Origin of the sequence: Polaromonas sp. CG_9.11 (genome assembly GCF_015752225.1) — a bacterium.
Lineage (GTDB): Bacteria > Pseudomonadota > Gammaproteobacteria > Burkholderiales > Burkholderiaceae_C > Polaromonas.
In genome coordinates, this window is sequence record NZ_JADOVE010000002.1 from 1 (window position 1) to 55,381 (window position 55,381).

At 64.9% G+C, this 55,381-nt stretch carries 52 protein-coding genes and 2 pseudogenes (1 of these 54 cut by a window edge); 23 read left to right on the forward strand and 31 right to left on the reverse strand.

The features are described from left to right. From IWX85_RS20265 to IWX85_RS01755, 4 genes and pseudogenes are all read right to left on the reverse strand, one after another. Positions 1-203: pseudogene (locus IWX85_RS20265) on the reverse strand (hypothetical protein); the annotation flags it as partial. A gap of 1 nt (position 204) precedes the next feature. Continuing rightward, a complete protein-coding gene (locus tag IWX85_RS01745; protein WP_196868542.1) occupies positions 205-990 on the reverse strand; it encodes an ABC transporter ATP-binding protein in 786 nt (261 codons plus the stop codon). A 10-nt stretch (positions 991-1,000) separates the two neighbouring features. Further along, positions 1,001-2,947 (reverse strand): long-chain fatty acid--CoA ligase, encoded by a 1,947-nt coding sequence (locus tag IWX85_RS01750; protein WP_196868543.1) that lies wholly within the window; start codon positions 2,945-2,947, stop codon positions 1,001-1,003. Positions 2,948-3,064: 117 nt separating this feature from the next. Then, positions 3,065-3,430 carry a hypothetical protein gene (locus IWX85_RS01755; protein ID WP_196868544.1) on the reverse strand — a complete coding sequence of 122 codons (366 nt, stop codon included), beginning with the start codon at positions 3,428-3,430 and terminating at the stop codon, positions 3,065-3,067. Between the two features lie 176 nt (positions 3,431-3,606). On the opposite strand from IWX85_RS01755, the gene IWX85_RS01760 reads away from it, so the two are divergent. Further along, positions 3,607-4,314, forward strand: a complete 708-nt coding sequence (locus tag IWX85_RS01760) for a Crp/Fnr family transcriptional regulator (protein ID WP_196868545.1) — start codon at positions 3,607-3,609, stop codon at positions 4,312-4,314. A 439-nt stretch (positions 4,315-4,753) separates the two neighbouring features. Here IWX85_RS01760 and IWX85_RS01765 read toward each other — a convergent pair whose 3' ends face one another. The 5 genes and pseudogenes from IWX85_RS01765 to IWX85_RS01785 all read right to left on the reverse strand — a co-directional run. Continuing rightward, positions 4,754-7,156, reverse strand: a complete 2,403-nt coding sequence (locus IWX85_RS01765; protein WP_370584192.1) for a heavy metal translocating P-type ATPase — start codon at positions 7,154-7,156, stop codon at positions 4,754-4,756. 238 nt (positions 7,157-7,394) lie between these two features. Continuing rightward, positions 7,395-7,715, reverse strand: a complete 321-nt coding sequence (locus IWX85_RS01770; RefSeq protein ID WP_370584167.1) for a hypothetical protein — start codon at positions 7,713-7,715, stop codon at positions 7,395-7,397. 177 nt (positions 7,716-7,892) lie between these two features. After that, positions 7,893-8,159, reverse strand: coding sequence for a heavy-metal-associated domain-containing protein (locus IWX85_RS01775; protein ID WP_036808726.1), 267 nt, complete (start codon positions 8,157-8,159; stop codon positions 7,893-7,895). Positions 8,160-8,344: 185 nt separating this feature from the next. Continuing rightward, entirely contained in the window at positions 8,345-8,581 is a 237-nt protein-coding gene (locus IWX85_RS01780) for a hypothetical protein (protein ID WP_196868547.1), read from the reverse strand. 10 nt (positions 8,582-8,591) lie between these two features. Then, positions 8,592-9,998, reverse strand: a pseudogene (locus IWX85_RS01785) (DUF4331 domain-containing protein); the annotation flags it as partial. Positions 9,999-10,390: 392 nt separating this feature from the next. Between IWX85_RS01785 and IWX85_RS01790 the strand changes: the two are divergent. Further along, positions 10,391-10,843, forward strand: coding sequence for a DUF305 domain-containing protein (locus IWX85_RS01790; RefSeq protein ID WP_196868548.1), 453 nt, complete (start codon positions 10,391-10,393; stop codon positions 10,841-10,843). Between the two features lie 148 nt (positions 10,844-10,991). On the opposite strand, the gene IWX85_RS01795 is transcribed toward IWX85_RS01790, so the two are convergent. After that, on the reverse strand, positions 10,992-11,555 hold the full coding sequence (locus tag IWX85_RS01795) for a DUF2244 domain-containing protein (RefSeq protein ID WP_196868549.1): 564 nt from the start codon (positions 11,553-11,555) through the stop codon (positions 10,992-10,994). A gap of 250 nt (positions 11,556-11,805) precedes the next feature. On the opposite strand from IWX85_RS01795, the gene IWX85_RS01800 reads away from it, so the two are divergent. Next, complete coding sequence (locus IWX85_RS01800) at positions 11,806-12,600, forward strand: pseudouridine synthase (RefSeq protein WP_370584168.1); 795 nt, start codon at positions 11,806-11,808, stop codon at positions 12,598-12,600. A gap of 33 nt (positions 12,601-12,633) precedes the next feature. Here the strand turns inward: IWX85_RS01800 and IWX85_RS01805 are convergent, their stop codons facing one another. Together IWX85_RS01805 and IWX85_RS01810 are read right to left on the reverse strand one after the other, a co-directional pair. Further along, the gene (locus IWX85_RS01805; RefSeq protein WP_196868551.1) at positions 12,634-12,954 is read right to left on the reverse strand and encodes a cytochrome c; all 321 of its coding nucleotides are present in this window, start codon (positions 12,952-12,954) and stop codon (positions 12,634-12,636) included. 101 nt (positions 12,955-13,055) lie between these two features. After that, on the reverse strand, positions 13,056-14,333 hold the full coding sequence (locus tag IWX85_RS01810) for a sorbosone dehydrogenase family protein (RefSeq protein WP_196868552.1): 1,278 nt from the start codon (positions 14,331-14,333) through the stop codon (positions 13,056-13,058). 369 nt (positions 14,334-14,702) lie between these two features. On the opposite strand from IWX85_RS01810, the gene IWX85_RS01815 reads away from it, so the two are divergent. The 4 genes from IWX85_RS01815 (at position 14,703) to IWX85_RS01830 (ending at position 19,576) form a co-directional block, all read left to right on the forward strand. Then, on the forward strand, positions 14,703-15,047 hold the full coding sequence (locus IWX85_RS01815; RefSeq protein ID WP_196868553.1) for a hypothetical protein: 345 nt from the start codon (positions 14,703-14,705) through the stop codon (positions 15,045-15,047). Positions 15,048-15,379: 332 nt separating this feature from the next. Continuing rightward, positions 15,380-17,269 (forward strand): molecular chaperone HtpG, encoded by a 1,890-nt coding sequence (gene htpG / locus IWX85_RS01820; RefSeq protein WP_036808744.1) that lies wholly within the window; start codon positions 15,380-15,382, stop codon positions 17,267-17,269. Positions 17,270-17,450: 181 nt separating this feature from the next. Further along, on the forward strand, positions 17,451-19,025 hold the full coding sequence (locus IWX85_RS01825) for a murein L,D-transpeptidase (RefSeq protein WP_370584169.1): 1,575 nt from the start codon (positions 17,451-17,453) through the stop codon (positions 19,023-19,025). Continuing rightward, positions 19,022-19,576, forward strand: coding sequence for a DUF882 domain-containing protein (locus tag IWX85_RS01830; RefSeq protein ID WP_196868555.1), 555 nt, complete (start codon positions 19,022-19,024; stop codon positions 19,574-19,576). The genes IWX85_RS01825 and IWX85_RS01830 overlap by 4 nt, the downstream gene beginning before the upstream one ends. A gap of 120 nt (positions 19,577-19,696) precedes the next feature. Here IWX85_RS01830 and IWX85_RS01835 read toward each other — a convergent pair whose 3' ends face one another. From IWX85_RS01835 to IWX85_RS01855, 5 genes are all read right to left on the reverse strand, one after another. Continuing rightward, positions 19,697-20,275, reverse strand: coding sequence for a M23 family metallopeptidase (locus IWX85_RS01835; protein WP_231379468.1), 579 nt, complete (start codon positions 20,273-20,275; stop codon positions 19,697-19,699). Further along, positions 20,268-21,293: a L,D-transpeptidase family protein gene (locus IWX85_RS01840; RefSeq protein ID WP_196868556.1), complete on the reverse strand. Its 1,026-nt coding sequence runs from the start codon at positions 21,291-21,293 to the stop codon at positions 20,268-20,270. Before IWX85_RS01840 ends, IWX85_RS01835 begins: the two co-directional genes overlap by 8 nt. Before the next feature lie 139 nt (positions 21,294-21,432). After that, positions 21,433-22,482, reverse strand: a complete 1,050-nt coding sequence (locus tag IWX85_RS01845; RefSeq protein WP_196868745.1) for a serine/threonine protein kinase — start codon at positions 22,480-22,482, stop codon at positions 21,433-21,435. 103 nt (positions 22,483-22,585) lie between these two features. Next, the gene (locus IWX85_RS01850; RefSeq protein ID WP_036808753.1) at positions 22,586-23,005 is read right to left on the reverse strand and encodes an organic hydroperoxide resistance protein; all 420 of its coding nucleotides are present in this window, start codon (positions 23,003-23,005) and stop codon (positions 22,586-22,588) included. A gap of 69 nt (positions 23,006-23,074) precedes the next feature. Continuing rightward, positions 23,075-23,539: a MarR family winged helix-turn-helix transcriptional regulator gene (locus tag IWX85_RS01855; protein WP_196868557.1), complete on the reverse strand. Its 465-nt coding sequence runs from the start codon at positions 23,537-23,539 to the stop codon at positions 23,075-23,077. Positions 23,540-23,653: 114 nt separating this feature from the next. On the opposite strand from IWX85_RS01855, the gene IWX85_RS01860 reads away from it, so the two are divergent. From IWX85_RS01860 to IWX85_RS01870, 3 genes are all read left to right on the forward strand, one after another. Next, positions 23,654-24,613, forward strand: a complete 960-nt coding sequence (locus IWX85_RS01860; RefSeq protein WP_196868558.1) for an SAM-dependent methyltransferase — start codon at positions 23,654-23,656, stop codon at positions 24,611-24,613. Positions 24,614-25,020: 407 nt separating this feature from the next. Beyond that, complete coding sequence (locus IWX85_RS01865) at positions 25,021-27,192, forward strand: 4Fe-4S binding protein (RefSeq protein ID WP_196868559.1); 2,172 nt, start codon at positions 25,021-25,023, stop codon at positions 27,190-27,192. Next, a complete protein-coding gene (locus tag IWX85_RS01870; RefSeq protein WP_231379469.1) occupies positions 27,189-28,208 on the forward strand; it encodes an FAD:protein FMN transferase in 1,020 nt (339 codons plus the stop codon). The genes IWX85_RS01865 and IWX85_RS01870 overlap by 4 nt, the downstream gene beginning before the upstream one ends. Positions 28,209-28,271: 63 nt before the next feature. Here IWX85_RS01870 and IWX85_RS01875 read toward each other — a convergent pair whose 3' ends face one another. Next, a complete protein-coding gene (locus IWX85_RS01875) occupies positions 28,272-29,315 on the reverse strand; it encodes a porin (protein ID WP_196868561.1) in 1,044 nt (347 codons plus the stop codon). A 410-nt stretch (positions 29,316-29,725) separates the two neighbouring features. Between IWX85_RS01875 and IWX85_RS01880 the strand changes: the two genes are divergently transcribed. Beyond that, positions 29,726-31,246, forward strand: coding sequence for an aldehyde dehydrogenase family protein (locus IWX85_RS01880; RefSeq protein WP_196868562.1), 1,521 nt, complete (start codon positions 29,726-29,728; stop codon positions 31,244-31,246). A gap of 104 nt (positions 31,247-31,350) precedes the next feature. Next, positions 31,351-31,740: a DUF779 domain-containing protein gene (locus IWX85_RS01885; protein WP_196868563.1), complete on the forward strand. Its 390-nt coding sequence runs from the start codon at positions 31,351-31,353 to the stop codon at positions 31,738-31,740. 59 nt (positions 31,741-31,799) lie between these two features. Here the strand turns inward: IWX85_RS01885 and IWX85_RS01890 are convergent, their stop codons facing one another. Continuing rightward, positions 31,800-32,717 (reverse strand): ABC transporter substrate-binding protein, encoded by a 918-nt coding sequence (locus tag IWX85_RS01890; protein ID WP_196868564.1) that lies wholly within the window; start codon positions 32,715-32,717, stop codon positions 31,800-31,802. A gap of 99 nt (positions 32,718-32,816) precedes the next feature. Beyond that, the gene (pedF, locus tag IWX85_RS01895) at positions 32,817-33,305 is read right to left on the reverse strand and encodes a cytochrome c-550 PedF (RefSeq protein WP_196868565.1); all 489 of its coding nucleotides are present in this window, start codon (positions 33,303-33,305) and stop codon (positions 32,817-32,819) included. 385 nt (positions 33,306-33,690) lie between these two features. Here pedF and IWX85_RS01900 point away from each other — a divergent pair, with 385 nt between their 5' ends. After that, entirely contained in the window at positions 33,691-35,736 is a 2,046-nt protein-coding gene (locus IWX85_RS01900) for a sigma-54-dependent Fis family transcriptional regulator (protein WP_370584170.1), read from the forward strand. 178 nt (positions 35,737-35,914) lie between these two features. On the opposite strand, the gene IWX85_RS01905 is transcribed toward IWX85_RS01900, so the two are convergent. Continuing rightward, positions 35,915-37,033 carry an alpha/beta fold hydrolase gene (locus IWX85_RS01905; RefSeq protein ID WP_196868567.1) on the reverse strand — a complete coding sequence of 373 codons (1,119 nt, stop codon included), beginning with the start codon at positions 37,031-37,033 and terminating at the stop codon, positions 35,915-35,917. 91 nt (positions 37,034-37,124) lie between these two features. On the opposite strand from IWX85_RS01905, the gene pqqA reads away from it, so the two are divergent. The 5 genes from pqqA to pqqE all read left to right on the forward strand — a co-directional run bounded on the left by pqqA (position 37,125) and on the right by pqqE (position 40,455). Continuing rightward, a complete protein-coding gene (gene pqqA, locus IWX85_RS01910; RefSeq protein ID WP_084181563.1) occupies positions 37,125-37,199 on the forward strand; it encodes a pyrroloquinoline quinone precursor peptide PqqA in 75 nt (24 codons plus the stop codon). An 88-nt stretch (positions 37,200-37,287) separates the two neighbouring features. Then, a complete protein-coding gene (gene pqqB / locus IWX85_RS01915) occupies positions 37,288-38,205 on the forward strand; it encodes a pyrroloquinoline quinone biosynthesis protein PqqB (protein WP_196868568.1) in 918 nt (305 codons plus the stop codon). Positions 38,206-38,220: 15 nt separating this feature from the next. After that, positions 38,221-39,000 (forward strand): pyrroloquinoline-quinone synthase PqqC, encoded by a 780-nt coding sequence (pqqC, locus tag IWX85_RS01920; protein ID WP_196868569.1) that lies wholly within the window; start codon positions 38,221-38,223, stop codon positions 38,998-39,000. Beyond that, positions 38,997-39,323 (forward strand): pyrroloquinoline quinone biosynthesis peptide chaperone PqqD, encoded by a 327-nt coding sequence (gene pqqD / locus IWX85_RS01925; RefSeq protein ID WP_196868570.1) that lies wholly within the window; start codon positions 38,997-38,999, stop codon positions 39,321-39,323. Before pqqC ends, pqqD begins: the two co-directional genes overlap by 4 nt. A 1-nt stretch (position 39,324) precedes the next feature. Then, a complete protein-coding gene (gene pqqE, locus IWX85_RS01930; RefSeq protein ID WP_196868571.1) occupies positions 39,325-40,455 on the forward strand; it encodes a pyrroloquinoline quinone biosynthesis protein PqqE in 1,131 nt (376 codons plus the stop codon). Between the two features lie 8 nt (positions 40,456-40,463). On the opposite strand, the gene IWX85_RS01935 is transcribed toward pqqE, so the two are convergent. The 6 genes from IWX85_RS01935 to IWX85_RS01960 all read right to left on the reverse strand — a co-directional run bounded on the left by IWX85_RS01935 (position 40,464) and on the right by IWX85_RS01960 (position 46,956). Beyond that, on the reverse strand, positions 40,464-41,318 hold the full coding sequence (locus tag IWX85_RS01935) for a tetratricopeptide repeat protein (RefSeq protein ID WP_196868572.1): 855 nt from the start codon (positions 41,316-41,318) through the stop codon (positions 40,464-40,466). A 1-nt stretch (position 41,319) separates the two neighbouring features. Beyond that, positions 41,320-41,655 (reverse strand): c-type cytochrome, encoded by a 336-nt coding sequence (locus tag IWX85_RS01940; protein WP_196868573.1) that lies wholly within the window; start codon positions 41,653-41,655, stop codon positions 41,320-41,322. Between the two features lie 109 nt (positions 41,656-41,764). Then, positions 41,765-43,456, reverse strand: coding sequence for a PQQ-dependent methanol/ethanol family dehydrogenase (locus tag IWX85_RS01945; protein WP_196868746.1), 1,692 nt, complete (start codon positions 43,454-43,456; stop codon positions 41,765-41,767). Between the two features lie 376 nt (positions 43,457-43,832). After that, positions 43,833-44,717 (reverse strand): ABC transporter permease, encoded by an 885-nt coding sequence (locus tag IWX85_RS01950; RefSeq protein ID WP_196868574.1) that lies wholly within the window; start codon positions 44,715-44,717, stop codon positions 43,833-43,835. Further along, entirely contained in the window at positions 44,699-45,880 is a 1,182-nt protein-coding gene (locus tag IWX85_RS01955) for a branched-chain amino acid ABC transporter substrate-binding protein (RefSeq protein WP_370584173.1), read from the reverse strand. The genes IWX85_RS01950 and IWX85_RS01955 overlap by 19 nt, the downstream gene beginning before the upstream one ends. Before the next feature lie 38 nt (positions 45,881-45,918). Then, entirely contained in the window at positions 45,919-46,956 is a 1,038-nt protein-coding gene (locus IWX85_RS01960; RefSeq protein WP_196868575.1) for a PQQ-dependent catabolism-associated beta-propeller protein, read from the reverse strand. A 234-nt stretch (positions 46,957-47,190) separates the two neighbouring features. On the opposite strand from IWX85_RS01960, the gene IWX85_RS01965 reads away from it, so the two are divergent. From IWX85_RS01965 to IWX85_RS01975, 3 genes are all read left to right on the forward strand, one after another. Beyond that, positions 47,191-48,210 carry a tripartite tricarboxylate transporter substrate binding protein gene (locus IWX85_RS01965; protein ID WP_196868576.1) on the forward strand — a complete coding sequence of 340 codons (1,020 nt, stop codon included), beginning with the start codon at positions 47,191-47,193 and terminating at the stop codon, positions 48,208-48,210. 5 nt (positions 48,211-48,215) lie between these two features. Continuing rightward, on the forward strand, positions 48,216-48,944 hold the full coding sequence (locus tag IWX85_RS01970; protein WP_196868577.1) for an ATP-binding cassette domain-containing protein: 729 nt from the start codon (positions 48,216-48,218) through the stop codon (positions 48,942-48,944). Positions 48,945-49,143: 199 nt separating this feature from the next. Beyond that, positions 49,144-49,785 (forward strand): hypothetical protein, encoded by a 642-nt coding sequence (locus tag IWX85_RS01975; protein WP_370584193.1) that lies wholly within the window; start codon positions 49,144-49,146, stop codon positions 49,783-49,785. Between the two features lie 45 nt (positions 49,786-49,830). Here IWX85_RS01975 and IWX85_RS01980 read toward each other — a convergent pair whose 3' ends face one another. The 4 genes from IWX85_RS01980 to IWX85_RS01995 form a co-directional block, all read right to left on the reverse strand. Next, complete coding sequence (locus IWX85_RS01980) at positions 49,831-50,856, reverse strand: chemotaxis protein CheB (protein WP_196868579.1); 1,026 nt, start codon at positions 50,854-50,856, stop codon at positions 49,831-49,833. A 199-nt stretch (positions 50,857-51,055) separates the two neighbouring features. Continuing rightward, complete coding sequence (locus tag IWX85_RS01985) at positions 51,056-51,901, reverse strand: ABC transporter permease (protein WP_196868580.1); 846 nt, start codon at positions 51,899-51,901, stop codon at positions 51,056-51,058. After that, a complete protein-coding gene (locus tag IWX85_RS01990) occupies positions 51,901-52,854 on the reverse strand; it encodes an ATP-binding cassette domain-containing protein (protein WP_196868581.1) in 954 nt (317 codons plus the stop codon). Before IWX85_RS01990 ends, IWX85_RS01985 begins: the two co-directional genes overlap by 1 nt. A gap of 38 nt (positions 52,855-52,892) precedes the next feature. Continuing rightward, positions 52,893-53,717, reverse strand: a complete 825-nt coding sequence (locus IWX85_RS01995; protein ID WP_196868582.1) for a siderophore-interacting protein — start codon at positions 53,715-53,717, stop codon at positions 52,893-52,895. A gap of 213 nt (positions 53,718-53,930) precedes the next feature. Between IWX85_RS01995 and purT the strand changes: the two genes are divergently transcribed. Both purT and IWX85_RS02005 read left to right on the forward strand, forming a co-directional pair. Then, positions 53,931-55,133, forward strand: coding sequence for a formate-dependent phosphoribosylglycinamide formyltransferase (gene purT, locus IWX85_RS02000; RefSeq protein WP_196868583.1), 1,203 nt, complete (start codon positions 53,931-53,933; stop codon positions 55,131-55,133). Between the two features lie 29 nt (positions 55,134-55,162). Then, positions 55,163-55,381: the 5' end (the start) of a mechanosensitive ion channel family protein gene (locus IWX85_RS02005; protein WP_196868584.1), read on the forward strand. The gene runs 894 nt beyond the window's last position; only the first 219 of its 1,113 coding nucleotides appear in the window; the start codon lies at positions 55,163-55,165; the stop codon falls past the right edge of the window.

Genomic DNA, 55,381 nt, shown 5'->3' on the forward strand with positions numbered 1-55,381 from the left:
CACCAGCAGGGGCCGCGGGGCTGGCTTTGCCAGACCGCAGGCGCAGCGGCCCCCTCGGGGGGCAGCGCAGCACACGAAGTGGCAAGCGTGGGGGTATCCGTTCCCCACCAGCAGGGGCCGCGGGGCTGGCTTTGCCAGACCGCAGGCGCAGCGGCCCCCTCGGGGGGCAGCGCAGCACACGAAGTGGCAAGCGTGGGGGTCATATCAGTGGCTGGTGCCGAGGTAGGCGCTGATCACGTCCGGGTTGGCGCGCACCGCTTCCGGCTCGCCGTCGCCGATTTTTTTGCCGTAGTCGAGCACCACCACGCGGTCGGAAATGTCCATCACCACACCCATGTCGTGCTCGATCAGCACGATGGTGGTGCCGAATTCCTCGTTCACATCCAGGATGAAGCGGCACATGTCCTGCTTTTCCTCGACGTTCATGCCGGCCATCGGCTCGTCCAGCAGCAGCACCTGCGGCTCCATGGCCAGCGCGCGGCCCAGGTCGACGCGCTTTTGCAGTCCGTAGGGCAGCTGGCCGACCGGCGTCTTGCGAAAGGCCTGGATTTCCAGGAAGTCGATGATGCCTTCGACAAATTCCCGGTGGCGTGTTTCTTCCCGCTCGGCCGGGCCGATGCGCAGCGCCTGCAGCAAGAGGTTGCTTTTGATCTTCAGGTTGCGCCCGGTCATGATGTTGTCGATCACGCTCATGCCCTTGAACAGCGCCAGGTTCTGGAAGGTGCGGGCCACGCCCATTTCGGCCACCTGGCGCGAGGACATGTGCGAGAACTTCTGGCCGCGAAAGGTGATCGAGCCTTCCTGCGGCGTGTAGACGCCGTTGATGCAGTTGAGCATCGAGCTCTTGCCGGCGCCGTTGGGGCCGATGATCGAGCGGATCTCGTGCTCCTTCACATTGAAGGAAATGTCGGTCAGCGCCTTGACGCCGCCAAAACGCAGGCTGATGTTGTTGACGTCGAGGATGACGTCGCCAGTCTTCTTTTTTGTCATGGTTTTTTGTTCAAGCCGCAGCTTTGACCGGGGAAAAGGTTTTGGCGTCCGACAGCTTGAGCGTGGCGCTGACGCTGCCGGTTCGGCCGTCCTCGAACTTGACGACGGTTTCGATGAACTGCTCAGTGCGGCCGGCATACAGCGCCTCGACCAGCCCGCCGTACTTGTCAGCGATGAAGCCGCGCCGCACCTTGTTGGTCCGCGTCAGCTCGCCGTCGTCGGCATCGAGTTCCTTGTGCAGTATCAGGAAGCGGCTGACCTGGCTGCCGGCCAGCAGCGCGTCGCTGGCCAGGTCGGCATTGACCTTTTCGACGCATTCCTGCATCAGCTGGTAGACCTCGGGCTTTTGCGCCAGGTCGGTGTAGCCGGCGTAGGGCAGGTTGCGCCGCTCGGCCCAGTTGCCCACGGCATCGAAGTCGATGTTGATCATGACGCAGACGCGCTCGCGGCCGTCGCCCAGCGCCACCACTTCCTTGATGAAGGGGAAGAACTTGAGCTTGTTTTCGACATACTTGGGCGCGAACATCGCGCCCTCGTTCGGCCCGCCCTTGATGCGGCCGACGTCCTTGACCCGGTCGATGATCTTGAGGTGGCCTTGCGCATCGAGGAAACCGGCGTCGCTGGTGTGGTACCAGCCGTCGGCGGTCAATACCTCGGCCGTGGCCGTCGGGTTTTTGTAGTATTCCTTCAGCAGGCCGGCCGACTTGACCATGATCTCGCCGTTGTCGGCAACCTTGATCTCGACGCCGCGAATCGGCACGCCCACGGTGTCGGCGCGTGCCTGGTTGTCGGGCTGCAGGCAGACGAACACGGCGGTTTCGGTCGAGCCGTAGAGCTGCTTCAAGTTGATGCCGATCGAGCGGTAAAAGGTGAACAGGTCGGGACCAATCGCCTCGCCGGCGGTATAAGCCACGCGTACCCGGCTGAAACCCAGGTTGGTGCGCAGCGGGCCATAGACGAGGACGTTGCCGATGGCGTATTTGAGCCGGTCCAGCGCACCGACGGCTTCGCCATTCATGCGCGCAGGGCCAACGCGCCGAGCGACATTCATGCACGCTTCAAACATCTTGCGCTTGAGGCCGCCGGCGTCTTCCATGCGAATCATCACACTGGTCAGCAGGCCTTCAAACACGCGCGGCGGCGCAAAATAATAGGTCGGACCGATTTCCTTCAGGTCGATGGTCACGGTACTGGCCGATTCGGGGCAGTTCACCACATAGCCGCAGGCCAGCCACTGGGCGTAGCTGAAGATGTTCTGGCCGATCCAGGCGGGCGGCAAATAGGCCAGCACTTCTTCGGCACTCGTCAGCTTGTCGAATTCGGCGCCGGCGCTGGCGCGGTCCAGCAGCGTGCCGTGGGTGTGCACCACGCCCTTGGGGTTGCCGGTGGTGCCCGAGGTGAAGAACATCGCGGCCACATCATTCGACTGGAGCTTGGCGACTTCGGCGACAAACCATTGCGGGTTTTGGGCGATGAAGGCTTTGCCTGACTCGATCAGCGTATCAAGCGAATCAAGCCCCGGCTCGTCATAGGTGCGCAAGCCGCGCGGGTCGTCGTAGTAGATGTTGGAGATTTGCGGGCAACTCTCGCGAATCTCGACCAGCTTGTCCACCTGCTCCTGGTCCTCGACCATGGCAAAGCGCACTTCGGCATTGTTCAGCGGAAAGACGCATTCGGCGCCGACCGCATCCTGGTACAGCGGTACCGGCACCGCACCCAGCGACTGCACTGCCAGCATGGTGGCATACAGGCGCGGGCGGTTGGCGCCAATCACCACCATGTGCTCGCCGCGCCGGAGCCCGGCCTGGCTCAGACCGGCGGCCAGTTGCTCCACCAGGCCTGCCAGGGCCGACCAGCTGTGCGCCTGCCAGATGCCGTATTCTTTCTCGCGCATGGCTGGCGCAGCCGGACGCTCGGCGGCGTGCTTGAGCAGCAATTGGGGAAATGTGGTCTGCATCCGGTCTTTGTCTCCGTGTGGGGCAGCTTCTTTTCAGAAAGGCTGGGGGTAAGAAACGAATGGTAGGGCTGCCTTTGACGCTGGCTTGTCGTTCCAATGACAATTTAAGGGAAAGTCCTAGTCGGGTGTCCCCGGGGGGGCAGGCGCTTTTATCGGATAGAGCGGCCATCGCGCACCACCATCCGCCGCTGCCACGTCTGATGAATGGTTCCGCGCCGTGGCCACTGCCGTCTCCGTCAGCGTCCTGGCCTCGACCATGCGCGTGCCGTGCCAGTTGAAGGGCGCAAAGCTGCTGCGGCCAGCGATAGAGCTTTTGACATTGACCCGTGCGCGCGGCACGTCGTAGCCCTCGACCACGGGGCTCATTTCAACCGGCCGGCCTTCAACGTCGCCATTCGCATTGAGGGCCGTAAAGTACACCTGTGCGCCCCGGTGCAAGGGCTCCCAGAACCCCTCGCCTCGACCATGTTTGCGGGACTGCACGGCAGGACACGGACAACAGCGAAGCGGTGCAGTCGGTGCTGTGTTTTCGTGCTGCAAGGGGCGCAACATAGCCGGTGCCGATGGCCGTCTTTGAATTGACAATAAATTGTTATGCAGACGACAATTCAGGCCTTTGGCTTGTCCACTGCCGCATCAAGGCCTTCTTTTTCTGATTCATGTCAACTGACCTGACCCTTCACCAGCGCCGCAGGCAACCCACGGCAGACGAGTTGCGCAGCATTCCGTGGCTGGTCCTGCTGCGCCCCGACGAGCGCGCCCGCGCGGTGGCCAGCCTGCTGGTCGGCGACGCGCAGGCAGGCGATTACGTGTGCCGCGTCGGCAAGCCGGTAACCTACTGGTTCGGCGTGGTCGAGGGGCTGCTCAAGATGAGCGCGGACAATGCCCAGGGCCTGACCATGACCTTTGCCGGCCTGCCGCCCGGCGGCTGGTTTGGCGAAGGCACGACGCTCAAGCGCGAGCCCTACCGCTACAACATCCAGGCGCTGCGCAAAAGCGTGGTGGCCGGCCTGCCGATTGAAAGCTTTCACTGGCTGCTGGACCATTCGCTGGGTTTCAACCGCTTCGTGATGAACCAGCTCAACGAGCGACTGGGCCAGTTCATCTCGGCCCTGGAGATCGACCGAATGAACAACCCCGACCAACGCGTGGCGCGCAGCCTGGCAGCGCTGTTCAACCCGGTGCTTTACCCCGGCGTGGGCGAGGTGCTGCGCATCACCCAGCAGGAACTGGCCTACCTGGTCGGGCTGTCGCGCCAGCGTGTCAATGCGTCACTGCGAACAATGGAAGCGCTGGGCATGATCAGCGTGGAATACGGCGGCTTGCGGGTGCTGAACATTGCGGCGCTTCGCTACGGTATGTTCTAGTCGCCACCCAGTTCACTTTTCAGGTAGACGCGCAACGACAGGCGCATGCGTTGTTCCCGGTCCTCCCTGTCATTGCAGGCTGGAGCCGGGAACCATGCATTCTTTCCCGCAGGGCCGCGTGCAGCGGATCAGGTCCGCCATGCCAAAAAAAATGCGAAGTGCTTCGCGGGCGCTGAATAATTACAAAATACAAGCTAAAAAAGTCATTTACGATTGTCCAGTAAGAGTTTAATGCTATGAATTCAGGAGTAAACAATGGGCTGGTTTTTGCGCCCGGCTGAACCTCTGGCACAACGCCTCCCGGACAGGCTTGAGTCGTTTGAGCTCAGGCGCACACAGGAGCAGCTGGTGCAAGGGGAGCCTTTCAAAAACCACCTCTCACAGCCCATACTCCCGCACAAACGCTAAAAACTTCGTCGGGCCGGAGCAAGCGTGCGGATCAATCGTCTTGTTTAAGCGCTGTGATCCGCAACCTCAGCGCATTGCTGATCACCGAGACCGAGCTCAGGCTCATGGCCACCGCGCCGACCATCGGCGACAGCAGCCAGCCGGTGAACGGGAACAGCACGCCGGCGGCCAGCGGCACGCCCAACAGGTTGTAGACGAAGGCAAAGCCGAGGTTCTGCTTCATGTTGGCCACCGTGGCGACCGACAGGGCCCGTGCCGTCGCAATGCCGCGCAGGTCGCCCTTGACCAGCGTGAGCTGCGCGCTGTTCATGGCCACGTCGGTGCCGGTGCCCATGGCAATGCCGACGTCGGCTCTGGCCAGAGCCGGGGCGTCGTTGATGCCGTCGCCGGCCATGGCCACGATGCGGCCTTCCTTTTGCAGGCGTTCGACCAGTTGCAGCTTGTCTTGCGGCTTGACCTCGCCGTGCACCTCGTCGATGCCCAGGCGCTTGCCCACGGCCTGCGCGGTGGTCAGGCCGTCGCCAGTGGCCATGATGATGCGCAGGCCCGACTTGCGCAGCGACGTCAGGGCTTCTTCCGTGCTGGCCTTGACCGGATCGGACACCGCCAGCAATCCCGCCAGCTGGCCATCCACCGCCAGGTGCATGACGCTGGCACCCGTGCTGCGCAGTTGTTCGGCCCGGTCGGCCAGTGGCGCCACGTCGATGCCGAGCTGCTCCATCAGCGTGGTGTTGCCAATGGCCAGGGATTTGCCGGCGACAACACCTTTCACACCAATGCCCGACGCGGAATCGAAGTCCTCGGCTTTTTCCAGGGACAGCTTGCGCTCCCGAGCCGCGTTGACGATGGCGGCGGCCAGGGGATGCTCGCTGCCCTGGTCCAGGCTGGCGGCCAGGCGGAGCACTTCGTCTTCGCTGAAGCCATTGACGCCCACCGCCACCTCGAACGCCGGCTTGCCTTCAGTCAGCGTGCCGGTCTTGTCGACGATGAGCGTGTCGACCTTGCACAGGTTCTCGATGGCGGCGGCGTCCCGGAACAGCACACCTTGCGTCGCGGCCCGGCCGGTGGCGACCATGATGGACATCGGCGTGGCCAGCCCCAGCGCACACGGGCAGGCAATGATCAGCACCGTCACCGCGGTGATCAGGCCGTAGACCCAGCTTGGCTGGGGTCCGAAAAAGCCCCAGGCAAAGAAGGTCAGCAGCGCGATGCCCACGACGCCATAGACAAAATATGCGGCCACGACATCGGCCATGCGCTGCATCGGCGCTTTGGAGCGCTGCGCCTGCGCCACCATCTGGACGATCTGCGACAGCACGGTCGCCGAGCCGACATGCTCGGAGCGCATCAGCAAGGCGCCGCTGGTGTTGAGCGTGGCGCCGATCAGTTTGTCGCCAACCCGCTTGGTCACCGGCAGCGGTTCGCCGGTCAGCATGGATTCATCCAGTGCACTGCTGCCCTCCAGCACCACGCCATCGACCGGCACCTTCTCGCCGGGGCGCACGCGCAGGCTGTCGCCTTCGTGTACCTCGGCCAGGGGAATGTCTTCCTCGCTGCCGTCCGGCTGCACACGACGCGCCGTCTTGGGCGACAGGCCCAGCAGCGACTTGATGGCCGCCGATGTCTTGGACCGCGCCTTCAATTCGAGCAACTGGCCAAACAGCGTCAGCGAGATGATGACCACCGCCGCCTCGAAGTACACCGCCACGCGGCCCATCGAGATGAAGGAGGGCGGAAACACGCCGGGTGCCAGTGTCGCGACCACGCTGTAGAGGAAGGCGGCGCCCGTGCCCAGGCTGATCAGCGTCCACATGTTGGGACTGCGGTGCACAACCGACTGCGCGCCGCGCACAAAGAACGGCCAGCCGGCCCACAGCACCACTGGCAGGGACAGGACCAGCTCGACCCAGCTTTGCGTGGCCATGTCAAACCAGCCCAGCCGGTGGCCGAACATGGCCAGCGTCGTGACGATCACCGTCAGCGGCAGCGTCCACCAGAATCGGCGGGTGAAAGAGGCGAGTTCAGGGTTTTCGTCATCGTCCAGGGTCGGCATGACGGGCTCCAGCGTCATGCCGCATATCGGGCAATTGCCCGGATGGTCCTGCCGGATCTCGGGGTGCATCGGACAGGTGTAGACCGCACCTAGCGGCGCTGCCGCTGACGGGGCACTCGGCGCACTCGGTGCGGCCGGGGTGGCCGGCGCATCGGGTGAAGCCGTCTTGGCGGTGTAGGCCGACGGATCAGCCGCGAACTTCGATTGGCAGCGGGCACTGCAGAAATAGTACGGCCTGCCTTCGTGCGCCAGCTGGTGCGACGACGCCGCTGTCACGTCCATCCCGCAGACCGGGTCCTTCAGCTTGCCGGGTTCCTGCGGCGCATCGTGACGGTCATCCGCCTTCGCAGGGGCCGCGTTGGGCAACGGGGTTACAGGCATGTCCATCGATGATTCCTTCTGCCCGTGAGGGCGCCATAAAAGCTGTGGGATGCGCCGGGCTGCGTGACAGCCCAGGGTTTTGAGGCGTCCATCACGTCCCCCTTCAAGGCTTGACCGGGGCTGACGGCATGCGGTCCATCATCATCTGCATCATGGACTGCATCATCTGCATGCGCTTTTCCATCATCTGATGGGTGATGCCCATGCTGCCATCCATTGCGCCTTTGCCATGCATGCCCTACATGCCGGGCATGGCGCCCATGCCACCCTTGCCCATCATGCCGATCGGGCCGGTGCCGCCCATCATGGCCATGCTGTCCTGCATGACCAACATGTGCTCAGCCATCAAGGCGCTGCGCTGTTCCGGCGTCATGGCCCGCATAGCCTTCATCTGCTCGTCCATGCGGGCCATGGGTTCACCGGAGCCGCCCATGGGCATGCCCGCAGCGGGCGCGCCATAAGGATGGTGTGCATCCCGATCGACGGGCGTCTGGGCACATCCGGCAAGGCCGAAGGTGAAGGCGGTGGCTGCGAAGGCCAGCGTGCGAAGTGACAGCATGTGAAAGCTCCTGTGGTGGGCGTGAAGAATGAAATCGCCGTGGCGCAATCAAGACTTGCGCGATCTGCCAGAAACCAAATCGACGTTTCAGGCAATGCTTCCTTGTAAACCTGAAGATTCCAGGCGTCTGTGCGCCAGCGAACACCCAGGCCGTTCAGGCGACGCCGACCCCAAGGCTCAGCCGCAGCAGCAGCCGCCCTTGCGAGCCGGCGCGGCAACTGGCGCCGCAGCCTGGGCTCCGTCCTGGATGGCCACGGGGGTGTAGCCCGCTTGCCGGATGACATCGCTCCACTGCCCGGCATGGAGGGTGTCCGATTCGATCTGGACGCGGTGGGCGTTGATGTCGATCTGCACCGTGGCGCCAGGGTCCAGCGCCTTCACTGCCTTCGTGATGGTGCTTGAGCAATGGCCGCAGGTCATGTCCTTGACTTCGAACGTGTTCATGGGTGGGTCCTTGCTGGGAACGGGTTGAAGAAGAAAGTACTTTCGACCCTTCCACCGTGGGAAGGTCAAGCGACGTTCTTCAGCGACCCCCCTGGCAGCACGGGTATGGGGCAATCCATCTTGACCTTGCCAGCATGAAAGCGCCCGGCCATGGAAGTCACTCCATGGCCGGAAAAGCAGGCTTGTCAACTGCTCAGCGCCGCAGGCTCGGTGTCTTCCGGGGAAGTCACGCTGATGGACTCGATCTCACGGGGCTCCAGCGTCTCTGAAGTGTTGGCAATCACCGCATTCACCGCAGCAATGAATGAATCGGGTGTCTGCCCGCCCCCGCCACCCACCACCGTGCCGCCGTCGCCGCAAGCACCCAGGGCCAAAGCCAGCGCAACGGCAGTGGACCCTTTGAAAAAAAGCTGATGGCGCATCATTTTTTCCTTAGTTGTTGAAACTGCCGGGAATTGGCGTGTTGAGGTAAGGGAACGCAGCCTTGAACGTGGTGGCATCCTTGCGCACGCCATCGGTCAGCGCCAGCGCGCCTGCCGGTGCATCGGCCGGCTTGCAGCCTACCTTGAGCGTGTCCCCGGCGCCTGTCAATGCGCACAGAGCTCCCATGGACACCCGCAGGGACAGGTCCACCACATCGTCCCCGGGACGGCGTCCGTTCGGAAAACCGGCCTTGTCGTTCGCCGCCACGCCCAGCGGGTTTTGCGCCGCCGGGGCAACCGGGGCAATGGTGGTGTTCAGGCGCAGCATTTCCGAAGGGACGACGTTTTTCGGCTGGTTCAGGCCTTCAAGGCCTTGCAGGAACACCGTGACCAGGTCGGTCCTCGGGAAGTTGGTGGGCGCCTTGGCCGCAGGAAACAAGGTTTGCACCACGGCAGGCAAGGTCGGGTTGGTGACGTAGTTGATGAACTGCGCGTCGCCAGACGGTTTGGACGCGTTGAAGTGGTCCTTGTCATCCATGCCGATCACCACCTCGTTGACCAGTGGCATGCCGACGCGGGACACCTGCGCCCAGGCGCCGCCTTCCTTGGTGGCATTGTTCAGGCCTTTGGGCGAGGGATTGATCAGGCGTCCCTGCCGCACGCTGGCCGTGGTGTAGGCGCCAATGACCGGCTCACCCGCCATGGTCAGGCAGGAAATCGGCACTTCCAGGGCAATCGAGCTGATGTTCTTGTTTTTCAGGTCGTTTTTATTGCCATTGACCTCGGCGCCGAGCGGATTGAGGTTGAACAGGTCAAAAATCTTGCCGACCGCAATGTTGAACGGCTCCTTGCGCTGACCGACGAAAACGGGGCCAGGCGCGGCGCAATCCGGAATGGCGACGCTGTAGATATGCTTGTTGGCATAGTCTTCGCAGCCCGTGGCGCTGCCAAATGTCTTGTCGCCGATATTGTCGACCGGCTTGTCAAATTCAGTCCCGCCGCCGGCTGCATTCGTCAGGCTGGTCTTGGTGCCGCTGCGGCGGTCGCCCCTGACCAGGTCAACGGTATAGGTTTCACGCACATTGAGTTTTGGGTCGTTGACGGCGCTCAGGGGACCCGAATTGATGAACGGAATCAGCACATCCTTGTCGCCCACCTTGAGCGCCAGTTTTTTCGACGTGTTCTTGAACCGGAACTGGAACGTCAGGTGCTCTTGGGCATCGCCCACGTTGTCCCCATGAATTTCGTACAAGCCGTTTTGGTCGAACTGGTAAAAATACGGCCCGCCCTGCGGGTCCTGAAAAGGAATGTAGTTGGCAATCAATGTCACATAGTCCTGGCGGCCCGCCTCATAGCTGCGAAACATATACAGGTCAGTGCCGTCCACCTTGGGCTGATTGGTGATGAACGGCGCTTCACGGTGGCTGGACGCCTGCGCCGGTTAAGCGCTGGCAAGCGCCAGGGCGCTGACAACCGCAGTGGCTAAAACTTTTTTCTTGGCGAAGCTGGACATTCGTGTCTCCTGGATGAATGGAAAAATTTCGCCTTCATGGCGTTGATGCCCGCACACGAATTTTTGTCGGCCGACCTTTCCACTTTGTACAGGACGGTGGGCTGCGCGCTGGTCACTTCGCAAGAGGGACAAGTCAAACCCTCATGCCGGGCCAGCGCCAAACCATCGACGCATTGGAACCCTCCAAGCCACGGGCGGCGGCCCCTTCAATGCAAACCTACAGGATGACCCGGCATCCGGCTACGCCAGGCCGGGCCGGCCGGCGGCAAGATTCAGGTTTTGACAGGAGGAAGCAAATGAACCCTTATCGGCGTTTTACGGCCATGGTCGTCGTCTCGACCCTCGTGATGTTCGGTCTGATGTACCTGAACACCTATCAGCTGGACCATGTATTCTTCAGCGAGACGCGGGCGTACATGGCATTGCTCATGGGCGCCATGATGGCCATCGTCATGCTGGCGTTCATGACCCACATGCTGGAAAACCGCAGCGCCAACCTGGGCATCGCGGTCGTCAGTGCGCTGGTCTTCGCCGGATCGCTGTGGCTGGTCCGAAGCCAGGCGACGGTCGACGACGTGTCCTACATGCGCGCGATGATTCCACACCATTCCATCGCCATCATGACCAGCACCCGTGCCCGGATCACCGACCCTAGAGTTCGCAAGCTGGCCGATGGCATCGCTGAAACCCAGGTTCGCGAGATTGCAGAGATGGAGCAACTGATCCGGGACATCGACGCAAGGCGCTGAAGGCTCCCATACCTGCCTTTCCTCAACAGGGGAAGGAGTCAAGGCGGGAAAGTCAGCGGATTCAGGCTTGTCAACGGCCTGTGCAGTTTCGAAAATTCAAGCAAAACAGGCTTCTCCGCACATCTGGCAAGGATTTTCAGCTATTGATTCAGGAGCGAATCACAACAGGCTGGGCCGACGGTGGCATGTCCGGCATACGTCCCATACCGGTCCGTCTTTCGGCCAGCGCCAGCTTCAGCTCGCGTTCCACCCGACGCTTTTCACTGGCGCCGACTTGCGTGGCGACCTCGATTCGCAGCGGGCTGCAGCACAGCCACAGGCGGTCCTGGCGGGCGCCGCCGCGTTCCAGCCGCGCCCAGACCGGGTTCATCTGGTAGTGCCGGGTGTCCAGGCCGCGCACCACCTCGATGGCCAGCTGGCCTTCCTGGCTGAAGCTGATCTGCTCGCCATCGGCCGCATGCACCATGTAGAAAAGGTAAAGCGCTCCGGCCACGCTGATTTCCACCAGGCACCACACCGGAATCATCCACACACCGAGCCAGCCGAAGAACAGGGCGATGGTTGCACTGAACACCGCCAGCGCGGCAAAGCTCAGCAGCAGCTGGCGCGGCGTCAGCGCGCAGCGCCGTGTCAGGCGCCAGCGGGGCGGGTCTTCTTGGCCCGCATCTGCCGCAGGCGGCCTGCCGTCATCGGTTGATAAAAAGGTGTTCATGGTGTCAGGCGATAAGGTAGCTGCGCAGGGCCGGCACTCGCGCAGGGGAACGCAAAATATACCCGTGCCGGGCAAAAAGCAGATGCGCGGCCGGCAACGACCCCAAGTCCCTGTGCAATGCGCGAGGCCTCAGCGCCGCGCCGTCCGCGCCTGGCCCCTAAGCGACGCCACCCGTGCGGCAACGGCCGTCCTAAAATACCGTCCAGCCATGTCCGATCAAAATTTCCCCAAACCTCCCGCTTCCGGCGCCGTGCGTGTACGCACAGTGCCGGCCAACGCCAATGCCCCCGCACCAACGGTCCGCCTGAACAAACGCATGGCCGATCTGGGCCTGTGCTCACGCCGCGAGGCCGACGACTGGATTGCCCGGGGCTGGGTGCGGGTCAACGGCGTGCCCGCCGTGATGGGCCAGCCAGTGGCGGTCAACGCGCGCATCGACGTTGCCCGCGAAGCCGAACAGCAGCAGCGCCAGCAGGTCACCATCCTGATCAACAAGCCGGTTGGTTATGTCAGCGGCCAGGCCGAGGACGGACACGAACCTGCCGTGGCACTGGTGCAGCCGGAAAACCGCTGGCGCGAATGCAACAGCCGCATGCGCTGGGGCTTCGAGCAGTTGCGCGGCCTGGCGCCGGCCGGCCGGCTCGACATTGACTCGATTGGCCTGCTGGTGCTGACGCAGGACGGCCGCGTGGCGCGCCAGCTCATCGGCGAAGACTCGGAGATGGAAAAGGAATACCTGGTGCGCGTGAGCTACGGACCCGAAAACGTCAACGTGCAGGCGGCGTTTCCTGCTGAAAGGCTGGCAATTCTGTGCCACGGGCTGAGTCTGGATGGTCAGCCGCTGCGCCCGGCGCAGGTCAGCTGGCAAAACCCCGAGCAGCTGCGCTTCGTGCTGAAAGAAGGCAAGAAGCGCCAGATCCGCCGCATGTGCGAGCAGGTCGGGTTGTTTGTCACCGGCCTGAAACGCGTGCGCATCGGCCGCGTCAACCTGGGTCACCTGCCGATTGGCCAGTGGCGCTACCTGGCGCCGCACGAGCAGTTCTGAGCCGAGGCTGGTGCCCTGACCGCGCCAGCGCCGCTAGGGAGTCTCGCGCAACACGATCTGCAGCGAAGCGTACCAGCCCGACAGGTTGTCGATCTCGGCATCGCTCAAGGGCTTGGCGACCACGCCCATGACCTCATGCGTGCGCTTGCCGCTGCGGTAATTCTTGAGCTGCTCGGCCAGGTAGATCTGCGGCTGTCCGGCCAGATGGGGCGCGTTGGGCAGGCTCGACATGCCCTGCGCGCCATGGCAGACGGCGCAGGTCGCGCTGGCTTTGGCTTTGCCGGCATTGATGTCAGCGGCCAGGGCGGCGTTGGCCGCCCCCAACACGCACAAGAAGATCAGCAGTTGCGACATGGTTGTCTTGCGCCTTTTTGAAAACAGGAACGAGGACGTTTCACGTCTCCGTGAAGGGCGGTTTTCCTGCCAGCCGGCGAACCGGCCAGCGCCCGGGGCCTTTAGTTGGCGTAGCTGACGCGGTAAATCGCGCCTGCGTAATCATCGGAAATCAGGATTGATCCGTCTTTCATGGGCGCCACGTCGACCGGCCGGCCGCGGTAGGTGCCGGTATCACTGTCCAGCCAGCCTTCGGCAAAAATCTCGGCCTTGCCGGCCGTGCCGTCGCTGTTGACAGGTATGAAGTTAACCAGCGCGCCGGTCGCCTTGGTGCTGTTCCACGAGCCGTGCGAGGCCACGAACATGCCACCCTGGTATTTGCCCGGGAACTGCTTGCCGCTGTAGAACGTCATACCCAGCTGTGCCTGGTGTGCCGGAAATTCAACCTGCGGCGACACCGCGCCGGCCGGCTCTTTCATGTCCTTCAGGTCGGCAGCTGCTGCGCTGCCCGCCACCTTGAACTTGCCATTCCAGTAGGGGTAGCCAAAATGCTGGCCGGCAGCCGTTACCCGGTTGAGTTCGCCAGGGGGAACCGTGTCGCCCAGGCCATCGGTCTGGTTGTCGGTGAACCACAGGGTTTTGTCCTTGGGGTTGAAGTCCATGCCGACCGAGTTGCGTATGCCGCGGGCAAACACTTCCCGCTTGGAGCCGTCAAACGGGTCCATGCGCAAAACGCCGCCAATCCCCAGTTTGTTGTACAGATCGATTTTGCCGGCCGGTTGCACATTGTGCGGCTGGCCCAGGCTGACGTAGAGCTTGCCATCGTCGCCCACCCGGCAGACGCGCGCGCCGTGGTTGTACGACTCTTCCTCGACCGGAATCAGGTTGCCCTGGGACACCACTTCAATCACCGCCACGTCCGGGCCTTCATAAAAGAACTCGGCGGCCGGAAAGTTGAGAATCCGGTTGTGCTCGGCCACGACCAAGAAGCCGTCCTTGGTCCAGCACACGCCGTTGGGCACCTTGAAGTTCAGCGAAGGGGCGAATGCCTTGACCTCGGTGGCTGCGCCCGCGCCATTGCGGTCGGTCACGGCCCACACCGTGGTCTTGCGGGTGCCGACAAACAGCATGTTGGTCGACGGCGCGACCGCCATGTGACGCGCGTCGGGAACGACGGCATACAGGTCGATCTTGAAGCCGGGCGGCAGCTTGATCCGTTTGAGGTTGGCGCGAATGGCATCGGCATTTTTGCCCTCTTGCGGAATCGAAGGCATGTTCAGGTCCGTGCCTGAGACTTTCATCTGCTTGAGATTGGCGATATTGTCTTTTGGCGCTTGCGCCGCAGCGCCCAGCACCAGTCCTCCCGCCGCCAGTGCAAGCAACAGTTTGGCAACTTTCATAAAGTCTCCCCTTTAAATAGTTCTGTCGATGAATAAGGCCACACACTGTGGCGCTTCATTAAGCCGTCATCGTTGCCAAAAAACAATAGCCAGACGTTCAGATGCCGTACGGTTCCGGGTAAACACCAGTCGGGTAAACACCAGCGCGAGCAAGTTGGCAAAAAACCGGACGTCACCCATCCCGGAAACTTCCAGGAGCGGCGCATCTCGTCACGCAGGCGACGCTGGGCATGAGGACTGGCCGAAAAGGTGCAGGGCAACGCGTACATGGGGGCCTGCTAGCACGCAGCGCCGTTCACCAGGCCGCGCAGGCCGGACAGGTGCGACCGGTGCAACTCAGGCGGCTGGTGTTCCTGGGCACGCCGCATCATGGCGCACGCGCTGGAGCGCGTTGGCCACTGGGTCGATACGCAGTGGCACCGGCAGGCGGGGACCCGGCCCTTTGCCAGCATCGGGAAAATTCGCAGCGCCGGCATCACCGACCTGCGCCACAGCAACCTGCTGGAGGCCGACGGGCGGCATGCCGGCCGCTTTGAAAGCACAGCCGATACCCGCGAGGCGCTGCCGCTGCCCGCCGGCGTGGCCTGCTATGCCGTGGCCGCCACCACCGTGTCGCACGGCGCCGGGCCGCTGCGGTCGGTGCGGCACGCGCTGGAGCCACCAATTGGTGGGCAACGGCCTGGTGCGCTGTGCAGCGCGCTCGGCATGCGCTAATCGCCCGAACGCTGCCTGACCTTCGCGCCGCTAAACCAGTGGATCGCGCAGGGCATGAACCATCTCGAACTGCTGAGCCGGCCCGAGATGACGCGGCAGCTGGTGCAATGGCTGTGCACGGCGGCTTGGCCCTTGAGCGCCAGCGCCAATTCAAGTGCTATTTAAAAAATAGCTATAGATGGCGGCTGACATTGCGCAAACAGCATTTTTTGCATAAAAAAGGCAGTGCCGGCACTGCGGCCATGGCAACCGGCTGGCGCAGGGTTGAAAATAGCGCGCTGCAGGCGCATCTGATGCGTTGCCTTTCCCCCATTTTTTTCCTTCCTTACCTTATGCAAAAACAAACCCGTCCCTTTCAAGCCGAAGTCGCCCAACTCCTCAAGCTGGTCACCCATTCGCTCTATTCCAATCCGGAAATCTTCCTGCGCGAGCTGATTTCCAACGCGTCGGACGCCTGTGACAAGCTTCGCTTTGAATCCTTGAATGACGCCGGCCTGTATGAAAACGACAGCGAATTGAAAGTGCGCGTGAGCTTTGATGCGGCTGCCAAGACCCTGACCATCACCGACAACGGCATCGGCATGTCGCAGCAGGAAGCCATCGACCACCTCGGCACGATTGCCAAGAGCGGCACCCGCGACTTCGTTTCCAAGCTGTCGGGCGACCAGCAAAGCGATTCGCAGCTGATCGGCCAGTTCGGCGTGGGCTTCTATTCGGGCTTCATCGTTGCCGACAAGATCACGGTGGAAAGCCGCCGCGCCGGTCTGCCCGCTGCGCAAGGCGTGCGCTGGGTCAGCGACGGCACGGGCGAGTTCGAAGTCAGCGAGATCGAGCGCGCCGAGCGCGGCACCAGCATCACGCTGCACCTGAAGGAGGACGCCAGCGAGTACCTGAATGCCTGGAAGCTGAAAAGCATCATCAACAAGTATTCAGACCACATTTCCCTGCCCATCCTGATGGAAAAGGAAGAGTGGAAAGAGGGCGAAAACGACCAGCCCGGCGAAATGGCCAAAACCGGCGAATGGGACACCGTGAACCAGGCTGCCGCCCTCTGGACGCGTCCCAAGAAAGACATCACGCCCGAGCATTACGCCGAGTTCTACAAACAGATCAGCTACGACAGCGAAGACCCGCTGGCCACCACGCACAACCGCGTCGAAGGCGCTACCGAATACACCCAGCTGCTGTTCATTCCGGCCAAGGCGCCGATGGACATGTTCAACCGTGACAAGGCCGCCGGCGTCAAGCTCTACGTCAAGCGTGTTTTCATCATGGACGACGCCCAGGCGCTGCTGCCAAGCTACCTGCGCTTTGTCAAAGGCGTGGTCGATTCGTCCGACCTGCCGCTCAACGTGTCGCGCGAGCTGCTGCAGGAAAGCCGCGCCGTGAAGGCCATCCGCGAAGGCAATACCCGCCGCGTGCTGTCGATGATCGAGGACCTGGCGAACAACGAGCCGGAAAAATTCAAGACCTTCTACGCCGAATTCGGCGCCGTGCTGAAAGAAGGCCTGGGCGAGGACTTCGCCAACAAGGAGCGCCTGGCCAAGCTGCTGCGCTTTGCCAGCTCTACGACCGACACCACCAGCGTGAGCTTTGCCGATTACAAGGCGCGCATGAAGGACGGCCAGGACGCGATCTACTACATCACCGCCGACACGCTGGCCGCCGCCAAGAACAGTCCGCAGCTGGAGATTTTCCGCAAGAAGGGCATTGAAGTGCTCCTGATGGCCGACCGGGTCGATGAATGGGCGCTGAACTACCTGAACGAGTTCGACGGCACGCCGCTGCAGTCGGTCGCCAAGGGCGCGGTGGACCTGGGCAAGCTGCAGGACGAGGATGAAAAGAAGGCCGCCGAAGAAGCACAGACGCAGTTCAAACCCATCTTGGACAAGCTGAAAGAAGCGTTGAAAGACAAGGCGTCCGATGTGCGCGCCACCTCGCGCCTGGTCGATTCACCGGCCTGTCTGGTGGTGCAGGACGGCGACATGTCCACGCAGCTGGCGCGCATGCTCAAGCAGGCCGGCCAGACGGTGCCCGAAGTCAAGCCCATCCTGGAAGTCAACGCCCAGCATCCGTTGGTCAAAAAACTTGAAGCCAGCGCCGAGTTGCCCGGTTTTGACGACCTGGCCAACATCCTGTTCGACCAGGCGCTGCTGGCCGAAGGCGGCATGCCGGCTGATCCGGCGGCCTATGTGCGCCGGGTGAATGCCTTGCTGGTGTGATGCTGTAATACCGTAATCTCAGCAATCTGACCTGAACGGGTCGGCTGACGAAAGTCCCGCAGGCAGTCCCTGCGGGACTTTTTTCGTTGGATGGATGAGGGCCGGTCATCTGCCGCCGGTTTCTTCGCATGGGAAGGCACGGCGCCGGCGCCTTTTCCGCGACCGATAATGGGCGATGAACATGACGGACCGCCTGTCATCGATGCTTTGCCGCACGGCCCTCATGCTGTGGCTGTGCTCCGGCGCCTCCATGGCAGCGCAGGGCGTCCACTGGTTCGACGGCGACAGGCCCGGCGTGCAGGCGCATGAAGCGGTTGCCGTGCTGGCCGACGCCGCCAGCCACGGCCTTGCGCCGCAGGACTACAGTGCCGGCGCGCTCGGACGGGCGATCGCCCGGGCGGAACCGGGTTCGCCGCCCGATGCCGCTTCGATGGCGCGCCTGAAGCTGGCGCTGACCACGGCCATGGAGCGCTACCTGGCCGACGTTCATTCGGGCCGCGTCGATCCGAAAAAGATTCACCACAACTTTAGCCCGCTTGCGCGCGAGCCTTTTGATGCCACCGCCTACCTGCAGGCAGCGCTGGCGGCCGGACGGCTTCTGGACGCGGCGTCCGAGGCCGCGCCGCGCCTGCCGATTTACGCCAGCCTGCGCGAGGCGCTGGCCGCCTACCGCACGCGTGCCGGTCATGCGGCCTGGCGCAAGCCGCTGCCGCCGCTGCCGGGTGGCAAGGCAGCCAAGCTGGCGCCGGGACAGGCCTATGCGGGGCTCACCGTACTGGCCGGGCGGCTGGCCGATCTGGGCGACCTGCCGCCTGGCCTGCCGCCGCCGGCGCGCTACGAGGCGCCGCTGGTCGAGGCGGTCAAGGCCTTTCAGCTGCGGCACGGCCTGGCTGCCGACGGCGTGCTCGGCAAGGCCACGCTGGCGCAGCTGCAGGTGACGCCCGCTGCCCGCGTGCGCCAGATCGAACTGGCCCTGGAGCGGCTGCGCTGGACGCCGCTGATGCAGGGGCCGCGCATGATCGTCGTGAACATCCCCGAGTTCGTGCTGCGCGCCTACGAAGTGCAGGACGGCCGCATCCAAATACAGGAAGAAATGAAGATCGTCGTCGGCAAGGCGCTGGACACGCGCACGCCGCTGTTCGACGAAGACATGCGCTTCATCGAGTTCAGCCCTTACTGGAATGTGCCGCCGTCGATCGCCCGCGCCGAAACCGTTCCCCGGCTGCGGCTTGACCCGGGCTATCTGGCGCGCGAGGAGATGGAGTTCGTGTCGGCCGGCGGCCGTGTGGACCGGACGGTGTCGGCCGGCTTGCTGGACGCCGTGCTGGCCGGCAAGGCGCGCATCCGCCAGCGGCCGGGGCCAAACAATGCGCTGGGCGACATCAAGTTCGTGCTCCCAAACAGCGACAACATCTTTTTGCACCACACGCCGGCTACCCAACTGTTCCAGCGCGACCGGCGCGACTTCAGCCACGGCTGTATCCGTGTCGAGCATCCGGTACAACTGGCCAAATTCGTCCTCAAGAACATGCCGGACTGGACCGGCGAGCGCATACGCACGGCGATGCGCCGAGGCCAGTCGGACACGCTCCGGTTGCCCGAGCCGGTGCCGGTGCTGATTGCCTACGGCACCACGCTGGTCAAGGACGGCCACACTTTTTTCTTTGACGACCTCTACGGGCTGGACCGGCTGCTGGATGCAGCCCTTCGCCAGCATTCGCAAACGCTGCCGACTGTCTTCGGAGATGCCCCATGACCCATCCCAAAATCCCGGCCCGCCGCCACTTCCTGCGCCAGACGGCCGGTTTTGCCGCCGCCCTGCCAGCCCTGGCCGCGCCTGGCGCCTGGGCCTCCGTGCCCGATGCGCGCGAGCTGGCACTGGTGCATACCCATACCCACGAGAAGATCGACCTGGTGTATGCCAGTGGCGAGCGTTATGTGCCTCAGGCGCTGGGCTGGCTCAACCGCTTCCTGCGCGACCACTACACCGGCGACATCGGGGTGATCGACCCGCAGGTGTTCGACCTGCTGTACCGGGTGCAGCAGGCGCTGGGCAGCAAGGGCGCGTTCGAGGTGATCTCGGGCTACCGTTGTCCGACCACCAACAGCCGCCTGCGCCAGACCCGCAGTGGCGGCGTGGCGAGCAAAAGCCTGCACATGGAAGGCCGCGCGATTGACGTTCGGCTGCCTGGCGTGCCGTTGGCCGATCTTCACCAGGCGGCCTTGTCGCTGAACGCGGGCGGCGTGGGTTTTTACCCGTGCGACCAGTTCGTGCATCTGGACACCGGCCGCGTGCGCAACTGGTGATTCCATTTCCATTTCAATCCGATATGTCGTTACTTTGCCTTGTCGTGCCCGAGCACTGTCTGCGGCTTCGCGGCTGATCTGGTATTGAAACGCAAACGCAATGACGCGCCAGTCTGGCGCTCAGGGCGGCTTGCCACCCAGGTAGGTGAAGGGATTGACCGGCTCGCCTTTCCACCACTGCTTTTCCGGGCCGAGCCGGAAAATGGCGAAATGCAGATGCGGCGCGTCCGGGCTGGCATTGCCGGTCGCGCCCACGTAGCCGATCACGCTGCCGCGCCGCACCGCCTGGCCCTCGGCCAGCCCGTCGGCATAGCGCTCCAGGTGCGCGTAGTAGTAGGCCAATCGCCCACTCGGGTCAAACTGGTAAACCGTGATGCCGCCGGGCTGGCTCAGAAACAGCTTGACAATGCGGCCGTCGTCCACCGCCAGCACCGGCGTGCCGGTAGCCGCCGGGATGTCGATGGCTTCGTGGCCGCGCTGGCCGCCGTCCCGGCCATCGCCAAAGGTGTCACGCAACCCGCTGGCGGTGATGCCCTGCACCGGCAGCAGCAGGGCCGGTGGCTCGGCCGGCGTGCCGGTGGCCGCCACAGCAGAAGCACCCGCCGGGGCAGCGGCCCAGGCGCTGCCAGCGCTGGCCAGACAAAGCAGGACGGCCACGCGCTGGCCGATGCTTCGGCGGGTCACCGGATGCTCAGGCATGGACATCCACTGCAAACCCGACCTTGACCGCCTGCGCCAGGCGCAGCACATCCCAGTTGGTCAGGTGAATGCAGCCGTTCGATTCGGACGCGCCGACGCGCGCCGGTTCGGGTGTGCCGTGAATGCCCCAGTGCGGCTTGCTCAAGCCCAGCCAGTACACGCCCACCGGATTGTTCGGCCCGGCGGGAATGTCGGCCTTGATGTCGGTTTTCTTGGTGCCCTTGAGTTGGGCGGGGTCGAAGGTGAACACCGGGTTTTTCGCGGCGTTCTTGATGCTCATGTGGCCCACCGGCAGCGGGTCCGAAGCGCCGCCCATGCTGATCGGAAAGGCGGCCAGCGGCAGCGCCGCCTTGTCGAGCAGGTAGAGCACATGTTCGGATTTGTCGATGCGCAGCGACGCCGCGCCAGCGGGCGCCTTGCCGCTGCCACTGGCCGGAACGACGATCCGGTCGCCAGCGGCGAAAGCGCTGCCCAAGTTGGCGCTGCGGAGCCATTTCGGGCTGCAATGGAATTTTTCGCCCAGCGCTTCCTGGAGCGACTCAAAACCCAGCGACTTGAGCTGCGCACGCGCCATCATGTCGGCGGGCAGCCGGGCAAAAGGGCCGGCGGCCTCGTCGGCGGTGAGCGTGTACTCGCTGAGCACCGGCGCAGGCGACTTGCCGGCCAGGGCTTTCCAGGTGGCAGCGTCGATGCGTCCGGTGGACGGCAGGCGCCTCGACGCCTGGAATGCCGCCACCATGCGGCGCATGTTGGGTCCAAAGGCACCGTCGATCTCGCCCGGAGAAAACCAGGCATGGTCAAGCAGGACCTGCGCGCGCAGCACGGCATTGCCGCGTACGCCCTGGGCCAGCGCCGGCATGCCGGTGTCTGCGTTGACGTGCGCCATCAGCGCCACGCCTGTGAGGGCGCTGACCGGCTGGCGGTGCTGCGCGGCCATCGAAGGAAAGGCCATCGTGGCAGCGCCTGCGGCCAGCCAGGCCAGCAGCGGCCGGCGCGAAATCGGGAACGGGGAGGGCATCAAGGCTCCAGTAGGCAAATGTTGCCATGCTAGGGCGGCCTGCAGCTCAACCTTGTCAGCAAACGCCGTGTTGCCGGGTCACTGCAAACCGCCTTGTGCCGTTCCTTGCCAGACACCAACGGGCCTGGGCAATGCGGCTTCAGGCGACCAGCGGCGGCGCCTGCATCGCCTCGGTCTGCTCGATGAGCATGTCGACCTGGCCTCTCCAGTAGTCGCTGGAGCCGAACCACGGAAAATTGATCGGGAAGATCGGGTCGTGCCAGCGCTGCGCCAGCCAGGCGCTGTAATGCACCAGGCGCAGCGTGCGCAGCGGCTCGATCAGCACCAGCTCGCGCCGGTCGAACGCGCCGAACTCGTCGTAGCCATCGACCAGCGCGCCCAGCTGGCGCAACTGCTGGGGCCGGTCGCCCGACAGCAGCATCCACAGGTCCTGCACCGCCGGGCCGCTCCTGGCATCGTCCAGGTCGACAAAATGCGGCCCCGCCAGGCTCAGGCCTTCGGGCGTCCACAGGATGTTGCCGGGGTGGCAGTCGCCATGCAGGCGCAGCTGGCGCGCATGGGGAACGCTGTCAAACACGCCTTTGGCAACAGCCATGGCTTCGTCAAAGGCGTGGCGCCAGCGCGATTCCATGTCCAGCGGCAGGTAGCCGCCCGCCAGAAGGACATCGCGCGAGGCATTGCCAAACGTCTGCAGGTTCAGGGCGGGGCGGTGCACGAAAGGCCGGGCCGCGCCCACGGTGTGGATACGCGCCAGGAACCGGCCTATCCATTCCAGCACGTCCAGGTTGTCCAGCTCCGGCCGCCGGCCGCCACGGCTGGGTGACACGCTGAAGCTGAAGCCCTTGAAATGGTTGAGCGTCGTGCCGTTCAGTACCAGGGCGCCGACCACCGGGATTTCAGCCGCCATCAGCTCGGCGGCAAACGCATGCTCTTCCAGGATTTGCGCGTCGCTCCAGCGGTCGGGCCGGTAGAACTTGACCACCACGATGTCGCCGGCCCGTTCCGCGTTGCCCATCGGGCTTTCCAGGTGCACCTGGTACACCCGGTTTTCATAGCTGGACAGCGCCATCAGGCGGCCGTCGCCCAGCAGTCCGACGCTGGCCAGCGCGTCCAGCACCACGTCAGGCGTCAGGTGTTCATAAACATGGATGTCATGGCGCGCCGCAGCCGCCTTGTTGTATTCGGTCATGCCCGATTGTCGCGCCACCGGGGATGCGCTTCAAGGTCTGCGGCAGGCGCAAAAAAGCCCGCCGGCTTTCAAACCGGCGGGCCTTGGGCACGGCCCGTTGCGCTTATTTCAGCGTCAGCGTCACGTCGATGTTGCCGCGCGTGGCGTTCGAATACGGGCACACCTGGTGGGCGGCATCGACCAGTTCCTGCGCTGCGGCAGCGTCCATGCCGGGCAGGGAGATTTCCATGCGAACGGCAATGCCGTAACCATTGGGAATCTTGCCCAGGTCAACGCTGGCGTCGATGCTGGTGTCAGCCGGCAGGGTGATTTTTTTCATGCCGGCCACGGCCTTCAGTGCGCCGATGAAGCAGGCCGAGTAACCGGCAGCAAACAGCTGTTCGGGGTTGGTGCCGTTGCCGGTGGTGCCAGGTGAGCTCAAGGTAACGTTCAGGCGTGCGTCGCTGGATTTGGACTGGCCGTCGCGGCCGCCGGTGGTGTGGGTCTGGGCGGTGTAGAGCACCTGGTCAAGTTTCGTGGTCATGCGTTTCCTTGGAAAATCCCCGGGATCGGGGTGGGTTGAAAAATCGGAATGTGGGATGAAAAAAGCCGCTCAGGCCAGCAATTGCCGGCGCAAGGCCTGCACCCGCTGGGTCAGCGATAGCAGTTCGGGAATCGAGCCATGCGTGGCGCTCAGGATGCAGCCGGGGATGCTGGCGGCCTGCGCTTGCAACGCGTGGCCTGCAGCCGTCAGCGTGATGTGGACACATCGCTCGTCATCGAACGCGCGCAGGCGCGACACCAGCCCGGCCGCTTCGAGCCGCTTGAGCAAGGGCGTGAGCGTTCCCGAATCGAGGAAAAGCCGCTCCCCCAGCTCCGACACCGACAAGCCGTCGCGTTCCCACAGCACCAACAGCGCCAAATACTGCGGATAGGTGATGCCCAGCGCCTCCAGCAGCGGCTTGTACCGCCGGGTCATGGCCAGCGAGGTCGAATACAGCGCAAAGCACAGCTGGTTGTCCAGCCGCAGCATGGCGTCGGCCTGGGCCTGCTTGTCGGTGGGTATTTTATCGAGCATGGCCAAATTATTGCACACAATTAAATTGTGCAAAATGTAACTGAGGTGGGCTGAAGGCAAGGTCATGCCGGGCAGGGCGCGGCTGCAAAAAGCGCGGTACTAAACTTGCCGGTCATGCAAAAAACCAGCACACCCTCCACCGGCCCGTCCACCGGCAAGCCCAAGCGCAAGACTTTGGCCGCAGTCCAAGCCGCCAAGCCGGCGCAGGTCATCGAAGAACTCCGTCCCGGCCAGTCGATCGAGCTGCTCCAGGAGCTGCACATCCTGACCCGCGAAGGCAAGCTGAACCAGGACACGCGGCGCAAGCTCAAGCAGGTCTACCACCTGTTCCAGTTCATCGAGCCACTGCTGGGTGAAGTGTCGTCCGACGGCCACGGTTTCACGCTGGCCGATCACGGCGCCGGCAAGTCCTACCTCGGCTTTATCCTGTACGACCTGTTTTTCAACGTGGCGCACCGGGGCGAGCCGGTCAACGGCCACATCTACGGCATTGAAACCCGAGCCGAACTGATCGAGAAATCGCGTGCGCTGGCCGCACGGCTGGGTTTTGCGAACATGTCCTTTCTCAACTTGTCGGTGCAGGAGGCGACAACATCGGCCGGCCTGCCGCCTCAAGTGGACATCGTGACCGCGCTGCATGCCTGCGACACCGCCACCGATGACGCGATCGCCTTTGGCCTGGCCAAGCAGGCGCGCCACATGGTGTTGGTGCCGTGCTGCCAGGCCGAGGTGGCCGGCGTGCTGAAGAAGTCACGCGCCCTGAACCTGGCCAGGAACCCGCTGGCCGAGCTGTGGCGCCATCCGCTGCACACCCGCGAATTCGGCAGCCAGATCACCAATGTGCTGCGCTGCCTTCAGCTGGAGGCCAACGGCTACCAGGTCACGGTGACCGAACTGGTCGGCTGGGAGCATTCGATGAAGAACGAACTCATCCTGGCCAGCCGCCCGGAAACTCCCAACGTGGCCAAGACCCGCGCCGCGCAGACGCGTTTGCAGCAGGTGCTGGCCGAGCTGGGCCTGGGCGAGTTGACGGCGCGCTTCGCGGTGGCCAGCGGGAACGCAACGCCGGCTTGACGCCTTGCCGGCCTGTGCCGTGCCAGTTTTTCCTACTTTTGGCTTGTTGCGCATACTGGACGGGCGAAGCTGGCTATTGAATCTATAGCGATTCCAGTCTGCGCCTGACGCAGGCGATGCTGCAGGCCCGCCAGCGTGCCGAATTGGAACAGTCAGAACAACCAGCCCCCCTGCCGCTGTTCACTATCTGCGCATTGGCCCGGCGCGCAGCCCGCAATGCCGGCAGGCGTTCCCCCCGGCAACCCGCAAAACAGCCACCGCCTGCGTGGTGGCATGCGTTTTGCATTCAGGCACGCCAAACCCACGGCGTCGGCCAGCAGCGCAGGCGGCGCCATGGGACACCATGGAGGCATCAAAATTCTGTCAATTCGCGTAATTTGTATGCGGCCCCTTGCGGCGAAGGCCTGATGGCGCCCGTCTTTTCCGGCCTCGTCCGGCTTCGGGCGCTTGCCGCGTCGGCCACCCTCCTGCTCTTTTTCGCGCTCTGCGCCTGGCTGCCCGCGCAGGCCGGAACGATGACGCGGGACGCCATGCTCAAGGCTTTTCCGCCGCCGCTGATCGTTGGCGAAAAGGACCGCGAGCTGCCGGTCTGGCCGATCCTGAAGCAGGACGGAACCGCCACGCCCATCATCGCCTATGTGTTCGAGTCGATCGACATGGCGCCGATTCCCGGCTTTTCCGGCACCCCTTTCAACCTGCTGGTGACGCTCGATGCCAAGGGCGTCTTCACGAACGTTCGCGTGCTGTCGCACCACGAGCCGGTGTTCCTGGAAGGGCTGGGCGAGGAGCCGATGCGGCGCTTTGTCGAACAGTACAAGGGCGTCTCGCTGATGCAGAGCATCAAGATCGGCTCCAACCTCAACAGCCAGGGAAAAGCCGGCAGTGCCAATGTGTACCTTGACGGGGTGGCCAAGGCCACGGCGTCGGTGCGCATCCTGAACCAGAGCCTGCTGGCCGCGTCGCTGAAGGTGGCGCGCGCAAAAATGGGCTATGCCCAGGGCCGCGACCCCGAACGGGTGGCCCGCATCCGGCCCGAGGGCTACATGCCCATGGACTGGAAGGCGCTGGCCGGGGCCGGCCTGATATCAGGCAAGACCTTCAGCAACCGCGACATCGAGCAGGCCTTTGCCGGCACGGTGGGCGCCGGGCAGGACCGTGCTGCCGACCAGGCGCCGGAGGGCGCGTTCATCGCCCTGCATGCCGCCTACCTGAGCGTTCCGGCCGTGGGCCGCAACCTGCTCACGCCCGAGGGCTGGAAGGTGCTGGAGGGCCGACTGGACCCGGGCGACCATGCGCTGCTGGTGGTCGGCCAGGGCCGCTATTCTTTTCTGGGCGACGATTTCATTCGCGGCTCGGTGCCCGACCGGCTGACGCTGCAGCAGGAAGGCCTGCCCTTGGAACTGCGCGACCTGGACCTGGACGCCCGGCTGCTGCTGCCCGCCGCGCTGCAGGGCGCAGAGTGGCGCGTCTTCCGGGTGAATGCGCCGGCCGGGCTGGACCCGGCGCAGGCGCTGGACTTCAAGCTGCGCGTGACGCGCAGCAAAGGCATGATCTACCCGGAGCGGGTCAGCAAGGATTTCGCCTTTGGCACGGCGCTGCCGGCCCGCTACTTTGAGGCGCCCAGCGCCGACGACAAGTCCTGGCCCCCGATCTGGCGCGCCCGCAGCGTCGAGCTGGGGGTGCTGCTGGTCGGCCTGGCGCTGCTGGCCTGGGTGCTGGCCCGGCCGAACTGGGTGTCCCGCAGCAAGCGCCGGCTGGCCGTGTTTCGCACCGGCTACCTGCTGTTCACGCTGGGCTTCATTGGCTGGTACGCGCAGGGCCAGCTGTCGGTGGTCAACATCACCGCGCTGGTCCAGGCGCTGCTGGCCGGCCGCAGCCTGGGTTTCTTCATGTACGACCCGATGACGGTGGTGCTCTGGGGTGCGGTCATTCTCAGCGCCGTGGTCTGGGGGCGGGGTACCTTTTGCGGCTGGCTGTGCCCTTTCGGCGCCTTGCAGGAACTGGTGAGCAAGGCGGCCCATGCGCTGGGCGTGCGCCAGGTGCGCATTCCGGACCGGGTCGATGCCCAGCTCAAGAAGCTCAAGTACGGGGTACTCGGCGCCATCGTGCTGACGGCCTGCTTTTCGGTCGGCTGGACCGACCGGCTGGTCGAGGTGGAGCCGTTCAAGACCAGCATCACGCTGCTGTTCCAGCGCTCCTGGCCCTTCGTGGCCTGGGCCGGCGGGCTGGTGCTGCTGAGCGCTTTTTTCTACAAGGGCTACTGCCGCTACCTGTGCCCGCTGGGCGCCGGCATGGTGGTGCTGGGCCGGCTGCGCCGCTTCGACTGGATTGCCCGGCGCGCCGAATGCGGCCAGCCCTGCCAGCGCTGCCGCAGCGACTGCGCCTACCAGGCCATCGCCAAGCCGGGAAAGATTGACTATGACGAATGCTTTCAATGCCTCGACTGCGTGGCCATCTACACCAATGAGGAGCTGTGCGTGCCGCTGATCCTGAAAAACCGCCATGCGCCCGGCCAGGTCCGCATCCCGATTGCGCTGGTTGGCAGCCCTGCTGCAAAACTCGCCAAAGGTGCGCCATGATGAAACGCCGCAACTTCCTGCGTGCCAGCCTGGGCGCGGGCGCGGCCGGCCTTGCCGCGTCAGGCTGGCTGGTGGCGGGCGCAGCCGATGCCGTTCATGGCGCCGACGCGCTGCAGTGGCGCGACCGCATGCTGCTTGGCTTCGGCACGGTGCTGTCCGTGCGCGTGGTGCACCCCGACAGCCACCAGGCCGAGCGGGCGCTGGATGCGGCGGTCGAAACCATCCGCCATGTGGAGGCGCAGATGAGCCTGTTCGACCACGATAGCGCGCTCAGCCGGCTGAACCGCGAGGGGGTGCTGTTGCGGCCGCACCCCGATCTGGTCAACATCTTGCAGCTGGCGCAAAGCGTGTCGGCGCGCAGCCAGGGCGCGTTTGACGTCACCGTCCAGCCGCTGTGGACGGCCTTTGAACAGGCGGCAGGCCGCAAGGCGCTGCCGTCGCCCGAGGCGGTGACCGCTGCGCGGGCTGCGGTGGGCTGGAAGCATCTGTCGGTATCGGAGAGCGCCATTCGCCTGGGGCGGCCGGGCATGGGCGTGACGCTGAACGGCATCGCCCAGGGCTTTGCCGCTGACCTGGTGCGCAGTCGATTGCAGGCCAGCGGCATTGCGCATGCGCTAGTCAATGCCGGCGAGTGGACATCGCTGGGCCATTCAAGCCACGACCAGCCCTGGTTGCTGGGGCTGCAGGACCCGCGCGATGCGCAAGCGCTGATCAGCCGGCTGGCGCTGGACGGCCGGGGCGTGGCGGTGTCCGCCGACAACGAATGCAGTTTCAGCCCGGACCGGCGGCACCACCACATCTTCAATCCGCACACCGGCTATTCGCCTGCCGAACTGTCCTGTGTCGCCGTGGCGGCGCCCAGTTGCGCGCTGGCCGATGCGCTCACCAAGGTCATGTTTGTTGCCGGACGCGAAGGGGCGCTTCGACTCGCCGGGGAATGGGGTGTTGATGTGCTGGTGGTGGACAAGCAGGGACAGTGGCAGGCCACGCCGGGCCTGCAGCTTCACGCCGCCTGAGCGCCTCGCCAGGCCCCGCCATCCCTTTGCAGGAATGCCGGAGCCCAAAGTCTTGCTGACCGCTCAGAAGGAATGCTTGACGCCCACGTTGAACAGGCTGGTGCCGACATTGGCCGCCGTGCCGCCGGCCACGACGGTCGTAAAGAGCGTGGCGCCTGCCTTGGCATCGGCATAGACAAAGGTTCCATACAGCGTGGTGCGCTTGGACAGGGCGTATTCGTCGCTCAGGATCAGCGTCGTGGTCTTGTCGTTGCTGTTGGTCTTGTTCTTGCCGAAATAGACGGCGCCCATCACGGTGTTGTTGGCCGCCGTCTTCCAGTCCAGCCCGACACCGGTGACGCCGACCTTGCTGGTTTCCACCAGCGCCGCGTTCTTGTTCTCGCCGCGCAGATAGTTCAGCTTGCCGGTCAGCGCGCCCACGGTATAGCCGGCACCCACCGTGTACAGGGAACTCATGCGCTCGGACGTGCCGGGCAGGTTGGTGCCCTGGTAGGCGGCCGACAGGGACACCGGTCCGGCGTAGGTCGCGCCCAGCGAATACACCGCGCCTTTGTTTTCGGACACGCTGTAGCCGGCGGCAATGCCGACCGGCCCTAGCTTGTGGCTGTAGGACACGGCATTCTGGAGAAAAACCCCCACGTCGTTGTTGCCGTTGTTGCCAGCGGTCAGCGCACCGGAGTTATAGGCCCAGGGGTAGAGACCGGAGAAATTCTCGCGCAGGCCGCGCGGGTCGGTGGCAGCGAACGCCAGGATCGCCGGGCTGTACTGGTTGCCCAGGGTCAGCGAGCCCAGGCTGTCGGACGACAGCGCGACGTTCGACTGGCGGCGAAACAGGCGCGGGTCCGAAGCGCCGGTGTCGGCGGCAAAATGCCCCTCCAGGTTGAAGCTGGCCTTCAGCCCGCCGCCCAGGTCCTCCGAGCCGCGAAAGCCCCAGATGCTGGGCGAGATGCCGCCGTTCGCGATGCTGGTCGTCGAGCCGCCCGCCGGGCTGTGGTTCTGCGTCAGCACGCCCAGGTCCACGTTGCCATACAGCACCACGGTGCTCTGGGCAGCGGCCGCGCCTGAAATCAGGGCCAGAACGGCAAGGGCGAGCAGGTTTTTTTTCATCACGATGTCTCCGGTAATTTTGAAGTCCCCAGCAATTTGTGGGAACACCGGTTTCAGCAAAAGGCATGCCTGTCGAGCTTGGCGTGCCGGACACGGCCCGGTTTGCCTGGCGGCGAAGGGCGATTGCTCTTTTTTGTCACAGGTGTCTCAGGGCGGAACGTTGCATTGCGCAGGAAGCCGGCGGTTGCGGCTCCGACGCGGATGGGTTTGCGGCGCGTGGCGCACCGTAACGCACGGGCGGGGTGATTTCGCGCCAGGGCTGGTGCAGCCTGCCAGCGCGCCCGGCAAATGGCCTGAAAACGGCTCGCAAGTCACGCCTTTTTGCGCCTTCGCCCTGCTGGCACGTTCCTTGATAACGATGCAGTACCCGCAAGGGAAACCACCCCGCCATTGACCCGCAAAGGAGACCCATGATCTACGCAGCACCCGGCGCCCCAGGCGCCATCCACACCTTCAAAGCCCGCTACGACAACTTCATCGGCGGCGAGTGGCTTGCCCCGGCCAAGGGCGAGTACTTCGACGTGATCAGCCCGGTCAACGGCAAGCCGTACACGCAGGTCGCGCGCTCCAGCGCCGAGGACATCGAAAGCGCGCTCGATGCGGCCCATGCGGCCGCCGACAAATGGGGCCGCACCTCGGCCGGCGAGCGCGCCAACGTGCTGCTCAAGGTGGCCGACCGCCTGGAAGCCAACCTCGAACTGCTGGCCTGGGCCGAAACCGTGGACAACGGCAAGCCGATTCGCGAAACGCTGAACGCCGACATTCCGCTGGCCATCGACCACTTCCGCTATTTCGCCGGCTGCATCCGCGCGCAGGAAGGCGGCATCAGCGAGATCGACGAGAACACCGTCGCCTACCACATGCACGAGCCGCTGGGCGTCGTCGGCCAGATCATTCCCTGGAACTTCCCGATCCTGATGGCCGCCTGGAAGCTGGCCCCGGCGCTGGCCGCAGGCAACTGCGTGGTGCTCAAGCCCGCCGAGTCCACGCCGGTCAGCATGCTGGTGGTAGCCGAGTTGATTGCCGACCTGCTGCCCGCCGGCGTGCTCAACATCGTCAACGGCTACGGCCGCGAAGCCGGCATGCCGCTGGCCACCAGCAAGCGCATCGCCAAGATCGCCTTCACCGGCTCCACCTCGACCGGCCGCGTGATTGCGCAGGCGGCAGCCAACAACCTGATTCCGGCGACGCTGGAACTCGGCGGCAAGTCGCCCAACATCTTCTTTGCCGATGTGATGGACAAGGACGACGGTTTCCTGGACAAGGCCATCGAAGGCCTGGTGCTGTTTGCCTTCAACCAGGGCGAGGTCTGCACCTGCCCGTCGCGCGCGCTGATCCAGGAATCGATCTACGACGCCTTCATGGAGCGCGTGCTCAAGCGCGTCGCCGCCATCAAGATGGGCAACCCGCTGGACACCGACACCATGATGGGGGCTCAAGCCTCCAAGGAGCAGCTCACCAAGATCATGTCCTACCTCGAACTGGGCCGCCAGGAAGGCGCCGAGGTGCTGATCGGCGGCGAGCAGGCGTATTTGGGCCCTGATTTCGAAGGCGGCTACTACGTCAAGCCGACGCTGTTCAAGGGCCACAACAAGATGCGCATCTTCCAGGAGGAAATCTTCGGCCCGGTGCTGGCCGTGACCACCTTCAAGGACGAGGCCGACGCCCTGGCGATTGCCAACGACACGCTCTACGGCCTGGGCGCCGGCGTGTGGAGCCGCAACGGCAACGTCGCCTACCGCATGGGCCGCGCCATCAAGGCCGGCCGCGTCTGGACCAACTGCTACCACGCTTACCCGGCGCACGCGGCTTTTGGCGGCTACAAGGAATCGGGCCTGGGCCGCGAAAACCACAAGATGATGCTGGACCACTACCAGCAGACCAAGAACCTGCTGGTCAGCTACAGCGAGCAAAAGCTCGGCTTCTTCTGACCTTTTGACCTTTTGCTGGCCGGCCGGCTTGAAGCGGCGCAGCATTCACGGGGACGGGCAACCGTCCCTTTTTGCGTTTCATGGCGTTTTATCTGGAGACCGACATGGTTGAAAAAGTCATTGCCACCCCGGCGGCGCTCGAACTGGTCGAGCAGCTCAAGGCGAAACACGGCACCGTCATGTTCCACCAGTCGGGTGGCTGCTGCGACAACAGCGCGGCCAATTGCTATTTGCCGGGCGAGATCACGATAGGCGCGGGTGATGTCTTCCTGGGCGAGATCGGCGGTGCGCGTTTTTACATCGGCAAGTCGCAGTATGCGTACTGGAAGCACACGCAGCTGATCATCGACGTCATCGACGGGCATGGCGGCACGTTCTCGCTGGAAGGCCCCGAAGGCAAGGCCTTTCACACGCGTTCACGGGTGTTCACTGAAGCGGAGCTGGAAGAAATCGAAAAGCAGGATGCCGCGCCGTCGGGAGGGCAAGTGTCTTGACGTGAAAACAGCAAAGCCGGCGCTGCGGTCCGCCGCACCGGCTCACGCAGCGCAGGGCTTCAGGGTGCGGTCAGCGTCATGCCGCGTTTCTGGAACATGGCCAGCAGTTCGCCATTGCTGCGTAATTCCTTGAAGGCCGCTTCGATTGCCTGGCCCAGGGCCTTGTTGGCTGCCTTGATGGCCAGCCCGAGCGGCCAGCCGTTTTCAGGGACGCCTTCGAGCGGCAGGCTGGTGAGCGCCAGGTGCGACGGCCGGGGCTGGGCCTCGGCCAGTGCGGCTTCAGCCTGCGAGCGCAGCACATAGGCGGCGGCCGCCTGCCCTTTGATAACGGCTTGGGCCGCCTCGACGCCCGAGGGATAGAGGCTGACCTGCGTGCGCAGCATACCGCCCTGCTGGCCCATCAGCACGCTGGCCAGGCCGGTGCCGCGCTCCACCGCCAGCTTGTGGCCTTTCAGGTCATCCGGCCCCCTGACCTGGGGCAGCGTGCGCGTGTCATGCAGCAGCACCTGCACCTGGCGCATGTAGGGCGCAAAGATCAGCGCCTGCCGGTTTTCCTGCATCAGGTATTTGTCCACCGGCACATGCAGCATGATGTCGGCCGGTCCATAGCCCAGGTAGTGGCCGCGCCAAACCATGTTGCGCAGATCGTCGTTCATCCGCTCGCCCGCATCAAACGGCAGCAGGGCCAGCTTGAGCTGCATCTGCCGGGCCAGCGCGCCGGCCAGGTCAATGTCCAGCCCCTGCATGTCGGCGGCGGGGCCGTCCGAAAACGGCGCGTTGTCCTTGTAAACGGCGACCTTCAGCACACCGCTGGCACGGATGCGCGCCAGGTCGGTCAACTCGGTTTGCGCCTGCGCCTGCGCCAGCGGCAGTCCCAGCGACAGCAGCAGCGCCAGGCTGCGCCGGCGGTCAAGGCCGCGTGCCGGCAGGCGGTCGCGGCCGGGGTCCGGGCAAACGTCGGGATTCGAAGAAGTCATGGTGTGGGCTTGCCTTGGGTCAATTGAAAAGTGGCCTGGATTCGCCGGGGCCGCCTGCGGCGCGCGCTTGTCGGCACGTGTCAGTCCGTCCTGCGGGCATCAAGGCTCGCGCCGGGTTTCCAGGTAAGTACGGATCGACCAGATGGCTTCCTGGGTCAGCGTGCCTTCGAACGGCGGCATGTAGACGCGTCCGTCGCGCGCCCGTCCGCGCCGCACGGTGGAGATGAAAAAATCATCCATTTCCTTGAAGCAGGCGGATTTTTTGGCCGCGTCGGCCATGCCGGTGCACTCGCTGTCGAGCTTGCGCAGGTCCGGCGACATGCCGCCTGAGATGGCTTCCAGCCCATGGCAGCGCGCACAGTTCTGGTTGTAGGCCGAGGTGCCGATGCGCAGCGCTTCCTTGTTGGCCGGACCGGTGCTGTAGGGGTTGGCGTCCCGCCATTTGTCGCCGAGCGGGGGCAGCGTGTGCGTGGCCACCGACTGTGGTGTGACATCGCCATGCGCCATGGCCGCGCCAGTCCAAAGCGCGGCCGAAATGCACAGGACCCTCCAAAACCGCTTGAGAATTGAGGATGAAAAGGCTTTCATTGACATGTGCTCCAGTTGATGCGTGATGGCCCCTATCAGCAATAAGCAAGCCAACACTTTCAGGGTTAACTGCATGGTCATGTTTGCCAGTGGAGTGGCGCTGAAAAGGCTGTCAGGGCAAGCCGCCGCCGCAGCCACAGCGGCGCCGTCAAGTGTTTCGATATGGAACACTTTCGCCGCGGCTCCAGTCACCGAAAAACACAATAAATCCTTTCGGATCAAGGGTTTATGCCGTTGCATACCCCTTGTGTCATGTTTCAGAATGCACTAGCTCAAGCATTCAGTCATCCGGAAAAACACTGGTGGGCGGAATGCAAGGCAACCACACCGAAAGACTTGGCGCGTTGGTTTGCGCAGGTCGCACACAAAACTCAAGGAGAGGATGATGAGCATCCAGGCCGCCAGCTATTCGCCTTCCCGCACAGGCACCCCACCCGGCTACTGCGAAATGGTTGACGAAAGGAAGCGAACGCTGATTGAAGCGTCTCACCAGCGGTCACAGTCCTTCGGCATTGCCACTTCCGACCAGCTTGATTTTTCTCCGCCCACCCGGATCGTGCTGGCGCAGACGATTGAGGAGAATCGTTTTTTGCTGCTGCATGCCGCGCCGGCCATGGAAACGCTGTATGAGCAGATCGCCAACACCCACAGCATGGTGTTGCTGACGTCTGCCAGGGGCGTGGTGCTGCATTCGCTGGGCGACAGCGACTTTCTGGAAAAGGCCTCGCAGGTGGCGCTGACGCCCGGCGTGGACTGGTCCGAAGGCAGCAAGGGCACCAATGCCATCGGCACCGCGTTGCGCGAGGAACAGCCCATCATGGTCCACGGCGGCGAGCATTACATGAACGCCAACAAGTTCCTGACCTGCTCGTGCGCGCCCATCATGGACCCCTACGGCCAGCTGATCGGGGCGCTGGACGTGAGCGGCGACCACCGCAGCGTGCATCAGCACACCATGGCGCTGGTGCGCATGTCGGCGCAGATGGTCGAAAACCACATGTTTGCCGACATCTTCCCCAAGGCCGTGCGCATTCATTTTCACAGTCGGCCCGAATTTATCGGCACCCTGGTCGAGGGCATCGTGGTGTTTTCCCACGACGGGCGCTTCCTGTCGGCCAACCGCAGCGCGCAGTTCCAACTCGGCTTGCCCCACAACGCGCTGAAGGTGCACACCTTTTCGTCGCTGTTCGGCATTGCCATGTCGCATCTTTATGAACTCTGCCGGGGCGGCCTGCCCCGGCTGCATTCGCTGTGCCTGCACAACGGGGTGACGGTGTCGTGCCGGGTCAAGATCAAGCAGGGCATGCAGTGGTTTGCGGGCCACGACGTAGGGCCGGCGCCCGATGCCGTGCAAGGCCTGCCGGCCGGCCAGGGCAGCAGCCAGGCCGCCACGGCGCGCAAGCCCCAGCTGTCCACGCTGCGCTACCTTGACACCGGCGACGCGCAGGTGTCGGCGGTGATCAGCAAGCTGCGCATGGTGCGCGGGCGCGACATCCCGATCATGATCCTGGGCGAAACCGGCACCGGCAAGGACCTGATGGCGCAGGCCATCCACGGCGACTCCGACCGGGCCGGCAAACCCTTCGTGTCGGTGAACTGCGCGTCCATTCCCGAAACCCTGATCGAGTCCGAGCTGTTTGGCTACGAGGACGGCGCCTTCACTGGCGCTCGCAAGAAAGGCGCGGTCGGCAAGATCCAGCAGGCCCATGGCGGCACGCTGTTTCTCGATGAAATAGGCGACATGCCCAAGCATCTGCAGGCGCGCCTGCTGCGCGTGCTGCAGGACCGACGTGTCAGCCCGCTGGGCGCCGGCAAGGAAGTTGACGTTGACATCGCCATCGTTTGCGCCACCAACAAAAGCCTCAAGGACATGATCGCGCGCGGCGAGTTCCGGGAAGACCTGTACTACCGGCTGAACGGCCTGGTGGTGCGCCTTCCGGCGCTGCGCGAGCGCACCGATTTCGACCTGGTGGTCGCCAAGATCATCGCCAGCCTGTGCGACAAGAACCCGAAGATCGGGCTGACGGCCGAAGTCCAGGCCATGTTCCGCGCCTACCACTGGCCCGGCAACTTCCGCCAGCTGCACAACCTGTTGCGCACCGCCGCGGTCATGGTCGGCTGCGAGGGCCTGATCGAGCGCCTTCACCTGCCCGACGACTTTCTTGAAGAAATGGCGCAACAGCCAGCCGGCCAGCCGTCGGCGAATTCGGCTGCCGCCAGCGCCGGGCCGGAGCTGCTGGCTGCTGCGGTGCCTGGCCGGCCGGTCTGTAAAGCCGCCGGCCACAGCCTGCAGGATGTCGCCCTGTCCGCCATGGCCCAGATGCTGCGCCAGCACCAGGGCAACGTGTCGGCTGCGGCCAAGGCGCTCGGGGTGTCGCGCAACACCATCTACCGCAAGAAAGACCAGCTGCCGCCGGACGTCTGGAACTGATGCCCCGCAGCCGTCCTGCGCTGCCCGGGGGGCGGTCAGAGAAAAATCACCTGGGCTTTCCCCAAGGCACTTGACTTTTTTGCTACCCAATTCATGGCTTCCGACGCATGCCGGGCATGTGCCAGAGGCCTGTTTGATGCCAACAATGGGGTTGCCTGCTTAAAACGCCTATGGCCTGTTACGTCCGCGCCTGGCGGACCACTTTTGCCAGCGTGTCGCGCAGGCCCGGCTCGTTGGCCAGATGGCCTGCCAGCGGCCAGTGCGCCCGGGCCAGTCCGTTGCGCAGCGCTTCCTGCATCGCCACCCAGCGGCGACTGTTGGCCGGTGGACAGACCGCGTCGAAGCGGCCATGTACCCAATCGCTCGGAATGCACTGCACTGCCAGGCCGCGTACGGCACTGTCCAGGCCGCCCGGGCGCACAAAGCCCTGGTGCCTGAGGTAATGGCCCTGAATCCGGAATTTCTGCCAGCCACTGTGGTCAGCGCGGCTGGTGCGTGGCTGCTGCAAACCGGCCAGGCTGCGCCGCTGCTGGCGCCTGAGCTGCGCCCAGGCGCGGCGGTACGCATCAGCGCGCTGGCGCGGCTCGCCAGGCGGGGCATTCTTCACGGCGCCCGAGTGGACCAGGCTGCGCCACAGGCCGCGCAGCGCCGAGCGCTGCTCCAGTAAATTCCAGCAGCGCACAACGTGCCGTGCTGCAACACCGGGTGTTCCAGATTGCAGCACCTGCTCCAGCCGTGCAAGCACCCGCGCGTCGCCGCTGTAAGGCGCGCGCGGCCAGTGGGGGCTGCGCGACACCGCGCGGTCGCGCCGCGCATCGGCGCGGAACAGGCCGAATATTTCCCGGCGGCTGAGCGCAAAGGCGCCGCGCAGCACCAGCCGCGTGACCCGCTCCGGGTGCGCCTGGACATAGCGCAAAGCCACCACGGTGCCCCACGATCCGGCCAGCAAGGCCCAGCGTTCGATGCCCAGGTGCCGGCGCAATGTCTCCAGGTCGGCCACCAGCTGGTCGGTGTGGTTGCCCGCCAGCCGGGCTGCCGGGCGCGACTGGCCGGCGCCGCGCTGGTCAGGCAGCACCGCGCGCTGGCGGCCGAGCTGCAAGGGCGCGAGCAGGCCCGGATGGCACGAGGCGCCAGGCCCGCCATGCAGCACCAGCCAGCATTCGCCATCGCGTGCGCCGCAGTCGCGGTAGGCCATGCGCGCGCCGCGCCCGGTGGCCACAAAGCGCGGCGAGTGCCAGCCGCTGGCCGGTTCGGCATTCAAGGGCAGGCGGGCAGGGGAAGTGGTTTGATTTGGCATTGAAGTTGCATTACAGTGGGACGGGCCGGTTGCTGCTGAAAACAGTGACAGGTCCGTGATCATCCCTTATGTCAACTACTGGAGACTCGCCATGCAATGGACTGCCCCCTCTTTCACTGACCTGCGTTTCGGTTTCGAAATCACCATGTACATCGCCAACCGCTGAGCCGCAATTTCAGCCACCGGCGGATGCGGCCAGCCGCACCCGCCGGTTTGCGCTGCTGGTTTTCTTTTTTTTTTTCGGAATTTGACCCATGCAATTACGCGTTCTAGGCTCGGCAGCCGGCGGCGGTTTTCCGCAGTGGAACTGCAATTGCCCCAACTGCGACGGCTTCAGGCGCGGCACGCTGCGGGCGCAGGCCCGTACCCAGTCGTCGATTGCCGTCAGTGCCAACGGCCAGGACTGGCTGCTGGTCAACGCCTCGCCCGATGTGCTGGGGCAGATTCGCGCCAACCCCGAACTGCAGCCTGCCCGCGCGGTGCGCGACAGCGGCATTGCATGCGTGCTGCTGATGGATGCGCAGATCGACCATGTGACCGGGCTGCTGATGCTGCGCGAGCGCCCCAGCCCCTTGCCGCTGCTGGCCACGCCCGAGGTGCTTTCAGACATTGGCGAAGGCTTTCCCCTCACCCGCATCCTGTCGCATTACTGCGGCATCCAGGCGCTGCCGCTGCGGCTTGACGCCAGCCTGCAGGCCGTGCCCGGACTGCCCGGCCTTGCGCTGCTGCCCATCGCGCTATCGTCCAAGCCGCCGCCTTATTCCCCCTTTCGCAATTGCCCGCGCCCGGGCGACAACATCGGCCTGGTGATTGAAAACCCTGAAAACGGTGCGCGCGTTTTTTATGCGCCCGGCCTGGGTGAGGTCACGCCTGAACTTTTGGACCTGATGGCGCAATGCCAGGTCGTGCTGGTCGATGGCACCTTCTGGACCGAGGACGAGATGCAGCGCCTGAGCTTGTCAAAAAAGGGCGCCGCCGAAATGGGCCACCTGCCACAAAGCGGTCCGCAGGGCATGATTGCCCAGCTTGACCGGCTGCCGCCGGGCGTTCGCAAAATTCTCATCCACATCAACAACACCAACCCCATCCTCCAGGAAGACTCGGCAGAACGGGCGCTGCTCACGGCGCACGGCATCGAGGTTGCCTGGGACGGCATGGACCTGGTTTTCTGACGGCAGGCTCACTTCATGGAACTAGCGCAAACTCATCGGCCTGATCCGGCCGGCGATCCGGCAGTCGCCTGGACACGGGCGGAATTCGAAGCCCAATTGCATGCCCAGGGCGCGGGCTACCACATCCACCATCCCTTCAATGTCCGGATGAACAGCGGCCAGTGCGCTCCCGATGAACTGCGCCACTGGGTGAAAAACCGCTTTTATTACCAGATATGCATTCCGCGCAAGGACGCCGCCATCCTGGCCAACATGCCGGGCCGCGAACACCGCCGGCTGTGGATCGAGCGCATTCTGGACCATGACGGTTATGGCGACTACACCGGTTCGGCCGCTGGCGGCATCGAGGCATGGACGCGCCTGGGCGAGGCTGTCGGCATCCCGCGGGACGAGCTCTGGTCGCTGCAGGGCGTCGCGCCCGCCGTGCGTTTTGCCTGCGATGCCTATGTGAATTTCGCCGCCAGCGCGCCCTGGCAGGAAGCGGTGTGCTCGTCGCTCACCGAAATGTTCGCGCCGCAAATCCACAAGGACCGGCTTGCCGGCTGGCCGACGCACTATCCGTGGATCGACGCCGAAGGGCTGAATTACTTCAGGAGCCGCATTCCGCTGGCCGGCCGGGACGTCGCGCACGGGCTGCAGGTCACGTTAGAGCACTTCACCACCCGCCAGGCGCAGCACCGGGCGCTGGACATCCTGCAGTTCAAGCTCGACATCCTGTGGAGCATGCTCGACGCCATCGAGAAGGTCTGCCTCAACCACCCTCAGCCAACCTCAACCCGTCAGGGACTGACATGAACGCTGCGCCCGCATTGCCCACATTGCCCCTTTCGCCGGTCGCGCCTGAGGCAAAAGCGCCGAACGCCTTGCCGCCATTCCCCAGGCTGTCGCGCCTCTACCGCCTGCAGTACGAGCCGGTCCAGTCGGCCTGGGTGCTGCTGTATCCGGAAGGCATGGTCAAGCTCAACGACAGTTCGGCTGAAATCCTGCGCCGCTGCAACGGCGAACGCAGCGTCGACGCGATGGTGGCCGAACTTGAAATCCTGTTCAATGCCCAAGGCATTGCGCCGCAGGTGACGGACTTGCTGCAGGAAGGCATGCGCCGTGGCTGGATTGTCTGAAATGGTTTTGCCCAAGGCGGCCGACGCCGCCGTGCCGCCGCCGCTGTGGCTGCTGGCCGAGCTGACCTACCGCTGCCCGCTGCACTGCGTGTTTTGCTACAACCCCACGCAGCATGCCCGGCTGCAAGCGGAGATGAGCACCGCGCAGTGGGTCGATGTGATGCGCCAGGCGCGTGCGCTGGGCGCTGCGCAGCTGGGGTTTTCCGGCGGCGAGCCGCTGCTCAGGGACGACCTGGAAGAGCTGGTGCAGGAAGCCCGGCAGATGGGTTTTTACACCAACCTGATCACCTCGGGCGTCGGCCTGACCGAAGCCCGGGCGCGGCGGCTGAAGGACGCGGGACTGGACCATGTCCAGCTGTCCTTCCAGGACTCGACCCGCGAACTCAACGATTTCCTGAGCCATACCAAAACCTTCGAGCTCAAGCAAAAAGTGGCGCGCCTGATCAAGCAGCACGACTGGCCGATGGTGCTCAACTGCGTGCTGCACCGGCACAATTTGCCACATGTGGACAAGATCATCGAGATGGCGCTGGCGCTCGATGCCGAATTCCTGGAACTGGCCAACACGCAGTATTACGGCTGGGCCTGGACCAACCGCGACCACCTGATGCCGACGCATGAGCAACTCATCGAAGCCGAGGCGGTGGTGCAGCGCTACCGCGCCGAGTTCGGCAAGCGCTGCCGGATCCTGTTTGTCGTTCCCGATTACTTCGAGGAGCGACCCAAGGCCTGCATGAACGGCTGGGGCGCGGTGTTCCTGGCGATTGCGCCCGATGGCGTGGCCTTGCCCTGCCACAATGCGCGCAACTTGCCGGGCCTGCAACTGCCGCGCGTGCAGGACCAGCCGCTGGGCGATATCTGGGCGCGCAGCCAGGCCTTCAACGCCTACCGGGGCGACGCTTGGATGCAAGCGCCGTGCCGCGACTGCGACGAGCGGCACAAGGATTTTGGCGGCTGCCGCTGCCAGGCCTTCCAGATCACCGGCGATGCCGCGCAGGCCGACCCGGTGTGCGGTAAATCGCCGCACCATGACAAGGTCGTGCAGCTGGTGCGCCAGGCACCGGCCGGGCGCGGGCAACCGATCATCTTTCGCACCGACGCGGCGTCGCGCGCGCTGCACCCGGAAAACTGAGAACCGAGCTATCGGGCAACTGGATCCCGGCTGCTTTCAGCGCGCAGCGCCGCCGTGGCGGCCGGATGGTCTTGAGCCGCTGCCCGCCCGAGCCATAGCCGGCTTTGCGCCGCATCCCGCTCGCGGCCCCGGCCGGTGCGCAGCATCACCGCGAGCGCATATTGCGCCTCGGCCTCGCCGGCCACGGCGGCAATTTCAAAGCGCCGGGCGGCCTCAGGCAGATCGCGGTCCACGCCTCGGCCGGCTTCATGCATCCAGGCCAGGCGCGTCTGGGCCTGGCGGTCGCCCGCGTCGGCCAGTTCGCGGTATAAATCCGCCGCTTCGGCATGCCGGCCGCTGGCGCCCAGCCACTCGGCCTGCTGGAAACGGCTTCGGCTGCCGGCTGGCTGCTCCAGTGCGGCCAGTGTCGCCAGGGCCTCCTTGTCGCCGCCCTCGGCGGCCAGTGTCAGGTACAGGCGCGCCTTTTCGACATCCCGGGCCAGCAGGGCGCCTGCGCTGTAAAGCATGCCCAGACGGTAGCGCGCCTTGAAGTTTCCGGCCTGCGCCGCGCTGACGTAAAGGGCCTCGGCCCTGGGCATGTTTTTGGGCTCGCCCAGTCCGTCCTCGGCCAGGATGCCCAGGTTGAACAGGGCGTCGCCATTGCCGATGCCGGCCAGCGTTTCCCAGACTTCGCGGGCGGCGGCGTAGTGGGCCATCTTGAACTCGGCATAGGCCTTGTAGTTGCCCATGGCGGGATTGCGCAACCAGTCGCTGCGCTCGCTGTCCTGCGCCCACAGACCCGGGCTGGCCAGCGCCAGCAACAGCGCCAGCGCGCTTCGGCGGAGAAGGCAGTGTGGCCCGCTGGCTTCCAGCCTCATGGGCATGTCAGGGCTGGGGGGTGGCCAGCACCCAGCCGGCCAGCGCCTTGAGGTCGCCGCTGCTCAGGGCGGAATGGGCCGGCATGGGGATGCGGCCCCACTTGCCCTTGGAGCCGTACTGGATCGATTGCACCAGCGAGGCCACGGCGTCTTTGTCATCTTTGTACTTGGCGGCAACGTCTTTGAAGGCCGGGCCGACGATTTTTTCAGCGGCCGAATGGCAGGAATAGCAGCCGTTGGCCTTGGCCAGTTCCGCCATGGCGGCCAGGTCATTGGCATTGCCGGTCTGGGCCATGCAGTGGGCGCTGATGAATGCAGCGGCTAGCGTCAGGAGGGATCGCATGTCAGTGCTTCCGATCGCGAAAAAGTGGAATGAAAAGGCGGAACCGGCCTGCGCCAGCCCGTCCTGTGATGAAAGCCCCGACCACCCACGGTGAGCCGGGCAGCGCCGCTTACTTGACCAGCTTGAAGGTCCAGACCGAACCGCCCTGTTCAAGCATGTTGACCTTCTTGGCCACCTCGCCGCCCCACAGCGGCACCGCGCCGCCCCAGCCGGACACGACGCTGATGTACTGGTCATTGCCTTCCTTCCAGGTGATGGGCGGCGCCACCACGCCCGAGCCGGTCTGGAACTGCCAGACGACCTTGCCGGTCTTGGCGTCGGCGGCTTTCAAAAAGCCTTCAGGCGTTCCCCAGAACACCAGGTCGGCTGTCGTCATGACGCCACCCCACAGCGGGGCGGTGTTCTTGACCTCCCAGGCGACCTTGCCGGTCTTCGGGTCAATCGCCCGCAAGGAGCCGATGTGGTCCTCGAACAGCGGCCGGATGGTGAAACCCGCGCCCAGGAAGGCGGCGCCCTTTTTGTAGGTGATCGGCTCGTTCCAGATGTCCATGCCCCATTCGTTGGTCGGCACGTAGAACAGGCCGGTCTTGGGGCTGTAGGCCATCGGCATCTGGTTCTTGCCACCCAAAAAGCCCGGCGCTGTGAAGGTGGACTTGCCCTTGGTGGGGTCGGAGTTGCCGGGTGCGTTCGGGTCGCCCGGACGGTTGTCGGCGACAAAGTTCGGCCGGCCGGTGTTCAGGTCGATGCTGGTGGCCCAGGTGACCTTCTTGACGAAGGGAAAGGCATTGACCAGCTTGCCTGTGGTGGCGTCGTTCACATAGAAAAAGCCGTTGCGGTCGGCCTTGGCGCCCATGCGCTTGCCATCCATGTCGAAGGTGATGAACTCGTTCACGCCGTCGAAGTCCCAGGCATCGTTGGGCGTGCTCTGGTAGCTCCAGACGATCTTGCCGGTCTTGACATCGATCGCCACGGTGGAGGTGGAATACAGGTTGTCGCCCTTGCGCACATGGCTGTTCCAGGGGCCGGGGTTGCCGGTGCCGAAATAGGCCAGGCCGGTCTTGGCATCGTAGGTGCCGCCCAGCCAGGGCGTGGCGCCGCCAGTCTTCCAGGTTTCACCCGGCCAGCTGGCGTTGGTGGTTCCGGTGATGCCGTTTTCCTTGCCGTTCAGAAAGCCCATATGGCCCTCGACGACCGGGCGTGACCAGACCATCTTGCCGGTTTTGGGGTCGCGCGCCTCGACACGGCCGACCACGCCGAACTCGCCGCCCGACAGGCCGGTGATGAGCAGGCCTTCGGCAATCAGCGGCGCGGCGGTGTAGCTGTAGCCGGCGCTGTAGTCGTCGATCTTCTCGCGCCACACGACCTTGCCGGTGGTCTGGTCCAGCGCCACCAGCTGGGCATCGAGCGTGCCGAAGATCACCAGGTTGTCATACAGCGCAGCGCCCCGGTTGACCACGTCGCAGCAGGGCATGATGCCTTCGGGCAGGCGGTGCTCATATTTCCAGAGCTTGGCGCCGGTCTTGGCGTCCAGCGCAAAGATGCGCGAGTACGACGCCGTGACGAACATCTTGCCGTTGTGCACCAGCGGCTGCGACTCCTGGCCGCGCTGCTTTTCCCCGCCAAAAGACATCGACCACACCGGCACCAGCCGGCTGATGGTCTTGGGGTTGATGTCGGACAGCGGCGAATAACGCTGGCCCTGGGTGCCCATGCCCCAGGACAACACGTCATTGGTGCTGGCAGCGTCGTTGCCGATCATGGCGTCGGTCACTTGCGCGCCGACGTGGGCGGTTGCCGCCATGACCAGAATGCTGAGAAGTTTGCGTTTCACGGGGTGTCTCCTGAATCGTTGTGAGCTGAACGACGCCCGTGCGGCATGCCCGGTCGTCATGATCCCGAGCCCACGTGGTTCGGGATCACGCAGCAGGAATGGCAACTTTTGTGCCACCCGGGCCTTGGGCTGATGGGGGTGTTGAAGCGCTTGCAATGGCCTGTGCAACACCGTTGCAGGCCGATGGCGTGCTCATTTGCAACACCGCCAGGATGTGACACTGTTCAGAAATGAATCACCCGTGCCGCACACGGCGCATTCAGGCGAACAGGCAGGGGAGGTACGCCGCTGTGCCGCGTTGGCGTCGGCACGCGTGCCGTCAGGCGTTGCGAGCCCGGGCTGCCCGTCAAGCCGCGCCGCGCTGCCTGATCCAGCCGCGCTGCGGGTCGTAGCCCCACCAGGCCAGGCCAAAAAAACAGGCGCTTCCGGCCACCACCACCGCCCAGGAGAGCGCGTTGAACTGCCCGTACATGGCAAAGCGCAGCGTTTCGACCACATGGGTGAACGGGTTCCACTGGGCAATGCGCAGCAGCCACCAGGCCCCCGACTCTTCGAGTTTCCACAGCGGGAACAGCGCCGGGCTGATGAAGAACATCGGGAAGATGACGAAGTTCATGGTGCCGGCAAAGTTTTCCAGCTGCTTGATGTAGACCGACAGCATCAATCCCAGCGCGGCCAGCAGCGTGGCCCCGCTGACCATGGCCAGAAACAGCAGCGGCACATGCTGCCAGCTCAGCGTGACGCCAAAGGCCAGCGCGATCAGCAGGAACACCGCCATCTGCAGCACCGACAGGCAGGTGCCGGCCAGCAGCTTGAAGGCCAGCAGCCAGCCGCGCGGCAGCGGCGCGGTGAGCAGCAGGCGCATCACGCCCATCTCGCGGTCGTAGACCATGGACAGCGAGCTTTGCATGCCGTTGAACAGCGCCACCATGGCCAGCAGGCCGGGCACCATGTAGACCTGATATTCGACATAGGTTTCGTAGGGCGGCACGATGGACACGCCGAACACGTTGTGAAAGCCCGCCGAGAACACCACGAACCACAGCAGTGGCCGCACCAGCGCCGACGCCAGCCGCGACGGTTGCCGCAGGAACTTGTTGATCTCGCGGCCGACGACGGCGCGCAGCGCGCGGGCCAGGTGCGCCGGCCGGGCCGGTGCGGCATCTGGCAGTCCAGCTGCCAGCGGGCTGGTCAGGGTCGTATCCAAGGGGGTCAGGGGCGCTGCTTGCATGCCGATTCCTTTTCGTCCATGCCCAGGGTGTCCAGCACTTCGGTGGGATGCAACACCCCTTCGAGCGGCGCCGTGCCGGCCACGCCGTCGCCATGCGCCAGGAACATCGGCTGGCGCAGCTGCCCGTCCCAGGGCCGGAAGGACAGGCGCGGCCCCTTGGCGCCATCGAGGTAAACGCTGCCGCCGCGCAAGCGCTTGAGTTGCTGCGCAATTCCTGCCTTGGGGTCGTCGGCCAGCACCGCCGCCACGGCCTTGACCGCTGCCCAGGCGGCCCAGTCGTGGTCCTGCATCGGCCGGCCGGCCAGCTTGTCAAAGCGCCGCGACAACTGCGGCCCGCCATTGCGCTCCCAGTGCGGATGCCAGGCCAGCGCCATCAGGCCGCTGCTGCCCACCACCGGGCGCGGCCATTGCGTGGCGTAGGGCAGGGTGCGCGCGAATTCCCCCACGCTGTCGGCCACGGCCACCAGCTCATGCTCGCGGTCGCCGGTGAGCAGGCGCGTGTTGGCCAGGTCGCGCTCGCGCGGGTCGGTGCCAAGCTTGAAGGGCCGGGTCTGGACGATTTTCAGGCCATAGCGCTGCGCCGACCGGACCAGGGCCTGGGCCTGCAGCGCATCCTGCGGCTCGGGGCCTTGCAGCAGCAGCAGCTTGCGCCAGTTGCGCGCCGCCAGGTACTGGGCCAGCGCATCGCTGCGCATCTGGGCGCTTGGCAGGGTGTGCAGCAGGTGCGCGGCGCATTGTTCGCCGCGCAGCGCATCGTCTTCCAGGCCAATGTTGAAGACCATGGCACCGCCCAGCGCGGCGGGCGCCAGTTGCACCAGCTGCCGCAGTGCCGGGGCCGGCAGATCGGCCAGCACATGACGAACCCCGGCGGCCTTGAGTTGCGCCAGCGCCGCCGGCAGGCCCTGCATGTCGGCGATGGACAACTCGATCACCTTGAGGCTCAGGCCCAACACGTCCAGTTCAACGCCCGCTTCCTCGGCCGCCAGGCGGGCCGCCGCCAGCGGGCGCCCATGCGGATGGCCGGGATAGGCCTGCTCCAGCCAGCGCGGCGCATAGCGCGCATCGCCCGACTGGCTGACGACCGCCACCGTGACGGGGAGGGGTGCCGCCAGGGTCGCCATGGGCAGCCCGCCCAGCAGACATACCCCGGCAAGTGCCGTCACTCGCCGCCAGGCGCTTCGCATGCCGTGCGCGCGAGCCATCAGGGCTGCACCAGCACGCTGTGCGGCACGCGCCCGGCCGCCACGCTGCGCACCGCCTTGCCGGCGGCGGTATCGATCAGCGTCATGTCGTCGGACAGTCCGTTGGCCACATAGACGGTCTTGCCGTCCGGATGCACGGCCAGGCCCCAGGCGCGCTTGCCGACCAAAATGGTGTTGCGCACCTGGCGGCTGGCCCGGTCCACCTCGGCCACATGGTTGGCCCGCCCCAGCGCTACCCACACCGTTTTTCCGTCGGGGCTCAGCGCCATGCCCACCGGCGTGATGTCGCTGGCGCGCATGCCCTTGACCTTGAACTCCAGCGTGTGTTTCACGGTCTGGTCCTCGGTGCTCACAATGCTGACGCTGGCGCCCAGTTCGTTGCTGACCCACAATTCCTTGCCATCGGCGGCCAGCACAAAGCGCCGGGGACGGTTGCCGACGCGGATGTTCTTGACCACCTTTCGCTGCGCGATGTCGATCAGGTGAACCACGTTGGCCACTTCGGAAGTGACGTAGGCATGCTTGCCATCGGGCATCAGCAGAATGCCCTCGGGCTCGCCGCCGGTCTTGACTTCAAACAGCTTGGCGCGGGTTTGCAGGTCGTAGGCGGCCATGACATTTTCGTCTTCGATCGAGACATAGGCGGTCTTGCCGTCAGGGCTCAGGTCGAAAATTTCCGGGCTGTCGCCGAGTGCCACCGTGCCGGTCATTTTGCCGCTGGCCAGGTCCACCAGCCCCATCTGGTTGCTGTCGCCGCAGGACACGTAAATCTGCCGGTGGTCCCGGCTGAACTGCATGTGGCGCGGGCGCTTGCACACGTCGATCGCCGCCAGGCGCAAGCCCTGCGTGTCAAACACCTGGATGCTGTTGTCCTTCTCGCTGGAGACATACACGCGGTTGGGCGTCGGCGCAGGCAACTGGGCCTGCGCCGTTGACAGGAAGGCGCTGGCGGCGATGATGGCGCCCAGCGCCAGCGACCAACGCAGAAAGCGAACCTGCCGGCAGATTTCCGGGGACTCGGAAGCAGTGGGGTACATCGGTTTTTGTCTCGCATGGGTGAAATAAAAGGAGCATTCTTCGGGATGCACTCAAAATTTGAAAGCAAAATCGAGGCCAAAAGCAGGGGCACGCTTGTTGCTTCATCTTACGTTTTTAACTGTTGCGGGTTCGCTGGATTTAAACCCGTTGGCCTGCCGGATGTCATGCCCTTGTGGCCACCTTCACTTTCGTCCGCAGGCCATCATGCGCCAGATTTGTCCAGGCCTTCCTGCATGAACCGACGGCAGTGGCTCGGCCGTCACCTGGCAGTTGGCATGGCAGGGCTGGCCGGGCTGGCCAACCTGCCGGCAGCCGCTTCGGCTGCGGCCAGCCAGATGCATGACGCGCCCGCCGGCTGGCCGCTCAAGCCGCTGACGCTCATCGTGCCGTGGCCGGCCGGCGGCGCCACCGACCTCACGCTGCGCGTGTTGTGCGAGGAGGCCGAGCCCCTGCTGGGCCAGCGCATCGTCATCGTCAACCGGCCCGGCGCCGGCGGCACCCTGGTGGCGCCCGCGCTGAAGGCCGCCGAGCCCGACGGCCATACCCTGGGCCAGCTGCCCATCACGGTGTTTCGCCATGCGCTGATGAACCCGGTGCCCTGGGACCCGGTCCGGGACCTGATGCCTATCCTGCAGGTGTCCAGCACCACCTTCGGCCTGCTGGTGCCCGCCGACAGCCGCTGGGCAAGCCTGGCGGAAATGCTCGACTGGGCACGCCAGAACCCGGGCGCGCTGCTCATGGGCTCCACCGGCATCGGCACCACGGCCCACCTGGCCATGGAAGAAATATTGCTGGCGCAAGGCATCACCTATGTGCATGTTCCCTACAAAGGCACAGCCGACCAGATGCTGGCCGTGGCCTCGGGCCAGCTCATGGCGGGCGTCAATTCAACCGGTTTTGCGCCCTGGCTGGACCAAGGAAAGATGCGCCTGCTGGCCGTTTTCTCGGCGCAACGAAGCGCCCGCTGGCCCGGCGTGCCGACGTTCAGCGAACTGGGTTTTCCGCATTCGGTCTACACCTCGCCCTGGGGCCTGGCGGCGCCGCGCGGCACGCCTGCGCCTGTCGTGAAACGGCTGCATGATGCGTTCCGCACGGCGATGCACAGCGAGCGGCACAAGGCGGCACTGGCCCGTTACGATCAGAACCTCGACTACCTTTCGACCCAGGCCTATGCGCAAGCCATCCTGAACACGGTGGCGCATGAAAAGCTCCTCTTGCGCCGGATGAACCTGCTGGCGGTACCGGCCATTTGAAATCCATGAACCTTCCTTTACTCCTTTCCCCGCCTCTGCTGGAGGCGCGCGACCTGCACAAGTCCTATGCGGGAAAACCGGCGCTCCAGGGCGTCAGCCTGCAATTGTTCCCCGGCGAAATGGTCGCCCTGCTGGGCCCCAACGGCTCGGGAAAATCCACGCTGATGCAGCTGCTGACCGGCCTGTTCAGCCCGGACAGCGGACACATCGAGGTGTTGGGCTGCAACATGCGCACCCATGCGAGCCGAGCGCTGGCCGGGCTGGGCGTGGTGTTCCAGCAAAGCGCGCTGGACCTTGACTTGTCGGTGCAGGCCAACCTGTTGTTCCACACCGACCTGCATGGCCTGCCGCGCCGCATCGCGCGCGACAGGATTGCCGAGGCCCTGGCCGGCATGGAACTGGACGGGCAGGCCGGCGCCGTGGTGCGAAGCCTGTCGGGCGGCACACGGCGCAAGGTCGAGCTGGTGCGCGCGCTGCTGCACCGGCCGCGCGTGCTGCTGATGGATGAGGCCACGGTCGGCCTGGACCCGGGCTCGCGGCGGCAGTTGCTCTCGACGGTCCGAAACCTGGTGACCGAAAGCCACGTCGCCGTGCTGTGGGCCACACACCTGATGGAAGAAATCGAAGTCGCCGACCGGCTGCTGTTCCTGCAAGCGGGCACGGTGCGTTTTGACGGAGGCAGCGACGCCTTCAAGGCGCAGTTTGCAGGCGATCCGGTGATGGGAAAAGGTTGATGCGCCCTTGAAAGCGCCGGTTCCGGGGTTTTGATGGCGGCAAATGCCCGTTGCTTCGCACACGCAGGGCGAGAAACAGGTTAGGGGATTTTGCTCTTGAACCGAAGGCGCGCCTGCCGTAACGTGCAGGGGAGCTTTCCCCTTTTGCAAAACCGCTTTTCTCAAGAAAACATCCATGCCCCCACGTTTGAAAATCGCCATGCTCGCCTCCAGCGTCATCCTGGCCGCCTGCGCGCCCCTGCCCTCGACGCCGCAAAGTACGATGAGTTTCTTTGTCACCAGCGCCAATCCGGGCCAGGGCGGCGACCTTGGCGGCCTGGCCGGTGCCGACGCCTATTGCCAGAAGCTGGCTGCGTCGGCCAAGGCCGACAACAAGAACTGGCGCGCCTACCTCAGCGCCGCGCCGAGCGCTTCAAGCCCGGCCGTCCATGCGCGCGAGCGCATCGGCCGCGGCCCATGGCAAAACGCCAGTGGTGTGGTGGTGGCCACCAGCGTCGAGGACCTGCACGGCCCGGCCAACAGGCTGAACAAGCAAAACTCGCTGACGGAAAAGGGCGGGGTCGTCAGCGGCCGGGGCGATACGGTCAATATGCACGACATCCTGACCGGCTCCACCCCGGACGGCCGGCTGGCCACATCGGCCAGCGACACGACCTGCGGCAACTGGACGAAAAGCGCAGAAGGCTCGGCCATCGTCGGCCACCACGACCGCGACGGCACCAACCCCGATCCGGTGGCGAACGTTTCGTGGAATGCGTCGCACGGCACGCGCGGCTGCGGCATGGCTGCGCTCAAATCCACCGGCGGCGCGGGGCTGATGTATTGTTTTGCTGCAAACTGAGACTGTGCCCGGCCACAAGGCCGGGCGTCCGGAAAAACCGGGTTCTCAGCCCTTGGCGGCGTGGCTGAAGAAGAGCGGGTCGAGCACCAGTTCGCGCAGCGGCTGAATCCTCTGTTCCGACTCCTCGGCCTGCTTGCACAGCCTGGCCGCCTCGTCGCCAGCGCCTGAGGTCTGCGCCAGTTGCGCCATCTGGCGCAGCAGCATGACCCGCTCTTCAACGGCGCGCAAGGTCGCCCACAGGCCGTTGTCGATGGCTTCGTTGACCTGGGCCATCAGGCTTTTGAGCGAAAACGCATGCCCGGTATGGCAGCGAAAGCGAACGATCGGACCTTCCTCGATCTGTACCAGCACGCCATGGCAATCGGGGCAGGTGTATTTTGAAACCTTGCCCAGGTCCATGACCCCGGCCTTGAGGGCATTGCCTTCCATGGTGATGTGGTTTTCCAGCGCCAGCTGCGGGTTGGCCGTTTGCACCATCTCGGGTGCAGCGGTGCCGACCAGCTCGCCCACCCTGGCGGCCAGCGCCTCCACCTTGCCGGCCAGATCGACCTGGACATGCGCGATGGCGCTTCGCGGCATGGACGAATGCATGGCCTCGTCGGGGTCCTGCACCAGCGCAACCCCCTGGTGGTCCTTGACGGCCCAGAGTCCGGCCGTGCCGTCGTCCAGCGCGCCGCTCAGGACCACACCGATGACGCGCGAGCCGAAGGCCGTGGCGGCAGAGCGAAACAGCACATCGATGGACGGCCTGGACCGGCCTTCCTTTGGACCCCGGCTGAGCCGGATGCCCTGCGGCGTGGCCATGAGGTGGCGGTCGGCCGAGGCGACATAAACCTGCCCGTTGCTGATCGCCTCGCCATCCTGCGCAATTTTCACGGCAAGCCGCGTCGAATAGCCCAAGACCCGGTCCAACTGGCTCGGGGTGTCCGCCGGAATATGCAGGACCACCAGAAAAGCCGCTGGCAGGTCGGCGGGCAAGGCATGAAAAAATCCCCGCAGCGCCTCAACCCCGCCAGCCGAGGCGCCGATGACCACGATGTCGCGTTTTGGCAAGTCTGGGGGGGATGGCATCGGTCCAGTCTACGGCAATACCGTCCGCAGAGATAGCCGTTTGCAGGCACCATGCGCAAGCCGCGCAAGAAGGGGTGCCGTGAGGATATGCAGAGATTTTGCTATATAAAAAATAGCTGTCTGCGCCCGCCCATATTGCGCAAAAGCCATTTTTTGTCCTTAAAAATCATGGTGGCCTGCCCATCGCTGCGCCAGCGCGTCAATTGCGAAACCGCCTGCGCGTCAGCGCCAGCGCGACCCAGAACGCGGCCACGCCATAGCCCACCAGCACGGCCAGGTGCTGCAGCCCCTGCGCCGGCCACTGGCCGAGGAACAGCGGGCGGATCAGTTCGACGGCGGCGGTCAGCGGCAGCCAGTCCGAGACTGTCCGCAGCACGCCGGGCAGCTGGTCGCGCGGAAAGAACACACCGCTCAGGAACATCGTGGGCGTCAGGAACAGCGAGAAGTAATAGGTGAAAAAGTCGTAGCCCTTGGCCAGCGCGTTGAAGATTAGCGCGATGCTGGCAAACACGATGCCCACCAGTCCCAGCAGCGGCAGCACCAGAAGCAGCATCGGGCTGTGGCTGATACCGAGCGCCAGCATCACGCCCAGAATCACCGCGCTGGTGAACAGCGACTTGAAAGCGGCCCACAGCATCTCGGCAAACACCACGTCGTCGAGCCGCACCGGCGCGTTCATGATGCCGTCCCAGGTGCGCTGCACGTTCATGCGCGAAAACGCCGAGTACAGCGCCTCGAAGGACGCGGCATTCATCGCGCTCATGCAGACCGAGCCGCTGGCCAGGAACACGATGTAGGGCACGGCGCTGCCACTCAATTGCACCTCCCCGATCAGCGCGCCCAGCCCGTAGCCAAAGGCGACCAGCGTGATCAGCGGCTCGGCGATGTTGCCGACCAGGCTGGGAACGGCCAGCTTGCGCCAGACCAGCAGGTTGCGCCGGAACACCGGCAGCCAGCGCCAGCTGATCTGCGGCGGCCGCAGCAGCGCCGGCTGCCGGGTCAGCGCAGGGAGCGTGCGCGGGGATGTGGTCGTGGCGTCGGTCATCAGGCAGCCTCGCGGATCTGGCGTCCGGTGAGTTTGAGGAACAGGTCTTCGAGGTTGGCCGGGCGGTGCAGCGTGCGCAGCGCGGGATGGTCGGTCAGCGCGGCCAGCAGGCCCTTGGCGTCGGCGGTGTAGAAAAACACCGTTTCGCCGCTGACCTCGACGCGTGCGGCCATGGCCCGCAGTGGCGCATGCTGCGGTGATTCGACCAGCGCCAGTGCGCCCGCGCCATAGACCTCGACCACGTCGGGCTCCAGGTTGCTGGCGATCAGCGCGCGCGGCGTGCCTTCGGTCATTTTCTTGCCGTGGTCGAGCACCAAGAGGCGGTTGCACAGGCGCTCGGCCTCGTCCATGAAATGCGTCGTCAGCAGGATGGACTTGCCCTGCTGCACCAGCCGCTGCAGCCGCTCCCACATCAGGTGCCGCGCCTGCGGGTCCAGGCCGGTGGTGGGCTCGTCGAGCAGCAAGAGCTGCGGGTCATTGACCAGCGCCCGCGCCAGGCTCAACCGGCGCTTCATGCCGCCCGAGAGTTCGCTGAGCTTGGCGTCGGCCTTGTGGGTGAGGGCGGCGAAATCCAGCAATTTCGGGATGCGTTCCCGGATCACCGCATCCTTCAGGCCGAAATAACGGCCGAACACCAGCAGGTTCTCGGCGCACGAAAAATCCGGGTCCAGGCTGTCGAACTGGCTGACGATGCCCAGTTGCGCCTTGATCGCCAGCGCGTCCTGCGGCATGGCCAGGCTGGGAGCCTGGCCGTTCGGAAGGTAGCGGATGCTTCCCGAATCGGGGCTGGTCAAGCCCAGGCACATGCGGATGGTGGTGGTCTTGCCCGCGCCGTTCGGGCCAATCACCCCCAGGCATTCGCCCGGCGCGATGGAAAACGACAGCTGGTTGACGACGGTGGTGTCGCCGTAGCGCTTGGTCAGGTCGACCACTTCAAACAGGGGCTGGGTCATGCGGCTATTGTGCCCATCGGGGGCGCGCGCTATGCATCTCAGGCGTCTTCGCCGTAGTCGTGGTCCGGGTGGTTGACGGCGCCGAGCTTCCAGTAGCCCCGGCCAATGATCTGGCTGCGCGGCAGGCCCAGCTCGCCGGTCAGCAACTCGCGGATGCGGCGCATGGCGGCAGCCTCGCAGGCCAGGTAAACCCGGCTTTGCGCAGCAGGCGCACTGGCCTGGCGCAAGGCCTGCTCCAGTGCCAGTCCGGCATGCTGCTTGTCCGCTGCGCGAACGACCCACCGGGCGCTGAGTTGCGCCGGGCTGCTCAGGGTGCGCTCCTCGGCGGCGTCGGACACCTCGACCAGCACACGGACGCGGGCCGTGGCCGGCAGACGCGCCAGGATGGTTTCAAACGCCGGCAATGCGCTGGCGTCGCCGATCAGCAGGTGTTCCACCGCCTGCAGATCGACCTGGTAACCGGGGCCGGGACCCATCAGGAACAGCACCTGTCCGGTCTCTGCCTGCGCTGCCCAGGTCGAGGCCGGGCCTTCGCCGTGCAGCACGAAATCGACATCGACTTCGCCGGCCTCGGGCCGCACCGCCCGCGGCGTGTAGGTGCGCATCGACGTGGCGCGCGGGCCGTCGGGCAGGGGCCGCACCGGCTCGGTCTGGCCAGGCTCGGGAAAGATCAGCTTCAGGTAGCTGGCCGGGTCGCCCGCCTCAAAGCCTTGGAGTTCGGTGCCGGTCAGCGTGATGCGGCGCATGGCCGGGCTCAGGATCTGCACGCGGCTGACCTCGACCCGGCGCGGCGGCCGGCGCTTGCGCGGGGCATTCTCCGCAGCGGCAGGGGGGGACGAAACAGCGCGGGAAGGTGCTTGCATGGAAGGGCTTTCGGGTGGCAGGTCGGTGACCGGCTGGGGCGTTGCAGGGTGTTGCAATCGAGAATGATTGTCAGCCAAAAGCGCCTGGACCGCTGTCCGCAAGGTCAAGCCCGACGCAGGCCGCACGGCTGAAGTAAAGTAGCCGCTCGCGGTTGGCTGGCCAAGACTGCGCCTGGCCCTTGCTTTTTTTGCTCCCTTTTTTACCTCTCCCTTATGACCACCTTCGGAACCCCTTTGTCTCCCCATGCCACCAAGGTCATGCTGCTCGGCTCGGGCGAACTGGGCAAGGAAGTGCTGATCGCGCTGCAACGCCTGGGCGTGGAAACCATCGCCGTGGACCGCTACGACAACGCCCCCGGCCAGCAGGTGGCGCACCATGCGCGCACCCTCACCATGAGCGACCCGGCGCAGCTCAAGGCCCTGATCGAGCGCGAAAAGCCCGACCTGGTGGTGCCCGAGATCGAGGCGATTGCGACCGCCATGCTGGAAGAACTTGAAACCGCCGGCGTGGTGCGCGTGGTTCCCACGGCCCGGGCTGCGTGTCTGACCATGGACCGCGAGGGCATCCGCCGGCTGGCCGCCGAAACCCTGGAATTGCCGACCAGCCCGTATGTGTTTTGCGATTCGCTGGAAGCATTGCAGACCGCCATCGACAGCAAGATTGGCTACCCCTGCGTCGTCAAGCCGGTGATGAGTTCGTCGGGCAAGGGCCAGAGCAAGATCGCCCTGCCCAAAGACGTGGCGCCGGCCTGGGACCAGGCCATGGCCGGCGGGCGGGTCAGCCACGGACGGGTGATCGTTGAAGGCTTTGTGGATTTTGAGTATGAAATCACGCTGCTGACGGTGCGCGCCGTGGGCGCCGACGGCGCAATTGAAACGCAGTTTTGCGAACCGATCGGCCATTTGCAGGTCAGCGGTGACTATGTCGAAAGCTGGCAGCCGCAGCCAATGCGGCCGGCTGCGCTTGAAAGAAGCCGCGCCATTGCCAGGGCCGTGACCGACAACCTGGGCGGCCAGGGCGTGTTTGGCGTGGAATTGTTTGTCAAGGGCGACGACGTCTGGTTCAGCGAAGTCAGTCCGCGCCCGCACGACACCGGCATGGTGACGCTGTGCACCCAGTGGCAAAACGAGTTCGAGCTGCATGCGCGCGCCATCCTGGGGCTGCCGGTCAACACCGCGCTCAAAAGCCCGGGCGCCAGCGCCGTGATCTATGGCGGCGTCGATGCGGCGGGCATCGTGTTTGACGGCGTGGCCGAGGCGCTGCAGGTGCCGCAGACCGACATCCGCCTGTTCGGCAAGCCCGAGAGCTTTGTCAAACGGCGCATGGGCGTGGCGCTGGCCTTCGATGACGATGTCGAGGTGGCGCGCACGCGGGCCCAACTGGCGGCTTCGAAAGTCCGGCCCCGCATTGCTTGATGGCAGCCCGCTGGGAGGGAAATTGGCCCATGCGAGTGTCCGACCTGATGTCCTGGGCCGACGATTCCTCGCTGCACGTTTTATTGGCAGCGCTGGTCGCGGTGCTGCTGGCGCTGCTGGTGCACCGGCTCAGCGCCAGTGTGGTGTTGCGCCTGACGCGTTCCCTGCCGGTGTCGAACCAGGCGGCGCGGCAATGCCGCGCGCCGGCCCAGCTGCTGATGCCGCTGCTGGCGCTGCAGGCGGTCTGG

What these genes read in the sequence shown, in the direction of transcription:
- IWX85_RS01745 (WP_196868542.1), bottom strand. Translation starts at nt 990, where the DNA reads ATGACAAAAAAGAAGACTGGCGACGTCATCCTCGACGTCAACAACATC.
- IWX85_RS01750 (WP_196868543.1), bottom strand. Translation starts at nt 2,947, where the DNA reads ATGCAGACCACATTTCCCCAATTGCTGCTCAAGCACGCCGCCGAGCGT.
- IWX85_RS01760 (WP_196868545.1), top strand. Translation starts at nt 3,607, where the DNA reads ATGTCAACTGACCTGACCCTTCACCAGCGCCGCAGGCAACCCACGGCA.
- IWX85_RS01765 (WP_370584192.1), bottom strand. Translation starts at nt 7,156, where the DNA reads ATGCCTGTAACCCCGTTGCCCAACGCGGCCCCTGCGAAGGCGGATGAC.
- IWX85_RS01770 (WP_370584167.1), bottom strand. Translation starts at nt 7,715, where the DNA reads ATGCTGTCACTTCGCACGCTGGCCTTCGCAGCCACCGCCTTCACCTTC.
- IWX85_RS01775 (WP_036808726.1), bottom strand. Translation starts at nt 8,159, where the DNA reads ATGAACACGTTCGAAGTCAAGGACATGACCTGCGGCCATTGCTCAAGC.
- IWX85_RS01780 (WP_196868547.1), bottom strand. Translation starts at nt 8,581, where the DNA reads ATGCGCCATCAGCTTTTTTTCAAAGGGTCCACTGCCGTTGCGCTGGCT.
- IWX85_RS01790 (WP_196868548.1), top strand. Translation starts at nt 10,391, where the DNA reads ATGAACCCTTATCGGCGTTTTACGGCCATGGTCGTCGTCTCGACCCTC.
- IWX85_RS01795 (WP_196868549.1), bottom strand. Translation starts at nt 11,555, where the DNA reads ATGAACACCTTTTTATCAACCGATGACGGCAGGCCGCCTGCGGCAGAT.
- IWX85_RS01805 (WP_196868551.1), bottom strand. Translation starts at nt 12,954, where the DNA reads ATGTCGCAACTGCTGATCTTCTTGTGCGTGTTGGGGGCGGCCAACGCC.
- IWX85_RS01810 (WP_196868552.1), bottom strand. Translation starts at nt 14,333, where the DNA reads ATGAAAGTTGCCAAACTGTTGCTTGCACTGGCGGCGGGAGGACTGGTG.
- IWX85_RS01815 (WP_196868553.1), top strand. Translation starts at nt 14,703, where the DNA reads ATGGCGCACGCGCTGGAGCGCGTTGGCCACTGGGTCGATACGCAGTGG.
- htpG (WP_036808744.1), top strand. Translation starts at nt 15,380, where the DNA reads ATGCAAAAACAAACCCGTCCCTTTCAAGCCGAAGTCGCCCAACTCCTC.
- IWX85_RS01825 (WP_370584169.1), top strand. Translation starts at nt 17,451, where the DNA reads ATGACGGACCGCCTGTCATCGATGCTTTGCCGCACGGCCCTCATGCTG.
- IWX85_RS01830 (WP_196868555.1), top strand. Translation starts at nt 19,022, where the DNA reads ATGACCCATCCCAAAATCCCGGCCCGCCGCCACTTCCTGCGCCAGACG.
- IWX85_RS01835 (WP_231379468.1), bottom strand. Translation starts at nt 20,275, where the DNA reads ATGCCTGAGCATCCGGTGACCCGCCGAAGCATCGGCCAGCGCGTGGCC.
- IWX85_RS01840 (WP_196868556.1), bottom strand. Translation starts at nt 21,293, where the DNA reads ATGCCCTCCCCGTTCCCGATTTCGCGCCGGCCGCTGCTGGCCTGGCTG.
- IWX85_RS01845 (WP_196868745.1), bottom strand. Translation starts at nt 22,482, where the DNA reads ATGACCGAATACAACAAGGCGGCTGCGGCGCGCCATGACATCCATGTT.
- IWX85_RS01850 (WP_036808753.1), bottom strand. Translation starts at nt 23,005, where the DNA reads ATGACCACGAAACTTGACCAGGTGCTCTACACCGCCCAGACCCACACC.
- IWX85_RS01855 (WP_196868557.1), bottom strand. Translation starts at nt 23,539, where the DNA reads ATGCTCGATAAAATACCCACCGACAAGCAGGCCCAGGCCGACGCCATG.
- IWX85_RS01860 (WP_196868558.1), top strand. Translation starts at nt 23,654, where the DNA reads ATGCAAAAAACCAGCACACCCTCCACCGGCCCGTCCACCGGCAAGCCC.
- IWX85_RS01865 (WP_196868559.1), top strand. Translation starts at nt 25,021, where the DNA reads ATGGCGCCCGTCTTTTCCGGCCTCGTCCGGCTTCGGGCGCTTGCCGCG.
- IWX85_RS01870 (WP_231379469.1), top strand. Translation starts at nt 27,189, where the DNA reads ATGATGAAACGCCGCAACTTCCTGCGTGCCAGCCTGGGCGCGGGCGCG.
- IWX85_RS01875 (WP_196868561.1), bottom strand. Translation starts at nt 29,315, where the DNA reads ATGAAAAAAAACCTGCTCGCCCTTGCCGTTCTGGCCCTGATTTCAGGC.
- IWX85_RS01880 (WP_196868562.1), top strand. Translation starts at nt 29,726, where the DNA reads ATGATCTACGCAGCACCCGGCGCCCCAGGCGCCATCCACACCTTCAAA.
- IWX85_RS01885 (WP_196868563.1), top strand. Translation starts at nt 31,351, where the DNA reads ATGGTTGAAAAAGTCATTGCCACCCCGGCGGCGCTCGAACTGGTCGAG.
- IWX85_RS01890 (WP_196868564.1), bottom strand. Translation starts at nt 32,717, where the DNA reads ATGACTTCTTCGAATCCCGACGTTTGCCCGGACCCCGGCCGCGACCGC.
- pedF (WP_196868565.1), bottom strand. Translation starts at nt 33,305, where the DNA reads ATGAAAGCCTTTTCATCCTCAATTCTCAAGCGGTTTTGGAGGGTCCTG.
- IWX85_RS01900 (WP_370584170.1), top strand. Translation starts at nt 33,691, where the DNA reads ATGAGCATCCAGGCCGCCAGCTATTCGCCTTCCCGCACAGGCACCCCA.
- IWX85_RS01905 (WP_196868567.1), bottom strand. Translation starts at nt 37,033, where the DNA reads ATGCCAAATCAAACCACTTCCCCTGCCCGCCTGCCCTTGAATGCCGAA.
- pqqB (WP_196868568.1), top strand. Translation starts at nt 37,288, where the DNA reads ATGCAATTACGCGTTCTAGGCTCGGCAGCCGGCGGCGGTTTTCCGCAG.
- pqqC (WP_196868569.1), top strand. Translation starts at nt 38,221, where the DNA reads ATGGAACTAGCGCAAACTCATCGGCCTGATCCGGCCGGCGATCCGGCA.
- pqqD (WP_196868570.1), top strand. Translation starts at nt 38,997, where the DNA reads ATGAACGCTGCGCCCGCATTGCCCACATTGCCCCTTTCGCCGGTCGCG.
- pqqE (WP_196868571.1), top strand. Translation starts at nt 39,325, where the DNA reads ATGGTTTTGCCCAAGGCGGCCGACGCCGCCGTGCCGCCGCCGCTGTGG.
- IWX85_RS01935 (WP_196868572.1), bottom strand. Translation starts at nt 41,318, where the DNA reads ATGCCCATGAGGCTGGAAGCCAGCGGGCCACACTGCCTTCTCCGCCGA.
- IWX85_RS01940 (WP_196868573.1), bottom strand. Translation starts at nt 41,655, where the DNA reads ATGCGATCCCTCCTGACGCTAGCCGCTGCATTCATCAGCGCCCACTGC.
- IWX85_RS01945 (WP_196868746.1), bottom strand. Translation starts at nt 43,456, where the DNA reads ATGGCGGCAACCGCCCACGTCGGCGCGCAAGTGACCGACGCCATGATC.
- IWX85_RS01950 (WP_196868574.1), bottom strand. Translation starts at nt 44,717, where the DNA reads ATGCAAGCAGCGCCCCTGACCCCCTTGGATACGACCCTGACCAGCCCG.
- IWX85_RS01960 (WP_196868575.1), bottom strand. Translation starts at nt 46,956, where the DNA reads ATGTACCCCACTGCTTCCGAGTCCCCGGAAATCTGCCGGCAGGTTCGC.
- IWX85_RS01965 (WP_196868576.1), top strand. Translation starts at nt 47,191, where the DNA reads ATGAACCGACGGCAGTGGCTCGGCCGTCACCTGGCAGTTGGCATGGCA.
- IWX85_RS01970 (WP_196868577.1), top strand. Translation starts at nt 48,216, where the DNA reads ATGAACCTTCCTTTACTCCTTTCCCCGCCTCTGCTGGAGGCGCGCGAC.
- IWX85_RS01975 (WP_370584193.1), top strand. Translation starts at nt 49,144, where the DNA reads ATGCTCGCCTCCAGCGTCATCCTGGCCGCCTGCGCGCCCCTGCCCTCG.
- IWX85_RS01980 (WP_196868579.1), bottom strand. Translation starts at nt 50,856, where the DNA reads ATGCCATCCCCCCCAGACTTGCCAAAACGCGACATCGTGGTCATCGGC.
- IWX85_RS01985 (WP_196868580.1), bottom strand. Translation starts at nt 51,901, where the DNA reads ATGACCGACGCCACGACCACATCCCCGCGCACGCTCCCTGCGCTGACC.
- IWX85_RS01990 (WP_196868581.1), bottom strand. Translation starts at nt 52,854, where the DNA reads ATGACCCAGCCCCTGTTTGAAGTGGTCGACCTGACCAAGCGCTACGGC.
- IWX85_RS01995 (WP_196868582.1), bottom strand. Translation starts at nt 53,717, where the DNA reads ATGCAAGCACCTTCCCGCGCTGTTTCGTCCCCCCCTGCCGCTGCGGAG.
- purT (WP_196868583.1), top strand. Translation starts at nt 53,931, where the DNA reads ATGACCACCTTCGGAACCCCTTTGTCTCCCCATGCCACCAAGGTCATG.